A 47,786-nucleotide genomic window follows, 5' to 3' on the forward strand; every position below is an offset into this window, starting at 1 on the left:
GCAATGGCCCGCCGCGGCGGACGACGCCTACGCCGCGACGTGCTGGGTCGCGCGGCACGCCGGCGAGTTCGGCGCCGATCCGGACCGTCTGCTCGTCGCCGGCGACAGCAGCGGCGGCAACCTCGCGGCCGTCGCCGCGCTGATGGCCCGCGACCGGCAGGGCCCCGCCGTCGCCGGACAGCTCCTGATGTACCCCGTCATCGAACCGGCCTTCGACACCGAGTCCTACGAGGAGTTCGCGGAGGATCACTTCCTCACCCGCGCTGCGATGCAATGGTATTGGGATCAGTACCTGCCGACGCACCGCGAGGCCGCACCGGCCTACGCGGCCCCGGTCCGGGCGGACGACCTCGCCGGGCTCCCGCCCGCGATCGTGATCACCGCCGAACGCGATCCGCTGCGGTACGAGGGGGAGAAGTACGCCGCGGCGCTCGCCGACGCCGGTGTGCCCGTGCAGCTCGAGCGGGTTGCGGGAATGTTCCACGGATTCCTGACGATCGACGCGATGACCGCGGCGCAGACCGAACGCCGGGCGCTGTGGCCGCGGCTCCGGAATCTGGTAGCCGAACGCGTGCGCACCCCGTCCGACTAGTTCTCCGTCTCGGCCGCGTCGCCGGAGTCCCGCGCCGCCTTCATGGCGGCCTGGTACTCCTGCTGCGCCTCGCGGGAGCGCCGGATCGACGGGGATGCGGTCGGTTTCGGCACACCGGGGTGTTCCGGCGTCCCCTCACCGTGGATGCGTTCGACGGCCTCGTCGATGTCGGCGAGCATCTGCTTCGCGAGTTCGCTCTCGGCGGCGTAGTAGCGCTCGGACCACTTGTTGACCATGTGCGCGAACGCCCACGTGGGTTCGACGTCCGAATCGCGGGCGTCGAGCGCGGCCTGCCTGCTCATCCCCTCCACATACGAGATGTGCTCCTTCAGGGCATCTTTGAGCTGCTCCGGCTCGGTGAGGTGACCGAGCCACATGCGGAGCATCACGCCGTGTTTGAGGACGGGCGGATCGATCGGCGCCTCCCGCGCCCAGCTGCGCATGACGGCCATGCCCGCGTCCGTGATCTTGTACAGCCGCTTGGGTTTCACCCGGGCCTCGTCGTCCACGACGGTCCGCGACGTCACGTATCCCGCGTCTTCCAGCTTCTTCAGCTCCGAGTACACCTGGCTGAACGACGGGCTCCAGTAGAAGAAGCGAACGCTGTACGACGCCCACTTCTTGAGGTCGTAGCCGGACAGTTCCTCGCCGAACGACAGGATGCCGAGCACCGGCCAGCTCGTGGATCGGAGGCCGGCGAACCCGGAGCTCTGGGTGGGGTCGGACGAAGGCATTTCCCGAGCCTATCAACCGTGCGCCGCCCGCCGGTCGGCGCGAAACCCTGCCGCTGGGCGGGACGGGGCATTTCCCGCCCGCAGGAGCCGCGGCCACGCTGAACGCAACCCGTCGATCCGAGGAGACACGATGACCCGAACCGAAGAACCCGCGGCGCCCGTGGTGCACCGCATCGACCCTGCCGACCTCAAGTCGGTGCTCGGGCACTTCTGCACCGGCGTCACGGTGATCACCGCACACGACGGCGAGAATCCGCACGGCTTCACATGCCAGTCGTTCGTGTCGCTGTCGCTGGACCCGCCGTACGTGTCGTTCAGCCCCGCACGGACGTCGACCAGCTGGCCGCGGCTGCGGGCGAGCGAACACGTCTGCGTCAACGTCCTCGCCCATGACCAGCGGGACGTGTGCGGGACGTTCGCGACCAGCGGCGCCGACAAGTTCGCCGGCGTCGGATGGTCGCACGCCGGAAACGGCGCCCCGGCGCTGGACGGAGTGCTGGCGCAGGTGCAGGCCACCGTCGAGTTCGAGCACGACGCCGGCGACCACACCATCGTCGTCGCGCGGGTCACCGGGCTGGACGTGCTCAGGGATGTGCCGCCGTTGCTGGTGTACCGCGGTGGGCTCGGCATCTTCACCGCGGCCACGTAGCACTTTCTCCCGCTCCGCGGCGGTGCCGCTTCTCCCGCTCCGCGGGAAGGGCTGTGGGAAAAAGCAATTGATACCGGCAGGGTGTGATCGAGACCACTTCGGAAGGTGTGCACGATGAGCGTAGAGCAGAACTGGGACCGGGAGGTCGATCTCCTGGTGATCGGCAGCGGTGCGGGTGGCATGACCGCCGCGCTGGCCGGCGCCGAGCGAGGACTCGACACCCTCGTCGTCGAAAAGTCCGGCGTGTACGGCGGTTCGACGGCGCTGTCCGGTGGCGCCCTGTGGATTCCCAATTCGCCGATCCTCGTCCGTGAAGGCCGCGCCGACGACCCCGGCGACGTCCGGAAGTACCTGGATTCGATCGTCGGCGACAGCGTGCCGTCCGAACGCCTCGACGCGTACATCGAGCAGGGGCCGGCGATGATGCGGTTCTTCGAACAGCACTGCCCGCATCTCCGGTTCTCCTGGTGCGAGGACTATTCCGACTACCACCCCGAGAACGTGGGTGGACGGCCGAAGGGGCGGACGGTCGAACCGCTGCCGTTCGACATGAACCAGCTAGGCGCCGACCGCGAGCTGCAGCGCCCGAACTCCCTCGCCATGCCGGGCGGGCTGTACATGACGTCCACCGAGTTCCGGCACCTCAACATGTTCTTCCGCACCTGGGCCGGCCGCCGGACCGCACTCGGCGTCGGCTGGCGTTCGGTGGTGGCGATGGTGCGGCGCAGGCGGATGGAGACCCTGGGGCAGGCCCTCGTCGGCCGGCTGCGGCTCAGCCTCCAGGAGGCCGGCGTTCCGCTGTGGCTGAACTCCCCACTGAAGGGGCTGATCACGGACGAGTCCGGGGCCGTCACCGGCGCGGTAGTCGAGACCGGGACGCGGGAGCTGCGCATCCGTGCCCGCCGCGGCGTCATGATGGCCACCGGCGGATTCGAGCAGAGCGAGGAGCTGCGGAAGCGGTACCTCCGGGAGGGTGGCAAGGACAACTACAGCGCCGGCTCACCCGACAACACCGGCGACGGCATCGTGGCCGGTGAGCAGGTCGGCGCCGCCGTCGACCTGATGGACGACGCCTGGTGGATGCCGTCGTTCCGGCGGCCGGACGGCATCATGCACGTCCTGGTGTCGGAGCGGTCGATCCCGCCGTCGCTGATCGTCGACCAGAACGGCAAGCGGTTCACCAACGAGGCGTCCCCGTACGTGTCGTTCGTCCACGACCAGATCGCCGGCGGGCACGACCCGGTGTGGTTCGTGTTCGACTCGAAGGCCAAGAGCCGCTACCAGTTCGGTGGTGTGATGCCCGGGCAGAAGTTCCCGGCGGAATGGTTCGAGACGGGCCTGATGCTGCGCGCGGAGACCCTCGGGGAACTGGCGCAGCAGATGAGCATTCCCGCCGACGCGCTGTCCGCTGAGATCGCACGGTTCAACGGGTTCGCCCGGGCGGGCGTCGACGCCGATTTCGGTCGTGGCGACAGCGCGTACGACCGGTACTACGGCGACCCGCGACTGCCCAACCCGACCCTGGACGAGGTGGACAAGGCCCCGTACTACGCGGTGCGGATGGAGGCCGGCGACCTCGGCACCAAGGGCGGGCTCGTGTGCAACGAGCACAGTCAGGTGCTGAGTGGCAGCGGCGAACCGATCCCCGGGCTGTACGCCACCGGAAACACGTCGGCGTCGGTGATGGGCAACGACTACGCCGGTGCCGGCGCGACGATCGGACCCGCGATGGTGTTCGGCTGGGTCGGCGCACGGCACGCCGCAGCCAGTGCAGGGGCGGTGAGCTGAGTGCTTCCCGTCGAATGCCGGCGCTGCGGTAACGCGGTGCTCGTGGAGAAGTACAGCGAGGCGCACACGAGCGTGCAGTGGCTCGGCGACGCCGAGCAGACCTGCCCGGAATTCGCTCTGCGTGCGCAGGAAGGGGAGCACTCGATGTTCGTCCCCACCTGCGGTGCGCTCCGCGGATCGATCGACGACGCGGTGGAGGACGGGCGCGTGGGGCTCTCCCTGCGCAGCTACCCGACCCCCGGCCGCCTGGACTAGAGGGGACAACCGATGTCACGGATGGCAGGCAAGGTCGCCTTCATCACCGGTGCCGGAAACGGCATGGGACGCAGTCACGCGGTCCGGCTCGCGGAGGAGGGCGCCGACGTTGTCGCCGTCGACCTTCCGTCGGCCGCAGCCGATCTGGACGAAACCCGAAGGCTGGTCGTCGAACTCGGACGCCGTGCGGTCGTGGCCCACGCCGATGTGCGGGACCCGTCGGCGTTGCGAGCGGCCGTCGACGCCGGAGTCGCGGAACTGGGGCCCCTCGACGTGGTCGTCGCGAACGCCGGTGTCTGCGACAACCCGGGCCCGGCCTGGACGATCGACGACGAGATCTGGCACCGGTCGCTCGACGTCAACCTCACCGGCGTCTGGAACACGGCGACCGCCGCGGTCCCGGCGATGCGCGACGGCGGCGGTTCCGTCGTGATCGTCAGTTCGACCGCAGGCATCAAGGCGGTGGCCGGGGCCGCTCACTATTCGGCGTCCAAGACCGCGGTGGTCGGGTTGGCGCGGACCCTCGCCAACGAACTCGGACCGCAGTTCATCCGGGTCAACGTGCTGCACCCCGGTGCCGTCGGCACCCGCATGACCCTGAACCCCGAGACGATGGCGCGGCTGCGGCCGGACCTCGAGAACCCGACCCGGGAGGACGTCGTCCCCGTCCTCGCGGCCAACCATGTCCTGCCCGTTCCGTGGCTGGACTCGCGGGACGTCAGCAACGCGCTGCTGTTCCTCGCCTCGGACGAATCGCGATACATCACCGGCACACAACTCGTGGTCGACGCCGGACTGACCCAGAAGGTGTAGAGATGACAGGTCGAGTGAACGGAAGAGTCGTCCTGGTCACCGGTGCCGCGCGCGGGATCGGCCGGGCGCAGGCACTGCGATTCGCGCAGGAGGGCGCGGACGTCGTCGCCGTCGACCTGTGCGGGCCGGTCGGCACGGTGGTGACGCCGCCGGCGAGCCCGGAGGACCTCGAGGTGACCGCGAAACTGGTCCGGGACACGGGCCGCCGGATCGTGACGGCGCAGGTGGACGTGCGCGACGGAACGGCGCTCGCGGACGCGGTGACGGCCGCGGCCGGGGAACTGGGCGGGCTGGACTTCGTGTGCGCCACGGCGGGCATCACGTCGTCGGGTGCCGCGCTGGAACTCGACTCCGAGACGTGGCAGACGATGCTCGACGTCAACCTGACGGGGGTGTGGCAGACGTGCAAGGCGGCGGCACCGCACCTGATCGAGCGGGGCGGCGGGGCGATGATCCTGACGAGTTCCATCGCCGGTCTGCGCGGACTCGTCGGCGTCGCCCACTACACCGCGGCCAAGCACGGGGTGGTGGGCCTGATGCGGTCGCTGGCCAAGGAACTCGCGCCGCACCGGGTGCGGGTCAACAGCGTGCATCCCACCAACGTCGACACGGACATGATCCAGAACGACATGGTGCGACGGGCGTTCCGGCCCGACCTCGAGCACCCCACCCGCGAGGAGTTCGCGGCGGCCGCGGTGACGATGAACATGCTGCCGATTCCCTGGATCGAACCGGTCGACGTGGCCAACGCCGCGCTGTTCCTGGCGTCGGACGAGGCGCGGTACATCACGGCGGTCGCCCTGCCGGTCGACGCGGGCAGCGTCAGCAGGTGACTGTCGCGGGCAGCGTCAGCAGATAGCAAATCCCCGTGTCCGCCCCGGCACCTGCCGATCCGTGGTAGAACAGGTGTCAGTTTTGGGGGTGGACGAAGGGTGAATGCCGTGGATCTCGAGGCCGTCGCCGCGATCAGCAGGCTCAAGTACACGTATCTGCGGGCCCTGGACACGAAGTGCTGGGACGAGTTCGCCGACACGCTCCTTCCCGACGCGACGGCGAACTACGGCGAGCATCTCGCGTTCGAGTCGCGGGATGCGCTGGTCGAGTTCATGAAGTCGAATCTGGGGCCGCAGACCATCACCGAGCATCACTGCGGTCACCCGGAGATCGACGTCGACGGGGACACGGCGACGGGGCGGTGGTTCCTGTCCGACACCGTGCTGATCCCGGAACACGGCACAGTGCTGCGCGGGGCGGCGTTCTACTCCGACCGCTACGTCCGCGGGCCGGACGGTCGGTGGCGGATCGCCCACACCGGATACGAGCGCACGTACGAGGCGGTGATGTCGCTGTCCGACGTTCCCAGCTTCCGGCTGACGGCCAACCGGTGGGCAGCCGACGCACAATCGGACCGAGGGGACTCGTGATGGGGACGCTGGACGGCAAGGTCGCACTGATCACCGGCGCCGGGCAGGGCGTGGGCGCCGGGATGGCGTTCGCGCTGGCCAAGGAGGGTGCGCGGATCGCGGTGGTCGGGCGCACGGAGGCGAAACTTCTCGACACGTGCGCCGCCGTCGCCGACTTCGGCGGCGTGGCCGAGCCGATCGTCTGCGACGTCAGCAAGCGCGATCAGCTGGCACCGATGGTCGACCGCGTCGTGGACGTGTTCGGCGGGATCGACATCCTCGTCAACAACGCCAACGCGAGCGCGCTCGGACCGCTCCTGGAGATCACGCCGAAGCTTCTCGACCGGGCGATGGCCGTCGGCCCGGTGGCAACCCTGTTCCTGATGCAGCTGTGCCACCCGCACCTGAAGGCGCGCGGCGGCGGCTCGATCATCAATCTCGTCAGTTCGTCGGCGGTGCGCTGGGACACGAGCGGGTACGGGCTGTACGCGGCCACCAAGGAGGCGATGCGCTCGCTCACCCGGACCGCCGCCAGCGAATGGGGCCCCGACGGCATCCGCGTCAACGCGATTGCGCCGCACGCGCTGTCACCGGGGCTGAAGTGGTGGACGGAGACCAACCCGGAGGAGGCCGCCGAGTTCGTGAAGTCGATTCCGCTCGGCCGGATCGGTGACTGCGAACGCGACATTGGGCGCGCCGTCGTCTTCCTCGTGGGTCCCGACGCCGGGTACCTGTCCGGGGCCACCATCCCGCTCGACGGCGGTCAGGCGCGCTGGAGCTGATCGCCCGCGATTGCCCCGAGCTTGCTCATTTCCCTCCCATCCGGTAGGAATTGCGTCGTGCATACGACTCACCTGGTGCGACGCCTGACCGTCGACCTGTGCCGTACGTGCGCCAACATCTGTTGTTGCTGACGGCCCCGGCGCGCGTACCGCGTGCTGTCCATTCCTCGGTAGCCCCGGCATCCGGTAATTCCTCACGCCTTCTCCGCGTTCGCAGGTCCGGGCCGGTCCTCCCGTACCCAGGCACGATCCACCTTCGCGGAAAGACATCATGAGCACTGCATTCGAAGCCAGGACTGCGTCGCTGACGCTCGACAAGTTCGGCCCGTCGTTCGGGGCCGAGATCATCGGACTGGACGTCGCGTCCGCCACCGACGCCGAGGTGGCCGCGATCCGGTCGGCGTTGACCGAGCACAAGGTGCTGGTCCTGCGGGGCCAGTCGCTCGACGACGCGGGCCACATCGAGTTCGGTCGCCGGCTCGGTCAGCTGACCGCGGGCCACCCCGTCCACGACAGCGGCAACGTCGCCCGGGAGGTGTACGCGCTCGACAGCCAGGACAACGGTTTCGCCGACGTGTGGCACACCGACGTCACGTTCATGAAGCGGCCACCGCTCGGGTCGATCCTCCGTCCTGTCGTCCTCCCACCGCACGGCGGCGACACCAACTGGGCCGACAGCCAACTGGCGTACGAGTCGCTGTCGCTGCCGATCCGGCAGATGATCGACCAGCTGACCGCGGTGCACGACGGCAACCGCGAATTCGGGTACTACCTCGCGCAGAAGCGCGGCGGCAAGGGAAACATCTGGGACGGTGAGGAAGTCACGGCACTCGTGCCCGTCGAGCATCCCGTCGTGCGGGTACACCCGGAAACGGGCCGCAAGGGCATCTTCGTGAACCCGGGCTTCACGTCCCACATCGCCGGAGTGTCCGAGGCGGAGAGCCGGGGCATCCTCGACTTCCTGTACGCACACCTCACCAAACCGGAGCACGTCGTGCGGCACCGCTGGCGCCTCGGCGACCTCGTGCTGTGGGACAACCGCAGCACCGCGCACTACGCGAACCGCGACTACGGAACCCAGCACCGCGTCATGCACCGCATCACGCTGGAAGGTGATGTGCCGGTGGGCCCGCAGTAGGGCAACCTGCGCATTCACCGGGCGGGCGAAGTCCGCAGCGACTAGCGTCACCATCCGTGACCCCGGCATCGGACATCTCACGCCGCAAGTTCCTCGCCTCCGCCGCAGCGGCCGGTGGCGCCGCATTCCTCAGTTCGTGGGCCGGCCCGGTGATCGACCGGGCGTACGCGCAGGATCCGGGTGGCAGCGGGTCGCTGAACGACATCGAGCACTTCGTCTATCTCATGCAGGAGAACCGCTCGTTCGACCACTACTACGGCACGCTGTCGGGGGTGCGCGGCTTCGACGACCCGTCACCGGCGTGGCAGCAGTTCGGCTGGACGCCGGGCGTCGGGCCGACGCCGACCGGGTTTCTCAACCCGTTCCGGCTCGACACGACGCAGGGCACGCACCTCGACGGCGAATGCATCAACGACCCCACCCATTCGTGGGGTCCGCAGCACGACGCGTGGAACGGCGGCGCGATGGACCGGTGGATGCCGGTGCACATCGCGCACGAGGGGCCGCTCAACGGTCCCGCCACGATGGGCTACTACACGCGGGCCGACATCCCCGTGCACTACGACCTCGCCGACGCCTTCACGATCTGCGACCACTACTTCTGCTCGGTGCTCGGGCCCACGGACCCGAACCGGCTGTACTGGATGACGGGAACGATCGACCCGGACGGGCTGGCGGGCGGTCCGCTCGTCGAGACGCCGACCGTGATCCCGAGGTTCGCCTACTCCTGGCGCACGTATCCGGAGAACCTGCAGGAGGCCGGCGTCAGCTGGAAGGTGTACGCGAACAAGGACCTCGGACCGGTGTCGAGTGTCGCGCTCGACGGGATGCTCGGCTGCTTCACGCAATACAGCGACCCGAATTCGGAACTCGCCCGCCGCGGCCTCGATCCGACGTACCCGAACGACTTCCGGGCCGACGTCGCGAACGGCACCCTGCCCGCGGTGTCCTGGATCGTCCCCAACATCTTCACGTGCGAGCACCCGGCGCTGCCCCCGGCCGCGGGCGCGGTCGGGATCGTCGAGGTGCTCGACATCCTCACGTCCAACCCGGCGATCTGGGAGAAGACGGCGCTGATCATCAGTTACGACGAGAACGGCGGCTTCTTCGACCACGTCACCCCGCCGACACCGCCGCCGGGCACACCGGGCGAATACCTGACGGTCCCGTTGAACACGGTGTCGGAGAGCGAGAACAATCCGGGTCCGATCGGACTCGGGTTCCGGGTGCCGTCGCTGATCATCTCGCCGTACAGTCGCGGCGGACTCGTCGCGTCCGACACGTTCGACCACACGTCGCAATTGCGCCTGCTCGAGAAGCGGTTCGGCGTGCCCGTCCCCAATCTCACCGAGTGGCGCCGCGGCGCCGTCGGCGACATGACGTCCGCATTCGACTTCTCGTCGGCACCGAACGCCGGTGTTCCCGCGATGACCGACCCCGGGCCACGCCTGCAGGCGGCGATCGCCCAGTGCGGGCCGAACGTGGCCGCGGGAACGCTCAACGCCGGTGCGCCCTACCCGGTCCCGCCGAATTCGATGCCGGTGCAGGAACCGTCGCCGCTGCGGCGTCGGCCCAGCGGGCTGATCATGTAGCTGGCTGTCCTCACAGGCGGACCGTCCGTCCCTCCTCGATCGACTGCAGGATCGCCAGCGCGGCGGTCACCGAACGCAGCCCGTCGTGTCCTGTCGCCACGGGTTCACCGACCCCGCGGGCGGCGTCGACGAACGCCCGGATCCCCGGCGCGTACAGGTTGTCGACGGCCTCGAGCGGGACGGCCGTGTCGTGCCCGTTCGTGATCATGCGCAGCGTCCCGGTGGGATCGGGGCGCATGCAGTCTGCGGCGACGAGAGTGCCCGACGTTCCGTGGATCTCGAATCCGGTGACGCCACCGGGGACCGTGTACGCGTCGTGCAGCGAGAACAGGGTGTTCGTGCCGAGGACGCCGCTCGTCATCGCGGCATCCGCCGGACCGTCACCGAGCCCCTGGCATACACCCACGGCCGTGACCGTGGTCGGTTCCATCCCGGTGACGAAGCGGAGCGTGTCGATGTCGTGCACCGCGAGGTCGAGGACGACGCCGCCGCCGACGCCGTCGAGGCGCCACCCACGCAGGGCCTGGCGCAGCAGGATGGTGTTGTTCACGCGTACGGAGAGGATGTCGCCGATCGCGCCCTCGGCCAGCAACTTTCGCGCCGCACGGTGAACGGGGTGGGCGCGGAGGTGATGGTTGGTCGCGAACACGACCCCCGCGGATGCGGCCGCGTCGACCATCTTCTGCGCCTGAGTGACGTCGAACGACAGCGGTTTCTCGCACAGCACGTGCAGGCCCGCGTCGATCGCGGCCATGGCGTGGTCGAAGTGCTTGTCGTTGGTCGACGAGACGTAGGCGGCCTGGACGTCCCCGACCACCGCCTCGCGCAGGTCGCCGGTGGCGGACTCGATGTCGTGGGTCCGCCGGTAGTCCTCCGCGCGCGCCGCGTCACCGCTCAGCACGACTGCCGCGGTCTCCCCGCACTCGCGCAGCGCGGGGAGAACGCGGGTGGCAGCGATGTTGCTCGCGCCGAGAATCGCCCACCTCATGAGCTTCGGTCCTTCCTGGGGCCGGTGAGTCCGGCCTTCCCTCGGCGGGACTGTACGCCGAGTTCAGTGAGCGCACTACTGTTCGTTATGCGAACGCGCGGACCGGGCTCAGGGGCGGAGGGCGTCGACCGATTCTTCGCCGGAGGTCGTGGGATCCGGAGCCGCGTCGCCGGCCTGACGGGTCCGCTGACGGTAGATCCCGATTCCGACTACCACGACGGCGAGGCCCATCGAGACGTACATCTGGCTCCTGGTCTCCGGCAGCACGAGCATGCCGATGCAGAGCGCGATGATGGCGGCGATCGTGCACCACGTCAGATACGGGAACAGCCACATCTTCAGCGTCAGGTCCTTGCCTTCCGCCTCGAGCCGGCGCCGCATGCGCAGTTGTGACACCGAGATCGCCAGCCACACGAACAGGGCGATCGCGCCCGACGAGTTGACGAGGAACAGGAACACGGTGTCCGGGTACAGGTAGTTCAGGCCCACGGTCAGGAATCCCACGACCGTCGAGACGAGCACGGCCTGACGCGGGACGCCGGACGAACCGATCTTCGCCAGCGAGGCCGGGGCGTCGCCGCGGCGGGAGAGCGAGAAGATAATGCGGCTCGCCGTGTACAGGCCGGAGTTCAGGCAGGACAGCACCGACGTGAGCACGACGACGTCCATGATGTTGCCTGCCGCCGGGATGCCGAACGAATCCATGACCGCGACGTACGGGCTCAGCGCGACGGAGGCGTCGTCCCAGGGGAGAAGCGTCACGACGACGGCGATCGACCCGATGTAGAAGATGAGGATGCGCCACACGACGGACCGCACGGCGTTGCGCACCGCAGCGACGGGGTTCGCGGATTCACCGGCCGCGATGGTGGCGATCTCGGCGCCGAAGAAGGAGAACACGACCACGAGCACCGCCGCGAACACGGCACCGGCCCCGTTGGGGAAGAACCCGCCGTGCCCGGTGAGGTTGGTGAGTCCGGGTGCTTCGACACCGGGCAGGAACCCGCAGATCGCGAGGATGCCGAGCCCCAGGAAGATGACGATCGCCGCGACCTTGATCGACGCGAACCAGAACTCGAACTCGCCGAACGACTTCACGGACGCGATGTTCGTCAGCGTGAGCAGCACCATCAGGATCAGTGCCCAACTCCACTGCGGGACGTCGGGGATCCACCGGTTCATGATGACGGCGCCCGCTGTCGCCTCGATGCCGAGGACGATGATCCAGAACCAGGCGTAGAGCCAGCCGATGCTGAAGCCCGCCCAGCGGCCGATCGCCTGGTCCGCGTACGCGGAGAACGACCCGGTCTCGGGGTTGGCGGTCGACATCTCGCCGAGCATGCGCATCACGAGGATGACGACGATGCCGGCGAGTGCGTAGGCGACCAGAACGCCTGGGCCCGTCTCGCGGATCGCGACCCCGGAGCCCACGAAGAGGCCTGCTCCGATCACCCCCGCGATAGCGATCATCGAGAGGTGCCGCTTCTTCAGCGTGTGCTGAAGCTGCGGATCGGTGGTTCCTGACATGGAGAAATCCCTTCGGCGCTACTCCGGATGTGATGTGCGTCGCTGATTTGAGAAAGTGTGGACGAGTCGCGGCGACCGCGGAACCGCCGATTCGGCGAATGCGGAGCGGCCCAGATAGACGAAACGGCAGTACCACGCATCTGGACTGTCTTGACAACGCGGAAACGCTATGGCTACCGTCACATTATTCAACCAGCGGACACCCGTTCGGCATACGAACACACTGGTCCGGCATCAACCTAGACGGGACATCGGAATGAGCGATCACGCCTTCACCCCGGCGGCCGAGAAGCAGGCGCGAAGAGCAGCGCTGAGCAGCTTCGTCGGCGCGGTCATCGACTGGTACGACTTCCTGCTCTACGGGCTGGTCGCGGCACTGGTCTTCAACTCGGAGTTCTTCCCGAACGTCAGCCCGGCGATCGGAACGCTCGCCGCGTTCGCGACGTTCGGCGTCGGATTCCTGTTCCGGCCGCTCGGCGGCGTGGTATTCGGCCACTACGGCGACCGCATCGGACGCAAGCGGATGCTGATCCTCACCGTGCTGATCATGGGCACGAGCACCGCGTTGATCGGACTGCTGCCGTCCTTCGCGTCGATCGGCTGGTGGGCGCCGATCCTGCTCGTCACGCTGCGCGCCATCCAGGGCTTCGCCGTCGGCGGCGAGTGGGGTGGAGCCGCGCTGATGGCCGTCGAGAGCGCGCCGCCGAAGAAGAAGGCGTTCTACAGCAGCGGCGTGCAGGTCGGGTACTCGGTCGGCCTCATCCTCGCCACCGGATTCGTCATGCTCATGAGCAACCTGACCACCGAGGACGCGTTCAGCCAGTGGGGTTGGCGTGTTCCGTTCATCGCCAGCGTCGTCCTGGTCGGAATCGGTCTGTGGATCCGCGCCGGAGTCCAGGAGAGCCCCGAATTCGTCGAAAAGGTCGAGAAGGTCGAGGAGGAGTGCCCACAGGAAAAGAAGCGAATCCCGCTCGTCGAGGCTCTGCGCAACCACCCGAAGGCGTTCCTCCAGATCATCGGCCTGCGGTTCGCCGAACTGTTCTCCATGTACATCGTGACCACGTTCGCTCTCAGCTACTCCACGCAGGAACTGGGGATGGAGCGCAACTTCATGCTCAACGTCGGTCTGCTCGTCGGCGCCGTGGGCATCGGCACCATCCCGCTGTTCGCCTGGCTGTCCGACAAGCACGGCCGGCGCCGCGTCTACATCCTCGGCGCGCTGATCGGCGCGGTGTGCGCGTTCCCGTTCTTCATCTTCCTCGAGCACGGATCGATGATCGGCACCGTCATCCTGGCCGTGCTCCTCGTCAACATCTCCCACGACATGGTCGTCAGCGTGCAGCAGCCGCTGTTCACCGAGATGTTCGGTGCGGAGTACCGGTACAGCGGTGCGGGCGTCGGGTACCAGGTGGCCAGCGCGATCGGCGGCGGCTTCACCCCGTTCATCGCGGCGGCCCTCGTCACCGCGAGCGGTGGGTCCTGGCACCTCGTGGCCGTGTACCTGGCAGGCGGCTGCGTCGTCAGCGCCCTGATCGCGTGGCGACTGCAGCCCGATTCGAGTGCCGACGCCGCGGACGCCGACACGGCCGCGAAGCTCGAGAACGCGCACTGAGCCGGTAGACGAGGAGGTGACGGTCATGGCTGCACAGTCGGTGCTCTGCGGACTCATCGGAGACGGGATCGACGGGTCGTTCTCGCCCACGTTGCACGAGGCCGAAGGGCGCGCGCAGGGCATGAACTACGTGTACCGCCTCCTCGACCTCGAGCGTCTGCACGGGGCGGCCGCCAGCGTCGAGGGCATCATCGACCTCGCACGGCAGTGGGGGTTCGACGGGCTCAACGTCACCCACCCGTACAAGCAGCAGGTGATGGCCCACCTCGACGAATTGTCGCCGGACGCCGCGCGACTCGAGGCCGTCAACACCGTGGTGTTCACCGCGGGCAGGGCCGTCGGGCACAACACGGACTGGACCGGGTTCGGCAGCAGCCTGGGCCGCGAACTGCCGGGTGCGAGCCTCGACCGGGTGGTGCAGATCGGGGCGGGCGGCGCCGGAGTCGCCGTCGCCTACTCGGCGCTCACCCGGGGCGCCGGGCACCTCACCGTGACGGACGTCGACCTCGACCGCGCCGAACACTGCCGAGACACGATGCGAAAATTGTTTCCCGGCAGCGTCGTCGACGCGGTTCCGGCGTCGGAGATTGCCGGGCCGCTCGCGGACGCGTCCGGTCTGATCAACGCCACACCCATCGGCATGGTCGGATTCCCCGGCACCCCGGTGCCCGTGGACCTGCTGCGCCCCGACCTGTGGGTCGCCGACGTGATCTACCGGCCGATCGAGACACCCCTGACCCGGGCGGCCCGCGCGCTCGGTGCGCCCACCCTCGGTGGTGCAGGCATGAACGTCTTCCAGGCCGCCGACGCGTTCCAGCTGTTCACCGGTGTCACACCGGATTTCGAGCGCATGTACGCGCACGTGCTGGCGCTCGTCGAGCAGCAGTCCCGGCGCGCCGCGTAGGCGGTCAGCCCAGCGACAGGTCGGACCCGATCCGCTCCGCCGTCGCGACGAGTTTCGGCACCACCGTCGCCTCGACGTCGTCGCGTGTGTACTGGGTGCCCTGCAGCGAGGAGTTGAGGGCGGCGACCACGGCGCCCGTCCGATCGCGGATGGGAACGGCCGCGCCGCGGATGCCGACCTCGAGTTCGTTCTCCGACATCGACCAGCCGTCCGCGGCGACCTGCCCGACCGCGGTGCGCAGTTGGCCGACGTCCGAGATCGTCTGCGGGGTGAACGACTGGAACGTGGTGGTCTTCAGATAGTCGTCGAGGGCGTCGGCCGGCAGTCCCGCCAGCAGCACCCGCCCCGTCGACGTCGCGTACGCGGGGAACCGCATGCCCACGGTGATGGAGATGCGGATGATCCGGGGTGAGCGGACCCGCGCCACGTACACCACGTCGGGGCCGTCGAGGATGGTGACGGAGATGGTCTCGCCCAGTTCCTTCGCGAGAGCCTCGATGTGCGGATCGGCGACCTGCGGCAGTCGCAGCGCGGCGAGATACGAGAAACCGAACCGCAGCACCCGGGGCGTGAGCGAGAAGTTGCGGCCGTCGAGACGCAGGAAACCCTTGTCCACCAAGGTGAGCAGAATGCGTCGCGCCGTGGAGCGGGTGATCCCGACGCTCTGCGCCACCTCGCTCAGCGTGCGCTCCCGGTGCTGCTCGTCGAAGCATTCGAGGACGCTCAGTCCGCGGTCCAGGGACTCCAGAAAGTACCGTTCACCCGATGCCGGCTGCTCGGCCACCTCAGTAGCCACCTGTTTCGCACACGCCGTCATGGTACCGGTCTACAGACCGGTCTCCGCGGGAAGCCGCCCCGCCTTCACCGCCGCCCGCAGCGCGTCGTGATCCTTCTCGGACTGGTCCGCATACAGGCGGGCCCAGGCGGTGATCGCCAGATCGAACGTGTCCCCGTTGCCGAGATACCCCGCGACGAACGCCGATCCGGGGCTCTGACTGTGCGCGCGGGCCAGCATCGTGCCGCACAGCGCCGCGTACCTCACCGATTGCGCCGGTTCCAGGGTCTGCAAGTCGACGGACCCCTTCATGTCGCGGAACTGCCGCAGGTAGAAGTCGCGCCGGCGTCCGTCGTCGCCCTCGACGTCGCGCACCCACCCCAGAAACGGGTCGGACTGGGCCTGGAGAATGCGCTGCGCGCCGACGACGCGGGAGCCCTGGCCGTTCTCCGCGACCGCGCGAATGATCGAGTCCGGTGCGGCCGCGACCTTCCCGTGCGTCTCCAGCACCGACCGCGGTGCCTCCTTGGCCTGCAGGAAGAGCGGCTCACCGGCCGGGCCCTGCAGCAGCAGCAACCAGCAGCGAGTTCCGACGCTGCCCACACCCACGATGCGCATCGCGTAGTCGACCACCTCGTACTGCGACAGCAACAGTCGAATGTCGGCGCGCAGCGTGTCGAGATACAGGAGATACAACTCGGTGATGCGGCCCAGGTCGTAGTTCGTCGAATGCCGGATGACGGGGAACTGGTCGACGATGTGCGGCCTGCCGTCCTCCTCCATCGTGGTGAGTTTCCTGAGGACCTGTTCGGACGTCCGTTTGCGTGCCTTCTCGGTGATCGCCCGGATCTGCTGCTGCTTCCCGCGCGGGTCGTGCTCGAGGACGTCCGTCTCCTCCTGGAAGTAGTACCGCTCCGTGGCGGTCAGCCGGAACAGCGTCCTCAGGGTGTTGCGGTACGAGCGGACGGCGGCGCCGGTGGAGTCGGCGCACTGCGCCTCGGTGTACGAGTTGGCGCGCCCGTGGATCCACACGCTCGCGGCGAGCCGGCGCACGTCCCACTCCCACGGCGCCGGATAGGCCTCGTCGAAGTCGTTGAGGTCGAACAGCATTCGGCGTTCCGGTGAGGCGAACAACCCGAAATTCGCGAGATGCGCGTCGCCGGACGCGACGACCTGGCATCCGGTGACCGGTGAGTCGGCGAGGTCGTGCGCCATCATCGCGGCCGAACCGCGGTACAGCGCGAACGGTGATTCGAGCATCCGTCCGACCCGGATCGGCACCAGGGTCTGCAGCCGGGTGGTGTTCTGCGCTTCGATCACCGCCACCGGGTCGCGCTCCGGAAGGGCGAATGCACCCTGCGCCTTGCGGGAGAGTTGTTCGCGTGCGGCCTTCCCGGCCGAACGTCGGGCATCGATCACCGTGGTCCTACCGGCTCGGGAAGACGTGGCCATGACGTCGAGTCTAAGCACCCGCAGCCCCACGTGAGTGGCATTGCGTGCGCAGGGACACTTTGCCACTCACCTGGGGGAGTATGGACAGAGTGCGGTCGCGCGACGGGAGGACATCCATGGGACAGCGACTTTTCGCGGCCACCGCGGCACTGGTGGTCGTCGCGTGCGCGGCCTGCCAGTCCGAGGGGAGTTCGGCGCAGGTGTCGCCGACCAGCGTGGCCGCCGCGCCGTCCGCCGGCGAGCCTGCCGTGGTCGCGTCCGATCTCGACGTGCCGTGGGGGATAGCGTTTCTGCCGGACGGGACGGCGCTGATCGCGGAACGGGACAGCGGCGCCATCCGGCACCTGCAGGCGGACGGGAGCGCCACCGTGATCGGCGAGGTGCCCGGTGTGTCGGCGCAGGGCGAATCGGGACTGCTGGGCCTGGCCGTCTCGCCGAACTACGCGACGGATCGGACGATCTACGCGTACCTGACCACCGGCGACGACAACCGGGTGGTCTCCCTGCGCTTCGACGGCAACGGCCTCGGCGAGCCGGCCCCGATCCTCACCGGCATCCCGGCCGGATCGATCCACGACGGCGGCCGGATCGCGTTCGGCCCGGACGGCAAACTGTACGTCGCCACCGGGGAAGCCGGCGACCGGCCGCGCGCCCAGGACCCGTCCTCGCTCGGCGGGAAGATCCTGCGCATCGACCCCGACGGATCGATCCCGGCCGACAATCCGACTCCCGGATCACCCGTGTGGTCACTCGGGCACCGCAACGTGCAGGGCCTCGCGTGGGACGACGCAGGCAGGCTGTGGGCCACCGAGTTCGGCGCGAACACCTGGGACGAGCTGAACCTGATCGAACCCGGCGCCAATTACGGATGGCCGGAGGTAGAGGGGCGGGCGGGGGAGGCGGGCTTCGTCGACCCGGTGGTCCAATGGTCCACCGGCGAAGCGTCCCCGTCCGGTCTCGCCTTCCACGACGGCGCGCTGTGGGTCGCGGCGCTGCGCGGCGAACGACTGTGGCGGATCCCCGTGGGCGCAGACGGTGCACTCGGTGAACCGCAGTCGCTGTTCGAGGGCGAATACGGGCGGCTGCGGACCGTCGTCGCGACACCGGACGGCGCCGTCTGGTTCAGCACCAGCAACCGCGACGGCCGCGGCGATCCGGGGGAGTCCGACGACCGAATACTCGAGCTGCCGTGAGTGCTTGTTAACCGCCGGCGGTTAACAAGTACTCACGGGGGCGGTCACGTCCAGGGCTGGACCGGCGGCGTCACCCACATGATCTTCTCGTCGCGGTGCGCCGGGGTGGCGGCGGGATGGTCGGGGTGGCGCTGCGCCCAGGCCGTCTTCTGGTCGAGCAGTTCGACCACGGTCAGCCACGTCTCCATGGTGCTCGGCGGGTTGGACCCGGCCGCCTGGGCGAGTTTGCGCAGCGTGCTGTCGGTCAGGTCGAGCAGTTCCTGGCCACTGATCCCGCGATCCCACACGTACCGCGCGAGTCCCATCGCCTTCTCGCGTCGCCGCTTCGCAGCGCCTTCGGTGTGCGCGAAGTCGACTTCCTGAGGTTCCATCGTCTTCCCTTCTCGTGCGCATCTCCACGGTAGGGCACCCGCGTGGCGGGCCGGTATCGTGGGAGGACGATTCTCGCAGCAGACGCGAGTGGGCGGCGCGAGCAGTAGGGAAGACGGACGATGGGCAGGCAGCGCGGTGGTCGGGCTGCGCGGACATCCGACGGGGGTCCCGTGCCCGGTGTGTACCCCATCGACACAGGCACGTGCGAACTCGCCGTGGACAACCTCAACCCGCACGGCTGGGTGCTGAAGGTGAACGGCGTCGAGAGTTCCCACATCGACGTGTCGGACCCCGCTCGCCTGGATTTCGAGTACATGCGGTGGATCGCCGAACTGGTCGCCTCGCACTGGGGCATGGATCGGCGGGTGCGGGCCCTGCACCTCGGGGGCGGCGCCTGCTCGCTCGCCCGACATCTCGCCGCCCGCTATCCGGACGCCCGGCAGGTGGTGGTCGAACTCGACGGCAGGCTCGCCGAACTGGTCCGTGACTGGTTCGACCTGCCGCGGGCCCCGCTGCTGCGACTGCGGGTGGGGGAGGCGCGGGCGGTCACCGAGACGTTGACGGAGTCGAGCCGCGACCTGATCGTCCGCGACGTGTTCGCCGGCAACACGACCCCGGCGTCGCTGACGACCACGGAGTTCACCGGGCACGTGCGCCGGGTGCTGGCACCCGGCGGGATCTACGCGGTGAACTGCGGAGACACCCGCGACCTCGTCCTCGCGCGCCGGGAGGCGGCGACCATCGGGAGCGTGTTCCCGCACACCACGATCATCGCCGATCCCGCGATGCTGAAGGGACGCCGCTACGGCAACATCGTGATCGCGGGCAGCGACGTGCCGATCGGCGACGACCCCGCGCTTGTCCGCACCCTGCTGGGCGGCGGTGTGCCCGCCCACGTGTGGGACGACGCGCGCGTGCGGACGTTCGCCGGGGCCGCGCGGGTGCTGCGCGACGCGGATTCCGTCGGTTAGACGAGCACCCAGATCAACGAGGCCACCGCGAAGCCGACGACCGACAGGATGGTCTCGAGCACCGTCCACGTCTTCAGAGTGTCTTTCACCGACATGTTGAAATACCGTGACACGATCCAGAATCCGCCGTCGTTGACGTGGCTGGCGATGATGGATCCGGCAGACACGGCGATCACGATCAGGGCGATCTGCGGGGACGAGTAGTTTCCGGCTGCGATCGACGGTTCGATGACGCCCGCGGTGGTGACAATGGCGACGGTCGCCGAACCCTGGGCGATGCGGAGGGCGCAGCTGATCAGGTACGCGGACAGGATGACCGGGAGTCCGAGTGCGTCCATCGAGTCGGCGAGGGCCTGCCCGACTCCGGTGGCCCGCAGCACCGCGCCGAAGAATGCGCCCGCACCGACGACGAGCAGGATCATGCCGACCGGTTTCAGTGCGGCCGCCGACATCGCGCCGATCTCCTGCGCCGTGATTCCGCGCCGGGTCCCGAGCAGGTACAGCGCCAGCAGCACGGCGATGGTCAGTGCGATCGTGGGGGTGCCGAGGAAGATCAGCACCGACAGCAGTGTCGAGCCTTCTTCGAGGACGACGTTGCCGACCGTCGCGCCGAGGATCAGCACCATCGGCACGAGGATGATGAACGAGATCAGCCAGAGCGGCGGCGGGTTCAAGTCCGCTTCCTTCTCCTCCGGGATGAACTCGTCCGGGACCTCGATGATCACCCGCTTGCCGATCCAGCTACCCCAGACGACGCCGCTGACGAACCAGGCGGGGATACCGCACGCGAGACCCATGATGATGATCCAGCCCATGTCGACGTGCAGCAGACCGGCCGCGGCGACGGGGCCCGGGTGCGGGGGCAGGAACGCGTGCGTCATGGACAGGCCGGCGAGCATCGGCATCGCATACAGCACCAGCGACTTGCCTCCGCGCTTGGCCGCCACGTACACGAGCGGGGCGAGGATGAAGATGCCGATGTCGAAGAAGACCGGGATGCCGAGCACGAGACCGGTGACACCCATCGCCAGCGGTGCACCCTTGGGCCCGAACAACTTCAGTAGTCGTTCGGTCAGGACGTCGGCGCCGCCGGAGCGTTCCATCATCGCGCCGAGGACGGTGCCCAGGCCGATGATCGGGGTGATGTGCCCCAGGATTCCGCCGAACCCCTTCTCCAGGATCGAGTCGGCCGCCGACGTCGGGGTGCCGACCAGTTCGACCACCGACACTCCCGCGATGAGTGCGACACCGACGCCGACGACGATCAGCGCGATGAACGGCTCGAGCTTGAGTTTGATGATGAGGACCAGCAGCACGGCGATGGATATCGCTGCGAGAGTGAGGAGTCCGGCTGTGTCGTGCTGCAGCCAGTCGACGAACGACGTCATTGCGTCTCCAGGGAGAAGGGGAAGGGTGCTCAGGCCGAGAGCGCGGTGACGAACGCGCGGGCGCGGTCGGTGATGTCGGTCCAGTTGCCAGCGGCGATGCTGGACGGTGGGACGACGCTGGTGCCCGCGCACACGGCGAGTGCGCCGGCGTCGAGGAACTGCCGGGCGTTGGAATCGTTGATCCCACCCGACGGCAGGAGTTCCACGCCGGGATACGGGCCGTGCAGGTCCGACAGGTAGTCGGGGCCGAGTCGCTTGGCGGGGAAGATCTTGACCGCGGCGGATCCGAGGTCGACGGCCATGGCCACCTCGGTGGGGGTGAACGCGCCGAGGAAGACGGGAATCGACCGTCCCGTGGCGACTTTCGCGACGTCCGGGCGGATGCCGGGGGTGACGAGGAACCGGGCGCCGGCGTCGATCGCGGCCGCGGCCTGATCGCCGGTCATCACGGTCCCGACGCCGAGGATGCTGCCCGCCGCGGCGGCGGCGTCGGCGGCGCGGCCGAGGTGATGGAGGACGTCGGGGGTGGTGAACGTCAACTCGACCGTCCGGATCCCGCCCTCGGCGAGCGCGTGGCACAGGTCGGTGGCATCGGGGATGGTCTCCGCACGCACCACCGTCAGGACCCGGTCGGCCCGCAGAATGTCGATCTCGGTCATCGGACTGCTCCTCCTACTTCGCGGCGCAACGCTCTTCCGGCGGTCGCGCCGGTGAGGCGGCCGTCCTCGAGGGCGAGGCGGCCGCGGACGAATACGTGAGAGAAACCGGTCGCAGCCTGACGCGGCCGGGCATACGTCGCGGTGTCGCCGACCGTGTCCGGATCGAACAGCACCAGATCGGCGGCGTAGCCGCGGCGGACGAAGCCGCGGTCGACGAGACGCAACCGCGTCGCGGCGCGGCCGCTGAGGTGACCGACGCACTCTTCCAGGGACATCAGCCCGAGGTCGCGGCTGTAGTGCCCGAGGTAGCGTGCGAACGTTCCCCACCCGCGGGGGTGCGGTTTCGCGCCGACCAGCAGTCCGTCGCTGCCGCCGGTGTGCCGGGGGTGCTGCATGATCGCGCGCACGTTCTCCTCGTGCCCGACGTGTTGCAGGATGCCACTGCCGAGTTGGTCGCGGACCAGGATGTCGATGCACACGTCGAAGGGGTCGCGGTTCTCCTCGGCAGCGATGTCGGCGACGGTCTTCCCGACGTAGGCGTCGAGTTCGGGATTCTGCACCCCGCTGATCTCGAGGGTGTGCCACTCGGCGATCACGCCGTGGCAGCCGTCGGATCCGGTGACCTCGAGATGCTCCCGGATACGTTCGAGGGCAACCGGATCCCGGAGCCGGTCGAGGGTCTGTTCCATACTGCCCGCCGATGCCCAGCTGGGCAGGATCGCCGACAGCGTGGTGGCGCCGGGAAGATACGGGTAGGTGTCGAGGCTGATGTCCGCGCCGGCGGATTCGGCGGCGTCGAGCAGGGCCAGCAGTTCCGGGGCGCGGCCCTTGTTGGGTCCGAAGTTCAGCGTGGCATGGGCGAGATGCAGCGCGCACCCGGCCCGCGACGTCAGGTCCACCATCTCGGCATAGGCCTCCATGGCGCCGGCGCCGTACGACCGGTGGTGCGGCGAGAAGTAGCCGCCGTATTCGGCGACGGTCCGGCACAGTGCCAGCAACTCCTCGTTGTCCGCGTACATCCCCGGCGTGTAGGTCAGCCCCGCGGACAACCCGACGGCGCCCTCCACCATGGACTGCGCCACGATCCGCTGCATCTGTTCGATCTCCGGCGCCGTCGCCGGGCGATCGTCCCAGCCCACCACCAACGCCCGCACCACCCCGTGCGGGACGAGATACGCGACGTTGGTCGCGATCCCGCGGTCGAGCCTGTCGAGATACTCGCCCACGCTCCGCCAGGAGAAGTCGAAGCCCTCGGGATCGGTGTTCCATCCGGCGATCTTGCGCCGGACCACGGCGAGGACGTCGTCGGTGACGGGTGCGTAGGACAGTCCGTCCTGGCCGAGTACCTCGGTGGTGACCCCCTGCGTGATCCGCGACGGGTGCTCGGGGTTCAGCAGGATCTGCAGGTCCGAGTGGGCGTGCATGTCGATGAATCCGGGTGCGAGCACCAGGCCGTCGGCGTCGATCACACGATCCGCGGCGGGGAGCGCGGACGCGGACTGATCTGCCGCGGGCCGGATTTCGGCGATCCGGTCTCCGTCGACGAGCACGTCGGCGCGGTACCTCGGCGCCTCCGACCCGTCGACGACGGTGGCGGAACGGATCAGAGTGGTCATGGTGTGAGTCCTCGGCCGGGGATCAGAAGAAGGTGCGGATCAGGTCGACGACGACGGGGTCGTCGGAGTCGTCGCCGACGACGGGTATCCAGCGCCACTTGTCGAACGCGGTGCACGGGTGGGAGAGGCCGAGCCGGACGACGTCGCCGACGCGCAGATCGTGTTCGGGTCGTGCGGGATCGAGCCGGAGGAACGCGTGCTGGTCGTTGACGGCGGTCACTTCGGCGCCGACGAGCGGGCGCGGCGCCGCCCCGAGCGCGCCGGCGACGGCCTGCGCGGTGGGGAGTCCCTCGTCGAACGGGACGTCGCGTTTGCCTGCGTCGAGCAGGGCGAGGCCCGGCTCGGGGCGGGACACCACCCGGGCCCACGTGTGCATCGCCGACGTGAGGCGACGCCCCTGCTCGTCTCGGGCGCGGGCGAACGGGGTGATCCCGGTGTAGAAGCCGTCGTCGTGGATGATGTACGCGCCGGCGCGGACCACCACTGTGGTTCTGCCGCCCGCGAGTTCGGCGAGTACCTCGGCGACCACGTCGAAATAGGCACTGCCGCCGGCGGTCACGTAGACGTCGTGGCTCTCGGGGTAACGCCCGTCGGCCTCGAGCCGGCGGTGCAGCTCGGCCATCGACCGGAGGTACGCCCGGACCCGGGCGAGGGAGTCCTCGGACGCGTCGTGGGCGAGTGCCCCCTCGTAGCCGGAGACGCCGGCCAACCGCAGTGCGGGGCTCTCGCCGATACGTTCGGCGACCGCCACGGCCTCGGCCACCGACCGGGCGCCGGTGCGGCCTCCCGCTCCGCCGAGTTCGACGAGCACGGGCAGCGGCCGGACCACCGTGACGCCCGCCAGCGCCGCGGTCATCGCGTCGACCGTCTGCGGGGAGTCGGCCCACATCAGGACTTCGAGTTCTGGGTTCGCGTCCATCTGCTCGGCCAGCCATCGGAGGGCGGTCGGGTCGACGAGCGAGTTCGCGATCTGCACCCGGCGCGCGCCGAATCGCACCGCCACCCGGAGCTGACCGAAGTTCGCCAGCGTGATCCCCCACGCGCCGCTGCGGATCTGCCGGTCCCACAGCACCGGAGACATCGTCGTCTTCCCGTGCGGGGCGAGGTCGACTCCGTGCGCCCGGCACCAGGCCGCCATGGTGTCGAGATTGCCGGCGATGGCCGTCTCGTCGAGGACCATCACCGGCGTGCTGAACGCGGACAGCCTCGGCCGGGTGGCCAGGAACTCGGTCTTGGTCAGGCCGTTCGCCGCGGAGGGGAGGGCTTTGTCCACGTCGGACAGGCGCAGCTCGTCGAGCTCCGCCAAGGCGCCGGAATCGAGTGCATCCGTTCCGCTGATCGTCATCGTCGATCCTGTCGTTCGGGTTTGTGGGGCTGGCCGACTTCGGAAGAAGTGCCGTGAAGTGCAACGTTGCGCTATATGCAACGTTGATTGCGTTTTTGCGTCTCCTATGTCTAGCATTGGCCTGGGTCATCGTCAACGGTCCGATGCGGCATGCATCGCCGCGGCGAGGGCTCCCGAAACCCAACCCCGTGCCGGTCCGAGCAGTCGCAGAGGTAACAAGTGCAGGAATCGACCCCCACCCCCGAGTCCGGTGTCGCGTGCCTCGGTGAGGCGATGGTGCTGGTGGCCCCGGACTCGACACTCCACCTCGCCGGCGCGGAGGCGAACGTCGCCGCGGGGCTCGCCGTGCTCGGTGTCCCGGCCGCGTGGGTCGGACGGCTCGGCGACGACGAGTTCGGCGCACTCATCCGCACCGAACTGCGGGCGCGCGGTGTCGACGACCGTGCGATCGAGGTCGACCCCGAGCGGCCCACCGGTCACTACTCGAAGACCACCGCCGTCGACGAGCACGGCGAGCCGCGGACCGACAGCCTGTATTCCCGGGCGGGTTCGGCGGCGTCGGCGATGGACCCCGGATTCCTCGACCGGTCGGCGGTCGCGGAACTGTTCGGCCGCGCCGCCGTCGTCCACTGCAGCGGAATCACACCGGCCCTGTCCGATTCGTGCCTCGCCCTGATGCGGCGACTGCTCCGCGACAGGCCGGGAATCTCCGGTGTCGTCAGCTTCGACGTCAACTGGCGTGAGCAACTGTGGCCGGACGGCGACCCGCGGATGGTCGTGGAACTGGCGAATCTCGCGGACCTGGTGCTCGTCGGCGCCGACGAGGCCCTGCGCGTGCTGGGCACCGCGGATCCGCACGAATTGCGACTGATCCTGCCCGCGCCCGCCACCGTCGTCGTCAAGGATGGGGCGCACCGGGCCCTGGCCGTCGACCGGAGTGGCCGCAGCATCGCCGTCCCCGCGCTCCGCGTGGACGTCGTCGAACCCGTCGGCGCCGGCGATGCCTTCGCCGCCGGATATCTCAGCGGTGTGGTGCGCGGCGAGGACCAGGCGCGCTGCCTGCGCCGCGGGCATATCGGGGCCGCCGCCACCCTGACCGTCGCGGCCGACTCGGCGCCCCCGCCGCCCGCCGCACTGCTCGACGCGCTGCTGCACTGTTCCGAAGCGGACTGGGCGGCAACGAGCGTCACCGCCGACGGTTTCGCCCTCCGGAGAAGTGGAGTGAACGGATGAGTCAGAGTGTCTCCCGCGCCCTGCACCTGCTGGTGCAACTCGGCAACGGCCCCGCCAACCTCGACCAGCTGGCCGAATCGACCGGAGTCCACAAGACCACCGTGCTGCGGCTGCTGCGAACGCTGTCCGACGAGCGGTTCACGTTCCGCGACAACAGCAACCAGTACCACCTCGGTTCCCGCATCTTCGAACTCGCCGCACAGGCCACCGATCAGCGGGAGGTGCGGCGCATCGCCTCACCTCACCTCGTCGCGTTCAACCGCGAATACGGGCGCACCACGCACCTTGCGGCGATGGAGGGTGGCGACGTGGTGTACATCGACAAACTCGAATCACACGACCAGATCCGGATGTACTCGCGAATCGGGCTGCGCGCCAATCTCAATTCGACCGCCGTCGCGAAAGTGATCCTCGCCGACCTGCCGGATTCGGAACTGCGGACCGTCGTCGACTCGATGGATTTCTCCTCCCGCACCGCCAACACGATCACGACACCGGAACGCTACCTCGACGAGATCCGGATGGTCCGAGAGCAGGGCTGGGCGCACGATCAGGAGGAGAACGAGCCGTCCGTCAACTGCATCGGAGTGCCCATTCGCGGCGCGTCCGGCCGCGTCGTCGCCGCCGTCTCGGTCTCGGTGCCCGACGTCGTCCTCAGCTACGAACGCGTCCTCGACCTGCTCGAACCCCTTCAGGCCGTGGGCGCGCGGATCTCCCGAGACTGCGGATACCGCGCCCCGTCCTGACCATCCCCGTCCACCCGAAAACCAACCACACAGGAGTATCGATATGTCCGACACCACCGTCATCCGCACCGAAGGCGCCCCCGCACCCGCGCACACGTTCAGTCAGGGCATCAGGAAGGGCAACCTGCTCCAGGTCTCGGGGCAGGGCCCGATGGACCCCGTCACGAACAAGTACATCGCCGAAGGCGACGTGCGCGAGCAGACCCGCCGCACCCTCGAGAACGTCAAGGCGATCCTCGAGGCCGGCGGTGCGAGCGTGGAAGACGTGCTGATGTTCCGGGTCTACCTCACCACCCGTGACGACTTCGCGGCGATGAACGACGTGTACGGCGAGTTCATCGCCGAGAACGTCCCGAGCGGTCAGCTGCCGTGCCGCACCACGGTTTTCGTCGATCTCCCGCACGAGGTCATGCTCGTCGAGATCGACGCGCTGGCAGTGACCGGCTAGGGGCGCTACGCGGTGACGAGGTGGCGGCAGCTCATCCGCGGCGACACGGGAAGTTCCGTGAAGACGGGCTCGGACGCGTCCGCGGTCGCCACCTCCAGGTAGAGGTGGCTGCCGTCCGCCACGACGCCCTGCGGGTGCAGGCCGATCAGCTCGGCCACCACGTACGTGGCGCTGAGGCTGGTGACGTCGCGGATGATCCCGAGCCGCAGCAGCGACCGCGTCTCCGCGATGGCCTCCTGCTCACCGGCCCGCAGGACCAGTCGCAGTCCGGGGGAGAGGGCCTGCGCGGCCACGGACACGGCGATGTTGTCGAGGTCGTCGGAGCCGACCGCGGCCAGCGCCATTGCGCGGCGCACACCCAGTCGTTCGAGGAGTTCGCGGTCGCCACCGTGGCCAACCACCGTCGGGATGTTCATCGCCCGCACGAGCCTCAGGTTCTTGGCGTGGGGGTCGCGCTCGACGCCCACCACCGCGACCCCGAGCGCCTGCAGTTCCCGGCACAACCGGAGTCCGACCTGGCCGAGACCCACGACGATGACGTGACCCGACCGGGGCAGGACCCGGCTGCCGACCAGGCCGACGAGCCGCGGGCCGAGCAGGCGCTCGATGATTCCGGCGGTGAACATGGCGGTGAACACCACGGTGAACAGCATCGCCACCGACGCGAAGATTGCGTAGGCGGGGCTGCCGTGGGTGTCGGCTCCCGGCCCCACCGTGGTCACCACGCGGACCGCTTCGTTGAACGCGTCGAGCGGCGCCACGTGCTGACCGAGGATCAGCCACAGCCAGTCGGCGAGCAGGACGGCGAGGAGTCCTGCGAGCCCACCGAGCAGGATGCGTGTGCCGATGTCGTGCGACCGCAGCAGACCCGTCGCGCCGGTCGCCACCGTGCGCCACCAATTCCGCCGGGGCAGGTCGACGTGCGCACCCTCGGGATGGCCGTCGATCGTCCGGACCGTCAGCATGTGCTCGCCCGCATGCCGGGCCGCGACGAGTTCGGGGTCCAGGCACGGACCGGCGAGCGTCGGCGCGGCGAGGTCTGCCGGCGACGTCACCGTGCACTGCGGGAGCAGGTGGGACAGCTGGTCCGCGACCGTGCGGTCGAAGATCGTCACCACCAACGGGATCGATGCCGAGATGTGCGCGGCGGCCAGCGCGTACCGCAGCGCGACGACGTCGTCGCGCGCCAGGACCGCCATCCCGCGCGGTTCGTCCGCCATCGCCAGGCGCAGTTCGTCGTCGTCGGGGGCGACGAGATGGCGGACGTCGAAGTCCCTTTCGCGAAGGGATGCACAGACCCGTCGGGCCACGGTGGTTTCGCCGATGACGAGATAGGAGTCGTTCACGTGTGGTCCTTCCGGCTCGGGATCACGAGAGCGTACCCGAGAAGAACCGCGGATCCCACCCGAGAGCGCGTACCGGTGAGTAGCCGGAACGCGTTCTCGGCCAATGAGTTTGCGATACATCCACCCTACTCGTCGGTAGGAGCGACCCGGATCGTCACACCGGTCGAGACGAGGCCGCCGAGGGCCGCCGGGAACACCGCCCCGGCGTCCGTGGTTGGGTGAGACATGAGTCTCGATGCGAAAGACGACCGGCGACCACTTCTCGACCTCGTCGGCGCACACAACCGGGCCGTCCTCGCGACGGTCAAACGCGACGGACGCCCGCAATTGTCGAACGTGATCTATGCCTGGGATCCCGGCACGCAGACGGCGCGGGTGTCGGTGACGGCGGATCGGGCCAAGACCCGGAACGCCGCGCGCGACCCCCGGGTGTCGCTCCACGTCAGCGCGACCGACTTCTGGAGTTACGCGGTGGTGGAGGGCGACGCGGAACTGAGCGCGGTCGTGACGGACCCGCACGACGCGGCGGCGGACGAACTCGTCGAGGTGTTCCGGCAGGCGGCGGGCAAAGAGCACGACGACTGGGAAGATTTCCGCCGCGCGATGGTGTCCGAACGCAGGCAGGTGCTCCGGGTCCGGGCGAAAAACGTGTACGGCATGGCCCAGCTGCCCTGAGTGCGCGAAACGTAGCTGTGGCAGCCGATCGGAGCCGGTGGGACGATTGAGTCGTGCGCAGGAGGCGGTGGCCGGCGGCACCACCGCCCGCCACGGAGGGAATCGTGGTGCACGGGCCGGTCGAGCTCGTGACGAGCCGCGATGTGACCCTGCGCCTGTCGGAGGTCGTCGCTCACCCGAAGGGCATGCTGTTGCGCATCGAGTTGACGGCGAGAGGCAGATCCGCTGATCTGGCGCGTCACGAGACGCGTCCCCTCGACGATCCCGACGACCCCTCGGCGCGGTGGTCGTATCTTGCGGTGAACGTCCGGGTCGACGACATGGAGGGCGTCGCCGACCCCCGTCACCCGCATGCGACGTCGACGGCCGCGGCCGCGGACGCGTCCGAGTATCACTCCGCGCCGCACTACTGGATCAGCGACTACCCGGAGTCGGGGACGATCACGCTGACCGCGGGGTGGAAGGAGATAGGGCTGCTGCCGAGGACCCGGACGATCACGCTCGGCCCCAATCCGAGTATGCGGCCCACCCGGTAGCGGTATGCCCGGTAGAAAGACGAAGGTGCCCTTCGGCGCCGTGGGAGCGTCGAAGGGCACCTTCCTCCTGCGAGGGGAACGCAGATCAGGGCAGCGGAACCCAGGTGCCGAAGAACCAGAATCCGTGCGGGCTCGGCGCCGGTGCCTGCTGCTGCGGAGCGTGCTGCTGCGGTTGGGGCTGCGGTGCCTGCTGCTGCTGGGCGGGAGCGGGGTTGTGGCCCACCGGGTCGGCGCTGGCGACGCCGGCTCCGATGCCGAGTGCGGCGAGGGCGATACCACCGGTTGCGACGGCCTTGGTCACGACGGACTTCATGCGGTTCCTCCTGGAACGTATCGGATGCTGTGTCAGAACTTCCTGACACAGATCAGATTGCTCCCCGTCCCTGCCACAACTCTTCGCTCAGCCTGGCAATCTCCTGCACGTCAGCGAGGCTGCTCCGCCAGCTTGGCGGCGATCACCCCGTTGAGTCGCTGCAGACCGCTCGGCGTGATCCCGTGGATCTGGCCCTCGATGCTGCGCACCACATGGGTGTCGCTGAGGACCTTCTCGCTGGACTGGATCAGAACCGTTCCGGCGCCGGTGAAGTCGAACTGCCGTTCCTCCCCGGAGTTGATGCCCATCATGTGGGCGCCCGCCGCGAGGAAGTTGCTGATCCATCCCTGGTCGTAATGGTGGCTCGGGGACGGGCAGTCGGCCCACCCGACGAGTGCCTCGGGGTCGATCCGCAGCGGCGGTTCCGCGAACATCACCGGGCCGTTGGACGACGCCAGGAACTTGCCGGTCCCGATGAGCGTGAGGAATCCGGGCACGATGGACTGGTTCAACGCCAGACCCGGTTCGAACGCAAGGAGATTCGATGCCCGGATCGTGAGGTTGCCGTCGTCGAGGTCGTACGAGTTGATGTCGTATCCGCGGTCGCCGATGATCAGTTTCCCGAATCCTTCGGCCACCGCGTAGTCGCCCATGTACAGCGGCGCCGAGAACTGGTTGGCGACCATGTGCAGTGCGGCGCCGTGCAATCCGTGGGTCAGCGCCTGGAACTGCATCTGGCCGTAGTACGCGATCATCGCACCCTTGCGGATGAACCAGGGCGCGGTGAGGTCGATGCAGAACGCGTAGCTGTTGTCGGGAATGTTGTCGCTGGCGCCCAGCGTCGACGGATTGTGGATGGCGGTCACAGTTTCTCCTCCGAGGCCTGAACGTAGACGATTCCCTGACCGGTGCACTGCAGTTGCATCGCTTCCCCGACGCCGCGGCCAATGGCCTCGCGCCAGCCGACAGCGGATTTCAGTTCCACCTGGACGCTGCCGTACGTGCCGACGAACGCGTCGGGGTCGACGAACACCGGATTCGGTCCGCCCACCGGGAGTTCGATGAAGCCGCCGTGCGCGAGCAGGACCGCCGACCCGTACCCGGACAGCTGCGTCGTGAACATTCCGGTGCCGGACAGGGCTCCTGCCGCCGCACCGCGCAGCGCGCCGAGCATGCCGCGCCCACCGCCACCGCCGCCCTGACTCACCACCGAGACCACCGAACTCTGCAGTCCCGCATTGTGAGCGAGCAGCCGGGACGCCTCGACGCACAGGGCACCGCCCTGCGACATGTCCACGACGTGCACCTCGAGCCCGGCGTGACCGTAGTGCACCTCGCCCTGCCCCTGCGCCAGCATCGTGCGTTCGTGCTCGCCCTGCATCATGCGTCCGGCCATCCGGGTGAATCCACCCATGCCCGCCATCGACTGGGAGCCCGGCACCTGGTGCGGCGAGAACTGGACCTGGCCGGTGTAGAACAGCATCGCGCCGGTGCGGGCGACCACACCGCCCGCGGCGCCGACGTCGACCTTGACGACCTTCGAGTTCACTTTCGAGAAGACCATGGGGCTCACCGCTCTGCCGGTTGGATGGAGACGACGCCGTGACCGTCCCACTTCAGGGAGAAGGCCTCACCGTTGCCCTGGCCGACGGCGCTGCGCCACGACACGTCGGTCACGAACGACTGCGTCACCTGCCCGCGCGCCGAGACGAACGCGTCGGGATCGACCACGAGCGGGTACTGCGGCGACACCTCGAGGTGGATGAGCGGTCCGCCGGCCGACAGCAGGGCCACCTGACCCTGACCGGAGACGGTCGTGGTGAACAGGCCCTGACCGCCGACGCCGCCGCGCAGCCCGGTGAACGTGACGTTGGTGTTCAGATTGCCGCTCAGCGCGAGAAGCTGCTGCGACTCCACCTGCAGGGTCTCGTTGGCCAGGTCGACGACCGACACGTACTGTCCGCCCACCGCGAGATACACGACACCGTGTCCGGAGCATTCCATCAGCGACAGCGCCTCGCCGGTGGCGCGCCGCTTCATCCCGGCGAGGACACCGTCGCCGCCACCGAAGCCTGCCGACTTGAAACTGACATTGCCCTCGTAGGCGATCATCGAACCCTGAATCGCCCGGATGGTGGTTCCGGCGAGCTGCGCCTCCACCACCTTCTTCGACTTGTCGAGCAGCCGCCCCATGGTGCCCTTTCCAGTGTCGAGCGGCAGTGCCCGTGACCGAGTCACGTGCACTGCCGCTGGATGTGAGTACAGGCAGAACCTAGCCGACGGACACCGGGTTCTGCTCGTCCACGTCGTCTTCCGCTTCGCCGACGGCCGCGGCGGCCTTGCGGTTGCGGACGATGCTGGAGATGAACGCGGCGCCGATGAGGGCGACGCCGACGAGGCCGGTGACGTTCTCGTTGACGTGGTAGCCGATGGAGACCAGCAGGATCAGGGCCAGTGCGCCGATGGCCCAGTGGGCGCCGTGCTCGAGGTTGGTGGAGCAGTCGGCCTACGTCTGGTACGCGCAAGACGCAATGCAGGATTCGCCGATGCCGGTCGAGCAGGCGGCAGAGGTGGTCAGCCGAATCTGGTACACCACCTTCTTCGGTGCCGCTGCCGAGGCCGGGAAATGCGACGACCGCGGCAGACAGCGGGCCTGATCGCTGCTCGCTGCACACCTGGGGCGGAGGTGCCATGTCGGGGCGGACACTGAGTTCGTCGCCGGATCGATCTCGCCGGCTGCGCACCGGGTGGCGATCTCGTAGGCGGTGCAGCCGTGGGTGCCGGGACGGTCATCCGGGGCCTCGGCGCGGGCGCGCCACAGGAGTTCGCCCGGGAATGTGTGCTGCTCGTTCCCGGGCGGCGACGCGTGCCGTACGGCAGTGCATGGCACACGATATGAGCAGAATCGCGACGGGGCGCCGGTGAGGTGCGGTGCGGTGCCGGAAACGGTGGCGGCGCGAAGAGGCGCGGGCACGGGGTGTGAGTGCGAGAGATGTTGTGGCGCAACCAAGCGCAGCCCCCGCCAACGATGAAGATCAGCTGGCAGGGGCGCTACACGGACAACCCGCACGTGAGAACGAGCGGCGCATTTCTGATCTTGGTGAGCGGCAGCAGTGAAGTCCAGAAAATGTGATCCACACCATGACACTATTTTCACCCAGCTCGGGCATCGGACCTCGGATTGCCGCGGAGGTGAATGGTGATCGACGCCGAGTACGGGCGGGCCCGTGAGGTGGCCGGCGATCCGGTCGAGCAGGGTATTGGCCTCGCGTTCTTTGACCACGAGCATCTCGCGCAACGCTGTGATGGTGACGCTGGGATCCGGACTGGTCATCGGATAAACCCCTTTCCGTCGGTTAGCCGCGGACGCCGCGGGTGTTGGCGACCGGAACCAGGTCGTGCGGATTCTTGGAAACCCCGGCACGCAGGTGGTCCAGGGTGGCGCGGGCCTCGACTCGAGACAGGTCGAGGCGGGTGAAGGTGTCACGGTCGGTGGCCAACTTCACCAGGGTGATGGTGGTGTCGTGCCCGGTGCCTGGGTCGATCGCGCGGGTGCCGAGTTCCATCGAGATCGTCGCGATGATGCCGTCTCGGTCGGCCTCGAAGATCTCGTGGACGGTCCGGATGGCCACTTCGGAGACCGCTTTGGCGTAGCGGTCCTTGCGGGCCTTCGCCGTCAACGGGGTACTGGTGATCGAGTCACTTGCCTTGGCGTACTTGAACGCCTTCTCCGCCGGGAGGGCAGCCGGGGCCGGGACGGTGACGGTCAACCGCAGTTCCCGATCCGCGGCGTCGAACGCGAAGTCGTGCTCGACGGGGAAGCAGTCCGGGTACACCGAGTTGCCCAGGACGATGGACACGTACTCCTCGAGAGCCCACGGCTCGCGCTCCTGCAATGCCACCATCAGCCGCTCGAGTTTCACATTCGCCGACAGCGTCGATTCCCGCCGCTCGCGGCATTCGCGTTCGTACTGCTCCTGCGCGGCCTGCAGTTGCTGCGCACGCTCGGCCTCGAGCCGCGCATAGGTGTGCTCGTTCTCTGCCTCGGCCCGGTTGCGGTCGGCGAGCAGCTGCTGCCAGTGGTGGTGTTGCTGCCAGAACAGCGCCTGGGCGTCGGAGATCGCGACTGCATGCTTCTTCTTGCCGCCGAGCGCCGCTCTGAGCCCGGTCGGGGCCGGGGGCTCGGTGTAGACGGGTTCCGGCGGGTAGGGCAGCGGATCGGGGCGCCGGGTTGGGGTGGTCAGATCGGGCCGGTCGAACGGCGGGGGTGCGATCTGCTGCCGCAATGTCGCCAGGTCGACGTAGTCGTCGACCGCGAACGTCGCCGACAGGAGACTGTCGATGGCCTCGGACTGCTCGGCCAGCTCGGCGTTGACCCGTTCGACTCCCACATCCTCGTCGTGGCTCAATCTGGGCGAGCGTTGGTTTCGAGAGCTGGCTGATAAAGCTCTGCGGCGCGGGGTCTTTCACTCCGTGCCGCACCTCATCGCCTCGATCGAGGAATACCTCGACGCCCACAATGAACTCCCTCGCCCGTATGAATGGACCGCGACCGCCGAATCCGTCCTCGCCAAGGTTGCGCGCGGCCGCGTCGCGCTGGAAACGATCAGCTAAATCCGAGACACCACTAGCTCCTTGGGGTCACTGATGTGGATGGCGAGGAGCGCGTCGCTGCATTGAGTCACGTTGAACCGGCTTCGACAGCGTGCGGCGCCAGCGTCGATCGGGTCGATTGGCGCGCGAAGTAGGCATTGTGTATCGTGCGCGCGATACTTGGGTCGCAGTCGGGCAGGTAGATCGCCTGTCGAAGGGCCTCCAAGAAGCGGGCTGTGGTCATCCCAAACTGGACCATGACTTCCTCTGCCGGCGGCCCGCCGTACGGGAGCCAGGTCTGCGCGACGCGGATCAGCTGGTCGGACTCTCGCGGAACGCGGGAGTGCCTTTCCGCGCGGATTTTGTCGCGCAGCAGCTGACGGTGAGCGCGTCGGTGCACAGTGGGGTGCTCGTCAGTGTCGGTGCAGTCGGCGAGGCTCCTGCTCGACGTGGGATCGGGCGGGAAGTCACGGGTCGTGAGGTGCGGTTCAGACATGGGAAACCAGCTGTCCAGGGAAGTGTTTCAGTCGGATAGTTGTCCGGGGTTCGAGCCGGCAGTACCGGCAGATGTCGGTGCTCGTAGTCGGGCGACGATGCGCGGCAGGCTAATCAGCGCGCCAGGCTGGGCTGTCGTCAGGGAGTCGTGCTGTGTGTCTCGTCGAGTTCCGTGAGGATCGAGGATCCGTACACATGCTCGAGATCGGCGCGACTGCGTTCGGAAAGGCGCCTTCGGTGGAAGCGGATTGCATCGAGTAGTCGGCGGCGATAGTCGTCGACCTCGATGTGGAAGAGATCCCTGATCCGGTCCGGGGGTGGTCCGCCGATCGGCGCCCACAGAATGGCCAGGTCGAGGAGGTCGTCGTCGGGATGCGTCACCGTCGATTCCACAGGTTTCTCCAACCGTTGACGGGTAAGTTCTTCGGTAGTGACCAAGATGGCGGGTTGGGCGGCGGCCACCGTGCAGGTGCAGATGTCGGCGGTCGCCGCCCGTCTTCACGGACAGTCGATATCGTGCCAGGGAGGTGACGGCACGTTCACAGGGGAAATGCTTTGGTGGGGAACGCGTTGTTCCATATTTCGGCGAGCGTGCCGTCCGCGATCAGGTGCTGGAGCGCCCCGTTCAACCCGCTGCGCAACGCCTGTGAATCTTTTCGCACCGCAATGCCGTACGGGTTTCCGGTGGGTGCGATGAATGCGACGCGCAGCTTACCGGTCGCTTCGAGCGCGGGCAGAACGATCTCGTCGTCGACAAACGCATCGATGGTGCCATCGACGGCGGCGTCGGCCATCTCGTGGAAAGCATCGTCGCTCGAGCCGAATTCGACGACCTCGGCGCCGACGAACGACGCCGCCAGTGCAATATTGGTGGTGCCGGTGATGGCTCCGACCTTGCGGCCGACGAGGTCGGCAGCGGAGTGGATGGGGCTGTCGGTGCGGACGACCACTCCTTCGTTGAACCGTCCGTAGGGGATGGTGAAGTCGACGACTTCCTCGCGGGCAGGGGTGATGGCCTGGTTGCACAGGATCGCGTCGCATCGCTTCTCGGTCAATGTCGGCACGAAATCGGGCCACCGACGGACGTCGACCCACTGCAGGTCGAGGCCCAGGTGGTTGGCCAGTGCCCGGCCGAGGTCGGGTTCGTAGCCGTGGCGCACGCCGTCGACGACGGAGGTCATGGGCGGGGCGGAAATGTCCGTGGAGCACAGGACGAGAGTTCCGGATTGAATGAGTTGCAGATCGCTCACGGCAAGGATCCTTCTGAAGGTGAAACCGGCATGGAGGATCGGACCCCGCCCTGAGGCGGGGTCCGACATGATGAATTACGGGGTGTAACGCAGGTAGGTGTTGAAGTCCCAGTCGGTGATCGCGCCCGAGCGCCGGTTGCATTCGTCACGCTTGCAAGAAGTGAAGGTGTCGTAGAGCGATCCGGGCAGAACGGAGCGGACCGCCTTGTCTTCCTCGAGGGCGTCGAGGGCTTCGGACAAGGTCAGCGGCGGCGGCGCGAAGGTCGAGGAAGCCTCGTCGTCGGAGGGTGCGTAGCCGTTGCGGAGTTCGGGTTTGCCGGGATCGACGTTGCGACGGATGCCGTCGGCCATGGCACCGATCAACGCGGCGTGGGACAGATAGGGATTGACGGCTGCGTCGGGGGAGCGGACTTCGACGCGTCCGGGCAGCACACGATAGTTGGTCGTGCGGTTGTCGTATCCCCAGTTGGTGACCGCCGGGGCGAACAGCCCGACGTCCCAGAAGCGGGCATAGGAGTTGGTCGTCGACGCGAACACCGCGGTCATTCCGCGGGTGTGCTCGAGCAGGCCGCCGAGCGCGTGCCGGCCGAGTTCGGTGAGATCGTCGTCGTCGGCGAACACGTTTTCCTCGCCACGCCACAGGCTCGCATGGTGGTGGCAGCCGTTGGCCATGATTCCGGGGACCGGCTTGGGCATGAAGGTGGCCAGAACACCGAACTCCTTGGCCACCGCCATGCAGATCTGCCGGTAGGTGATCAGTCGGTCGGCCGTCGCGAGGGCGTTGTCGTAGAGGAAGTTGCACTCGAGCTGCCCAGGGTCTTCGTAGTCGGACTGGATCATCTCGAAGCCCAGTTCCTGGGCGTACTGCGTGATGCGCTTGAGGATCGGCATCATTTCCGCGATGTGCTCGAGGTGGTAGGACGGGCCCACCCAGTCGGGGAAGAAGGAGGCAGAGCTGCGGTCGATGGCGTCCGGACCGCTGAACCAGCTCATCTCCGGTTCGCACCCGGTCCGGAGCTCGAGCCCCGTCTCTTCCCGGAAGGCGGCGATGACGCGCTTGAGGTTGCCGCGGGCGTCGGCTTCTTCCGGTTCGCCTGGTCCGACCTCCTCGCGCAGCGAGCGGAAGTGGTCGCAGAACACCCGTGCCACGGCCGGATCCCACGGCAGGACCTGCGCCGTGGCCAGGTCGGGCACCAGCAGGCCCTCCCGGGTGCTGATGCCACCCGGTCCGAGCAGCTCACCGGCCAGGCTCGCCTGCAGACCGCCGGCGGCGGCGTAACCGAAGGGCACACCCTTGCGGGCTGCGGTCTCGAGGAAGTACTTGACCGGCATCACCTTCCCGAGGACACGGCCCTGCACACTCACGTACTGGCAGTGCACGTGCGTGACACCGCGTTCGTCGAACAGCCGCCGACACCGTTCCAATTCGGAGTCGCGGGCGGGATCGCTGAGCGCCAGCTCGAGCAGGGTCGCGTGTTCGCGGGGGGTGGGCATACTTGGCCTCCGGGTCTCAAAGATGGTGTGCTGCGCGGCACCCGATCAAGCGGGTGTTCGTGCCGATGGCGCGTGCGGCGCGCAGGGGAACCCAGGGTCGAACCCTGAGTGATGAATATAACATCAGGCATTAGATGTTATTAGCTTGTTGGGTGTTTCGCAACCCTCGGGGCCGGCGAATTCACCCGTCCAGACCGGTCTGCACGAATGCCCCGGTCGCCGCCGCGAGCGGGGCGTCGGGCCATCGGGCCTCAGGGCTCAACCGTGCTTGATCCAGAGGTGTTTGACCTGCGTGAACTCGTCGATGCCGTAGCTCGAGCCTTCGTTGCCGTACCCGGAGTCCTTGACTCCGCCGTGCGGCATCTCGGGAAGCATCGACAGGTGGTCGTTCATCCAGACGGTGCCGAATTCGAGGCGCGGGGCCGTGCTCATCGCCCGGCTGAGGTCGCGGGTCCACAGGGACGCGGCCAGCCCGAAGGGGCTTCCGTTCGCCCACTCGACCGCCTGGGCGTCGTTGTCGAACGACTGCACGGTCACGACCGGCCCGAAAATCTCCTCCTGCACGATCGCGTCACCCTGCTCGACACCGGTGATCACTGTCGGGGTAACGAAATTGCTGTCGGAGTTCGGGTCGAGGTGGCCGGTCAGAATCTTCGCGTTCTGGGCGCCGTGGATGTAGTCGACCACTCGATCGCGGTGCCCGCGATAGGCGAGCGGGCCCATCTCGATGTGCTCGCCCTCCTCGGGCGCGCCGACCCGGACCGACTCGAACGCGGGCACGAGGCGGTCGAGAAGATCGTCGTAGCAGGACTTCTCCACCAGAAGCCGCGACGCTGCCAGGCAGACCTGGCCGGAGTTCACCGTGGATGCCTGACGAATACCGGCGACCACCGCATCGAGATCGGCGTCACCGAACACGATGGCGGGACAGTTACCCCCCAATTCGAGATGCACCCGCTTGAGCGTGTGCGCCGCCGCGGCGGCCACCGCCTTCCCGGTGGCGACGGCGCCGGTAACCGACACTATGCGAATCTTGGGATGCTGGGAGAGCGCGGAACCGACCGGATCACCCTGCCCGGTAATGACATTGAGGACCCCGGGCGGCAGGATCGGCGCCGCCAGTTCGGCAAGTGCCAGCGCCGTCAGCGGGGTCTGCTCGGCGGGCTTGAGCACGCAGGCGTTCCCCGCGGCGAGTGCGGCGCCGGCTTTCCAGATCGCGCCCATCAGGGGGAAGTTCCACGCCGTGATCAGGCCGACCACGCCGATGGGTTCCCGGCGCACGACCGAGGTCGTGCCGCGGCGGAATCCGTTGGACGCCAAACCCTCTGAGCTACGTATCGCACCGGCGAAGAAGCGCAGACAGTCGATCGCCTCGACGACCTCGCCGCGGGCATTCAGGATGGGCTTGCCCACGTTCGCCGATTCGAGATCGGCCAGCTCGCTCTGGTTCGCAGCCATCGCGTCGGCGAGGGCGAAGAGGTACTCCGAGCGCTCCCGAGGGGTGGTCTCCCGCCAGGTCTGCCAGCCGGTTTCCGCGGCTTCGACCGCACGGTCGACGTCGACGCGGGAACTCGCCGCCACCTCGCCGATCACCGTGCCTGTTGCCGGATTCGTGATCGGCGCTCGTGCGCCGTCGGCGGGGTCGACCCACCGTCCGCCGATGAAGTTCTGGCTGCGTATCTGCGTCATGGGTTGGCTCCTCCGTTGACATCCATAAATCAAACATATAAGACTAGAAGTTAGAAGACAATATTCGGTTGAAAGTAGGAATGGAGGTAGTCGAGTTGAGTGCGAATCCCGTACACACCGTCGATTCCGATCCGAGCAGGCATCTCTGGATGCATTTCAGCAACATGGGCGCGTATGCGCAGGGGGTCGAAGTCCCGATCATCGTCCGCGGCGAGGGTTGCTATGTGTGGGACCAGCACGGGACCCGGTACCTCGACGGCCTGAGCTCGCTCTACTGCGTGAACGTCGGCCACGGCCGCACCGAGCTGGCCGAGGCCGCGGCCAGGCAGGCCACCGAATTGGCCTTCTTCCCGACGTGGTCCTTCGCTCATCCCCGCGCGATCGAGCTCGCGACCAAGATCGCCGACCTGGCACCTGCCGATCTCAACCGGGTGTTCTTCGTCGGCGGCGGCGGCGAAGCCGTCGACTCCGCCTTCAAACTCGCCCGGCAATACCACAAGATTCGCGGCAAAGCCGGTAAGTACAAGGTGATCTCCCGTAACACCGCCTATCACGGCACCACCCTCGGCGCGCTGACGGCGACCGCGTTGTCACCGGCACGGGCCCCGTTCGAACCGCTGCCCATCGGCGGAAGCCACGTGAGCAACACCAACGTGTACCGGTTGGACCCGCAGGCGGTCGATTCGCTCGCCGAGGCGATCCGGGAACGGATCGAGTTCGAGGGACCGGACACCGTCGCGGCGGTGATCCTCGAACCGGTGCAGAATTCGGGAGGCTGTTTCGTCCCGCCGGAGGGCTACTTCCAGCGCGTGCGGGAGATCTGCGATCAGTACGACGTCCTGCTGATCTCCGACGAGGTCATCTGCGCGTTCGGGCGGCTGGGCGAGTGGTTCGGCGCCCAGCGGTTCGACTACGTGCCCGACATCATCACCACGGCCAAGGGCCTGACCTCGGCGTACGCGCCGATGGGCGCGGTCATCGCCTCCGACCGCGTCATGGAGCCATTCCTCACCGACAACAACGTGTTTGCCCACGGTGTCACCTTCGGTGGGCATCCGGTCGCCTCGGCGGTCGCGCTGGCGAACATCGAGCTGATGGAGAGCGAGAAGATGCTCGAGAACGTGCGCGCCAATGAACCGGTGCTGCGCGGAATGCTCGAGTCGCTGCGCGAGATTCCCCTGGTCGGTGACGTGCGCGGGGCGGGCTACTTCTGGGCGATCGAACTGGTCAAGGACCCCGCGAGAAGGCAACGCTTCTCGCCGGCCGAGGGCAAGGCGATGCTGGCGTTCCTGGCCCCCGAACTCTATCGGCGGGGACTGATCTGCCGCGCGGACATGCGCGGAGATCTCGTGGTCCAACTGGCACCGCCGCTCATCGCCGGCCCCGAACACTTCGCCGAGATCGAGACCATCCTTCGCTCGACCTTTGTCGACGCCGCGGCGCTCTCGTTGCAGACCGACTGACCCGAGGAGAAACCTGATGAGCAGCATGATCGACACCACAGGTCTGCCCGAATACCAGATGTACATCGACGGGCACTGGGTCCCCGCCGACTCCGGGGCCCGCTACGCCACCACCAACCCCTACACCCAGGAGCCGTGGTCGACCGCCCCCGACGCCGGCGCCGCCGACGTCGACCGCGCCGTCGCCGCCGCCCGCGCCGCCCTGACCACCGGGCCGTGGTCGACCACCACCGGCGCCGGGCGCGCCCGGTTGATGCGCACCCTCGCGGATCTTCTCGAACGCGATGCCGCCACACTCGGCGCGATCGAGACCACGGACAACGGCAAACTGCTGCGCGAAATGGCCGCCCAGATGGCCTATCTGCCCCAGTGGTACCGGTACTACGCCGGAATCGCCGAGACACTCGGCGGCGACACCCTGCCGTCGGATCGCCCCAACTTTTTCATCTACACCCGCCGCGAGCCGGTCGGCGTCGTCGGCGCCATCCTGCCCTGGAACTCACCGCTGATGCTGCTGGCGTGGAAGCTCGCACCCGCCCTCGCCGCCGGCTGCACCCTCGTCGTCAAACCCTCCGACTACACCCCCGCCTCGACCCTCGAATTCGCCCAGCGCATGGACGAGGCCGGCTTCCCTCCGGGTGTCTTCAACGTCGTGACCGGCACCGGACCGGAGGTCGGCAAGGCCCTCGCCGGCCACCCCGGCATCGACAAGATCGCCTTCACCGGTTCCACCGCCGTCGGTATCGAGGTCGGCCGCGCGGCCCTGCAGAACATGACCCGGGTGCTGCTCGAACTCGGCGGCAAGTCCGCTCAAATAGTCTTCCCCGACGCGGATCTGGAAGCCGCCGCCAACGGTGTCATCGCCGGCGTATTCGCCGCCACCGGGCAGACCTGCCTGGCCGGCTCACGCCTGCTGGTCCACGAATCCATCCACGACGAACTGGTCGAACTGATCGTGCGCCGCGCGCAGACCATCGTGCTGGGCGACCCGACGGACCCGGCCACCGAGATGGGACCGGTGGCGAACGAGAGGCAACTCGCCTCGGTACTCGGAATGATCGACAAGGCGGTCGCCGACGGCGCCACCGTCGCCACCGGTGGTGGCCGATCAACCAGCCGCGGCGGACTGTTCGTCCAGCCCACCGTGCTCACCGACGTCCGGCCGGACATGCCCATCGCACAGGAGGAGGTCTTCGGCCCGGTCCTCGCCGTGACACGCTTCTCCACCGAGGACGAAGCACTCGAATGGGCCAACGGCACGAAATACGGCCTGGCCGCCGGCGTGTGGACCCGTGACCTGCAACGCGCACACCGCGTCGCGGCCGCCGTCACCGCCGGCACCGTGTGGATCAACGCCTACCGCGTGGTCGGACCGGGCGTACCGTTCGGCGGCTTCAAGGGCAGCGGATGGGGCCGAGAAAACGGGCCCGAGGCAGTCCTCGAATTCACCGAAACCAAGGCGGTGTGGGTCGAACTGACCGGCGCCACCCGCGACCCCTTCACGATCGGCTGAGGTGAGCACCATGGACTCCGCCAATTCCGGGCGCGTGAAGGTCGGCATCGTCGTCGGCGTCGAACACGGCGACTTCGGGATGTGGAAAAACATCCCCACCGCGATGCTGCCGACCACCTACATCGAGGCCGTCCGGCGCGCCGGAGGGACCGCGCTGCTGTTCCCGGCCGATGACGACATCACCGAAAACCCGGACCAGGTACTCGATCTCGTCGACGCGGTCGTCCTGGCCGGGGGACGTGACATCGGCCCGGCGACGTACGGCCACGCCGCCCACACCGCCACGGCCGAACCCGACGTCGCGCGCGATCTCGCCGAGCTCGCGGTGGCCCGCCGCGCCCTCGAACGCGATATTCCGATCCTCGGCATCTGCCGCGGCATGCAGATGCTCAACGTCGCCTTCGGCGGAACGCTCGACCAGCACCTGCCGGACTCGCTGGCCCACGACGATCACGCCGCCCACGACGGTGTGTTCGGCAAGCACGAGGTCACCCTCGTCCCGGACACGGTCGCCGCGGACGCCTACCAGTCCGCCACCGCGACCGTGTACTCCGCCCACCACCAAGGCGTCGGCCGGCTCGGCACCGGGCTGACGGTCAGTGCGCACTCGGTGCCGGACGGGGTGATCGAGGCCGTCGAGTCCCCTGCGCACGGGTTCGCGCTCGGTGTGTTGTGGCATCCCGAACAGGACCCGATGACCCCCCTGTTCCGGGCATTCCTCGACCACATCGACGGCCGGGCACACCACCCCCGCTCCGGCTCCTGACCCGTCCGGGAACCCCGGCAGACAACGACCGTACCCAGCGCGGTACAGCCACCGACCACTCAGGGAAGTGAGACCCCATCATGAAAGTCACCGTAGACACGGCGGTATGCGCCGACCACGGACAGTGCATCTTCAGCGCGCCGACGGTATTTCAGTTCGACGACGACGGGAGGCTGGTCTGGGAACCGGCGCCCGACGAATCCCTTCGCGCGTCCGTCGAAGAGGCCGCGGACGTGTGCCCCGTCCAGGCGATCCGTGTGGACGATTAACCGATGACACCACGGATTGTCATCGTCGGAGGGTCCCTCGGCGGACTGCGCGCCGCTGAGCAACTGCGCGTGCACGGCTGGTCGGGTGAACTGACGGTGGTCGGCGCCGAGGCTCACCTGCCCTACAATCGTCCGCCGCTGTCGAAGAACGTCCTGGTCGCCTCCGACGCCGGCGCACTCGGCGCCACCGACCTGGTCAACTATCCGGGTGTGGCCCTGCGTCGGCGCGCGCACGTCGAGGACGTGTCCTGGGTGACGGGCACCGAGGTAACCGGGGCCGTGCTGGCGGACCGCGTCGTGTACACCGCCGACGGGCGCCCGCTCGCCTATGACGGTCTGGTCGTCGCCACCGGTCTGCGGCCCCGCCGATTGCCGATCGACGGTTTCGGCTCGCAGCGGCACGTACTGCGCACCCTCGACGATGCGATCGCACTGCGTGAGCAGCTGACCGCGGGAGCCTCGGTGGTGGTCGTCGGCGGCGGTTTCATCGGTTGTGAGGTCGCCGCCAGTGCCCGCCGCGTCGGATGCCGCGTCAGTGTCGTCGAGCCGTTCACCGCACCGATGCTGCGCCCGCTCGGCTCCGAACTCGCCCGCACCCTGCAGACCTTCCACGAAGAGCGGGGCGTGGTTTTCGAGTTGGGCAGGTCGGTATCGGCCCTGGTCGGACGGCCATCGGATCTCGAGACGCTGGGTACGGTCATTCTCGACGACGGGACCGAACTCAAGGCCGACGTGCTGGTCGAGGCCGTCGGGTCACGGCCCAACGTCGAATGGCTGGACGGGAACGGCCTGGACCTGTCCGACGGCGTCCTCTGCGACAACCTGATGCGCGTCGAAGGGCGCGACGAAGTGGTGGCGGTCGGAGACGTGGCCCGATTCCCGAACCCGAGATTCGGCCCCACCCCGCGTCGCGTCGAACACTGGTGCGTCCCCGCCGACACCGCGCAGCGTGCCGCCACCACCTTGATCCGCGGGCTGAGCCCCGCAGACAGCGGTGACGGGGATCCGGCACCGTTTACGCCGCTGCCAGCCTTTTGGAGTGACCAGTTCGACGTCAGGATCCAGGGATTCGGGCGCACCGACCACGCAGACCGTATCGAGGTCCTGGAGGGCGGATTCACCCCGGGATGGGCATCGGCCGGTGTCGTGGTGGGCTACTTCAGAGAGTCCACGATGACCGGGGTCGTCATCGCCGGCGGCACGCCGGCGCAACGGTTGCGGCACAAGGCCCTTCTCGAGGCCGTGGGCTGAGCCCTCGTCCGCCGCCCACTCCCGGAAGCGGCGCGCCGCGGTCTCGTCCCCTGGTGCGTGTCCTGCCGCGCCCGCCGACTCGTGCCCCGCCGTTGCATCACCACCCGTCTCGACAAACCAAGAAAAGATCGAAGTGAGGGTCCTGTGAAGGTCAGCATTCCCAAGGAAATCAAGAACCATGAGTACCGCGTCGCCATCACCCCGGCCGGTGTCCACGAACTTGTCGCGCATGGGCACGAGGTGTTCGTCGAGGAGTCGGCCGGGGTCGGATCGTCGATCCCGGACGAGGATTACCTCGCCGCCGGCGCGAAGATCCTCTCCTCTGCCGACGATGTGTGGGCCAGCGGTGACCTGATCCTGAAGGTCAAAGAACCCATCGCGCCGGAGTATCACCGGATGCGTGAGGGGCAGGTCCTGTTCACCTACCTCCATCTGGCCGCCGACAAGCCGCTGACCGAAGAGCTGCAGAAACGTCAGGTGACCGGTATCGCCTACGAAACGGTGCAGACCCCGACCGGGGCCCTGCCGCTCCTGGCGCCGATGAGCGAGGTCGCCGGCCGGCTGGCGCCGCAAGCCGGCGCCTACCACCTGATGCGGGCGGGCGGCGGGCGCGGCGTGCTGCTCGGCGGGGTGCCCGGGGTGCCGGCGGCCAAGGTCGTCGTGATCGGTGCCGGTGTCTCGGGGATGAACGCCGCGGCGATCGCACTGGGCCTGCACGCGGAGGTCTCGCTGCTGGACCGCAATGTCGACACCCTGCGCGCCGCGGACCGGATCTACCAGGGGCGCCTGCGCACCGTTACTTCCAACGTCTACGCGATCGAAGACGCGGTCCTGGGCGCCGACCTGGTGATCGGTGCGGTGCTGGTGCCCGGCGCCAAGGCCCCGACGTTGATCTCCAACGAGCTGGTCAGCCGGATGAAAGCCGGATCGGTGCTGGTCGACATCTCCATCGATCAGGGTGGGTGCTTCGAGGACTCACGCCCCACCACACACGCCCAGCCCACCTACGAAGTGCACAACTCGATCTTCTACTGTGTGGCGAACATGCCCGGCGCGGTGCCCCATACCTCAACCTATGCCCTGACGAACGTCACACTGCCGTACGCCCTCGCCCTGGCGAACAAGGGCTGGGAGCAGGCGCTGAACGACGATCAGTCGCTGGCACGGGGTCTGAACACCCACGCCGGGCAGGTGACTTACGCTCCCGTCGCGCACGCACACGGATTCGAGTCGGCTCACCTCGTCACCGTCTGACGGTTCGTTCGTACCCTCCCACTCCGACGGCTGGTTACGGGCCGCCGAACGACCCTTCCCCGCACCGACCCTGTCAGACGGTGGGCGCGGAGAACGGTGTTCGGCGGCCCTTTCGGCATCTTCATCACAGAAGCGGCGGGTGCAGCGCATGACGCCGACGGGGACGCGTCCATCAGCACCAGACTTCGTCGGGTGCATACGACTACGCGGCACGCCGGCCGAGCAGGGACAGGTGCGCGATCCGGCCGGAATCTAGTTGCGTTACCTCCGAATCCCACCGGAACGTGGGAAGCGAAAATCCAAAGAATTAACAATAACCTCTAGTATATGAAGTTATGGGGTGTTAGGTTGTGGTCGCGCTCATAGTTGATGAAGGAGAGAGTGTCGATGAACGAAGTATTTGACGTAGTTGTCGTGGGGGCCGGATTCGCCGGCATCACCGCCGCCCGGGACTTGACCGCGAAGGGAAAGTCGGTCGTCGTTCTCGAAGGACGCGATCGCATCGGTGGCCGCACCTACACCGATGACAAGATCGGGCGGCCGGTGGAACTCGGCGGCGCCTACGTGCACTGGACCCAGCCGAACCTGTGGCGAGAGATGCAGCGCCACGGCCTCGAACTGTCGACACCCGTGCCGATCGACCGCGTCCACTGGCTGGCCGACGGCGCCCTGCACTCGGGCACCGAAGCGGAATTCGACGCCCTCGCCGGCCCGGGCATGGAGCGGTTCGTCGAGGACGCCCGCGAGCATTTCCCGTATCCCCACGACGTCCACACCACGGACATCGGGGAGATCGATCTGGAGACCTTCACCGACCGGATGAAGCGACTCGATCTCGACCCGGCCGAACGCGACATGCTCGACGGCATCCTCTCCTACACGGTGGCCGCACCCGACCAGCAGGCGGTATCGCAAATTCTCCGCTGGGCCGCACTGTATTTCGGAGACTGGCGCGCTCTCTGGGAATCGGGTGCCTACTGGCGCATCGCGACCGGAACCAAAAGCCTGATCGAAGCGATCGCCGCCGAGTCCTCCGCCGATATCCGGCTGTCGACTCCGGTGTCGACCATCGCGAACGACGGCGACGAAGTGCTCGTCACCACCCGGGCGGGGGAGACGATCCGCGCCAGATCCGTCATCGTGACCGTCCCGGTCAACGCCCTCAACACGATCGAATTCTCGCCCGCGTTGAGCGAGGGCACCCAACGCCTCGCCGACGAGGGACACCCGATGCGCAACCGCAAGATGTGGGTCCGAGCCAAGGGCGAGATCGAAGCGTTCACCGCCTACGCCCCGCTCGGGGCCAACCCCATCACCATCGCCATGACCGAATACCGTCTCGACGGTGACACCTTGATCGTGTGCTTCTGCCCCGACGCCACCGCGATCGACCCCGACGACAAGGACGCAGTCCAGGACGCGTTGCGCGCGTACGTGCCCGACCTCGAGGTCGTGGACACCGACGGGCATGACTGGGCTGACGACGAATTCTCTCAGGGCACCTGGATGATGATGCGTCCGGGACAGCTGTCATCGGCTGTCCCCGACATCCAGAAGCCGCACGGCCGTGTCTACTTCGCCGGCAGCGACATCGCGCCCTCGTTCGTCGGGTGGGTCGAGGGTGCTCTCGAAAGCGGCGCCCTCGCCGCCCGGAACGTGGTCCGCGATCAGAAGGCAGCCGCCCCGCAGGCCTGAGGGCCCGACCCCGGCTTTTCGACGACTCGGCAGCCAGTAGCCGGAAGTCCGGACGGCGGGCTCGTCGATCGCCGGATGCCTGATCCGGCCGCAGCGGCGAAGGCACTCGCGGATCGCCGCGGCCGTCAATCCCGGCGTGGGCATCGGGCCCGAACGGGCCGGACCCCGATCACCTCCGTACCCCCCACTCGACCACTATTTTTCCCGGG

Annotated in this window: 48 protein-coding genes and 2 pseudogenes; 28 read left to right on the forward strand and 22 right to left on the reverse strand. The window is 68.1% G+C overall.

Annotated features, from left to right (window positions below; translation table 11 throughout):
• A partial coding sequence (locus ACFTZB_RS09150) for an alpha/beta hydrolase (protein ID WP_378431203.1) occupies positions 1–592 on the forward strand: 592 nt, incomplete at its 5' end.
• On the opposite strand, the gene ACFTZB_RS09155 is transcribed toward ACFTZB_RS09150, so the two are convergent.
• Positions 589–1,326, reverse strand: coding sequence for a PadR family transcriptional regulator (locus ACFTZB_RS09155; RefSeq protein WP_378431204.1), 738 nt, complete (start codon positions 1,324–1,326; stop codon positions 589–591). The two genes, ACFTZB_RS09150 and ACFTZB_RS09155, sit on opposite strands and share 4 nt — an antisense overlap.
• Positions 1,327–1,456: 130 nt before the next feature.
• Between ACFTZB_RS09155 and ACFTZB_RS09160 the strand changes: the two genes are divergently transcribed.
• The 9 genes from ACFTZB_RS09160 (at position 1,457) to ACFTZB_RS09200 (ending at position 9,746) form a co-directional block, all read left to right on the forward strand.
• Positions 1,457–1,975, forward strand: coding sequence for a flavin reductase family protein (locus ACFTZB_RS09160; protein ID WP_378431205.1), 519 nt, complete (start codon positions 1,457–1,459; stop codon positions 1,973–1,975).
• Between the two features lie 114 nt (positions 1,976–2,089).
• Positions 2,090–3,763 carry an FAD-binding protein gene (locus ACFTZB_RS09165; RefSeq protein WP_378431206.1) on the forward strand — a complete coding sequence of 558 codons (1,674 nt, stop codon included), beginning with the start codon at positions 2,090–2,092 and terminating at the stop codon, positions 3,761–3,763.
• Positions 3,764–4,018 (forward strand): hypothetical protein, encoded by a 255-nt coding sequence (locus ACFTZB_RS09170; protein ID WP_005251194.1) that lies wholly within the window; start codon positions 3,764–3,766, stop codon positions 4,016–4,018.
• A gap of 12 nt (positions 4,019–4,030) precedes the next feature.
• The gene (locus ACFTZB_RS09175; RefSeq protein WP_378431207.1) at positions 4,031–4,831 is read left to right on the forward strand and encodes a mycofactocin-coupled SDR family oxidoreductase; all 801 of its coding nucleotides are present in this window, start codon (positions 4,031–4,033) and stop codon (positions 4,829–4,831) included.
• A 2-nt stretch (positions 4,832–4,833) separates the two neighbouring features.
• A complete protein-coding gene (locus ACFTZB_RS09180; RefSeq protein ID WP_276141230.1) occupies positions 4,834–5,664 on the forward strand; it encodes a mycofactocin-coupled SDR family oxidoreductase in 831 nt (276 codons plus the stop codon).
• Between the two features lie 108 nt (positions 5,665–5,772).
• Complete coding sequence (locus ACFTZB_RS09185; RefSeq protein WP_378431251.1) at positions 5,773–6,255, forward strand: nuclear transport factor 2 family protein; 483 nt, start codon at positions 5,773–5,775, stop codon at positions 6,253–6,255.
• Positions 6,255–7,016 carry an SDR family NAD(P)-dependent oxidoreductase gene (locus ACFTZB_RS09190; protein ID WP_378431208.1) on the forward strand — a complete coding sequence of 254 codons (762 nt, stop codon included), beginning with the start codon at positions 6,255–6,257 and terminating at the stop codon, positions 7,014–7,016. Before ACFTZB_RS09185 ends, ACFTZB_RS09190 begins: the two co-directional genes overlap by 1 nt.
• Positions 7,017–7,287: 271 nt before the next feature.
• Positions 7,288–8,154 carry a TauD/TfdA dioxygenase family protein gene (locus ACFTZB_RS09195; RefSeq protein WP_378431209.1) on the forward strand — a complete coding sequence of 289 codons (867 nt, stop codon included), beginning with the start codon at positions 7,288–7,290 and terminating at the stop codon, positions 8,152–8,154.
• A 56-nt stretch (positions 8,155–8,210) separates the two neighbouring features.
• On the forward strand, positions 8,211–9,746 hold the full coding sequence (locus ACFTZB_RS09200) for a phospholipase C (protein ID WP_378431210.1): 1,536 nt from the start codon (positions 8,211–8,213) through the stop codon (positions 9,744–9,746).
• 10 nt (positions 9,747–9,756) lie between these two features.
• Here the strand turns inward: ACFTZB_RS09200 and ACFTZB_RS09205 are convergent, their stop codons facing one another.
• Both ACFTZB_RS09205 and ACFTZB_RS09210 read right to left on the reverse strand, forming a co-directional pair.
• Entirely contained in the window at positions 9,757–10,734 is a 978-nt protein-coding gene (locus ACFTZB_RS09205) for a Gfo/Idh/MocA family protein (protein ID WP_378431211.1), read from the reverse strand.
• 108 nt (positions 10,735–10,842) lie between these two features.
• Positions 10,843–12,261 carry an amino acid permease gene (locus tag ACFTZB_RS09210; protein ID WP_378431212.1) on the reverse strand — a complete coding sequence of 473 codons (1,419 nt, stop codon included), beginning with the start codon at positions 12,259–12,261 and terminating at the stop codon, positions 10,843–10,845.
• 256 nt (positions 12,262–12,517) lie between these two features.
• On the opposite strand from ACFTZB_RS09210, the gene shiA reads away from it, so the two are divergent.
• A complete protein-coding gene (shiA, locus tag ACFTZB_RS09215; RefSeq protein ID WP_378431213.1) occupies positions 12,518–13,873 on the forward strand; it encodes a shikimate transporter in 1,356 nt (451 codons plus the stop codon).
• Positions 13,874–13,898: 25 nt separating this feature from the next.
• On the forward strand, positions 13,899–14,777 hold the full coding sequence (locus ACFTZB_RS09220; RefSeq protein WP_378431214.1) for a shikimate dehydrogenase: 879 nt from the start codon (positions 13,899–13,901) through the stop codon (positions 14,775–14,777).
• A 4-nt stretch (positions 14,778–14,781) separates the two neighbouring features.
• On the opposite strand, the gene ACFTZB_RS09225 is transcribed toward ACFTZB_RS09220, so the two are convergent.
• Entirely contained in the window at positions 14,782–15,561 is a 780-nt protein-coding gene (locus ACFTZB_RS09225; protein ID WP_378431215.1) for an IclR family transcriptional regulator C-terminal domain-containing protein, read from the reverse strand.
• A 42-nt stretch (positions 15,562–15,603) separates the two neighbouring features.
• Positions 15,604–17,004, reverse strand: coding sequence for a DUF2252 domain-containing protein (locus tag ACFTZB_RS09230; RefSeq protein WP_378431216.1), 1,401 nt, complete (start codon positions 17,002–17,004; stop codon positions 15,604–15,606).
• A 116-nt stretch (positions 17,005–17,120) separates the two neighbouring features.
• Here ACFTZB_RS09230 and ACFTZB_RS09235 point away from each other — a divergent pair, with 116 nt between their 5' ends.
• Positions 17,121–18,197: a PQQ-dependent sugar dehydrogenase gene (locus tag ACFTZB_RS09235; RefSeq protein ID WP_378431217.1), complete on the forward strand. Its 1,077-nt coding sequence runs from the start codon at positions 17,121–17,123 to the stop codon at positions 18,195–18,197.
• A gap of 44 nt (positions 18,198–18,241) precedes the next feature.
• Here the strand turns inward: ACFTZB_RS09235 and ACFTZB_RS09240 are convergent, their stop codons facing one another.
• Entirely contained in the window at positions 18,242–18,568 is a 327-nt protein-coding gene (locus tag ACFTZB_RS09240) for a hypothetical protein (protein WP_378431218.1), read from the reverse strand.
• Positions 18,569–18,688: 120 nt separating this feature from the next.
• Here ACFTZB_RS09240 and ACFTZB_RS09245 point away from each other — a divergent pair, with 120 nt between their 5' ends.
• Positions 18,689–19,540: a spermidine synthase gene (locus tag ACFTZB_RS09245; protein WP_378431219.1), complete on the forward strand. Its 852-nt coding sequence runs from the start codon at positions 18,689–18,691 to the stop codon at positions 19,538–19,540.
• Here the strand turns inward: ACFTZB_RS09245 and ACFTZB_RS09250 are convergent.
• Genes ACFTZB_RS09250 through ACFTZB_RS09265 form a run of 4 tightly spaced genes read right to left on the reverse strand, consistent with a single transcriptional unit; the run spans position 19,537 to position 24,548 of the window.
• On the reverse strand, positions 19,537–20,928 hold the full coding sequence (locus tag ACFTZB_RS09250) for a GntP family permease (protein ID WP_378431221.1): 1,392 nt from the start codon (positions 20,926–20,928) through the stop codon (positions 19,537–19,539). The two genes, ACFTZB_RS09245 and ACFTZB_RS09250, sit on opposite strands and share 4 nt — an antisense overlap.
• Before the next feature lie 29 nt (positions 20,929–20,957).
• Positions 20,958–21,587: a bifunctional 4-hydroxy-2-oxoglutarate aldolase/2-dehydro-3-deoxy-phosphogluconate aldolase gene (locus ACFTZB_RS09255; protein ID WP_378431222.1), complete on the reverse strand. Its 630-nt coding sequence runs from the start codon at positions 21,585–21,587 to the stop codon at positions 20,958–20,960.
• Positions 21,584–23,203: an amidohydrolase family protein gene (locus ACFTZB_RS09260; protein WP_378431223.1), complete on the reverse strand. Its 1,620-nt coding sequence runs from the start codon at positions 23,201–23,203 to the stop codon at positions 21,584–21,586. The genes ACFTZB_RS09255 and ACFTZB_RS09260 overlap by 4 nt, the downstream gene beginning before the upstream one ends.
• A 22-nt stretch (positions 23,204–23,225) precedes the next feature.
• Complete coding sequence (locus ACFTZB_RS09265) at positions 23,226–24,548, reverse strand: amino acid deaminase (RefSeq protein ID WP_378431224.1); 1,323 nt, start codon at positions 24,546–24,548, stop codon at positions 23,226–23,228.
• Between the two features lie 219 nt (positions 24,549–24,767).
• Between ACFTZB_RS09265 and ACFTZB_RS09270 the strand changes: the two genes are divergently transcribed.
• The 3 genes from ACFTZB_RS09270 to ACFTZB_RS09280 are packed head-to-tail and all read left to right on the forward strand — an operon-like array spanning position 24,768 to position 26,975.
• Positions 24,768–25,781 carry a sugar kinase gene (locus tag ACFTZB_RS09270; protein WP_378431226.1) on the forward strand — a complete coding sequence of 338 codons (1,014 nt, stop codon included), beginning with the start codon at positions 24,768–24,770 and terminating at the stop codon, positions 25,779–25,781.
• On the forward strand, positions 25,778–26,527 hold the full coding sequence (locus ACFTZB_RS09275) for an IclR family transcriptional regulator (RefSeq protein ID WP_378431227.1): 750 nt from the start codon (positions 25,778–25,780) through the stop codon (positions 26,525–26,527). The genes ACFTZB_RS09270 and ACFTZB_RS09275 overlap by 4 nt, the downstream gene beginning before the upstream one ends.
• 43 nt (positions 26,528–26,570) lie before the next feature.
• Entirely contained in the window at positions 26,571–26,975 is a 405-nt protein-coding gene (locus tag ACFTZB_RS09280; RefSeq protein ID WP_378431228.1) for a RidA family protein, read from the forward strand.
• Positions 26,976–26,980: 5 nt separating this feature from the next.
• Here the strand turns inward: ACFTZB_RS09280 and ACFTZB_RS09285 are convergent, their stop codons facing one another.
• Positions 26,981–28,321 (reverse strand): potassium channel family protein, encoded by a 1,341-nt coding sequence (locus ACFTZB_RS09285; RefSeq protein WP_378431230.1) that lies wholly within the window; start codon positions 28,319–28,321, stop codon positions 26,981–26,983.
• 225 nt (positions 28,322–28,546) lie between these two features.
• On the opposite strand from ACFTZB_RS09285, the gene ACFTZB_RS09290 reads away from it, so the two are divergent.
• Both ACFTZB_RS09290 and ACFTZB_RS09295 read left to right on the forward strand, forming a co-directional pair.
• Positions 28,547–28,996, forward strand: coding sequence for a PPOX class F420-dependent oxidoreductase (locus ACFTZB_RS09290; RefSeq protein ID WP_378431232.1), 450 nt, complete (start codon positions 28,547–28,549; stop codon positions 28,994–28,996).
• Positions 28,997–29,049: 53 nt separating this feature from the next.
• Positions 29,050–29,532, forward strand: coding sequence for a hypothetical protein (locus ACFTZB_RS09295; protein ID WP_378431233.1), 483 nt, complete (start codon positions 29,050–29,052; stop codon positions 29,530–29,532).
• A gap of 85 nt (positions 29,533–29,617) precedes the next feature.
• Here the strand turns inward: ACFTZB_RS09295 and ACFTZB_RS09300 are convergent, their stop codons facing one another.
• The 5 genes and pseudogenes from ACFTZB_RS09300 to ACFTZB_RS09320 all read right to left on the reverse strand — a co-directional run.
• The gene (locus ACFTZB_RS09300; RefSeq protein WP_378431234.1) at positions 29,618–29,845 is read right to left on the reverse strand and encodes a hypothetical protein; all 228 of its coding nucleotides are present in this window, start codon (positions 29,843–29,845) and stop codon (positions 29,618–29,620) included.
• A gap of 110 nt (positions 29,846–29,955) precedes the next feature.
• Positions 29,956–30,711: an AIM24 family protein gene (locus ACFTZB_RS09305; RefSeq protein ID WP_011595185.1), complete on the reverse strand. Its 756-nt coding sequence runs from the start codon at positions 30,709–30,711 to the stop codon at positions 29,956–29,958.
• On the reverse strand, positions 30,708–31,409 hold the full coding sequence (locus tag ACFTZB_RS09310; RefSeq protein ID WP_378431235.1) for an AIM24 family protein: 702 nt from the start codon (positions 31,407–31,409) through the stop codon (positions 30,708–30,710). Before ACFTZB_RS09310 ends, ACFTZB_RS09305 begins: the two co-directional genes overlap by 4 nt.
• Before the next feature lie 5 nt (positions 31,410–31,414).
• Positions 31,415–32,038, reverse strand: coding sequence for an AIM24 family protein (locus tag ACFTZB_RS09315; RefSeq protein WP_280780522.1), 624 nt, complete (start codon positions 32,036–32,038; stop codon positions 31,415–31,417).
• A 79-nt stretch (positions 32,039–32,117) separates the two neighbouring features.
• Positions 32,118–32,333 (reverse strand): annotated as a pseudogene (locus tag ACFTZB_RS09320) (DUF475 domain-containing protein); the annotation flags it as partial.
• On the opposite strand from ACFTZB_RS09320, the gene ACFTZB_RS09325 reads away from it, so the two are divergent.
• Positions 32,275–32,502 carry a hypothetical protein gene (locus tag ACFTZB_RS09325; protein WP_378431237.1) on the forward strand — a complete coding sequence of 76 codons (228 nt, stop codon included), beginning with the start codon at positions 32,275–32,277 and terminating at the stop codon, positions 32,500–32,502. The pseudogene ACFTZB_RS09320 and the gene ACFTZB_RS09325 overlap by 59 nt on opposite strands.
• A gap of 699 nt (positions 32,503–33,201) precedes the next feature.
• On the opposite strand, the gene ACFTZB_RS09330 is transcribed toward ACFTZB_RS09325, so the two are convergent.
• Positions 33,202–34,254 carry a hypothetical protein gene (locus tag ACFTZB_RS09330; RefSeq protein WP_378431254.1) on the reverse strand — a complete coding sequence of 351 codons (1,053 nt, stop codon included), beginning with the start codon at positions 34,252–34,254 and terminating at the stop codon, positions 33,202–33,204.
• Here ACFTZB_RS09330 and ACFTZB_RS09335 point away from each other — a divergent pair.
• Positions 34,229–34,459: pseudogene (locus ACFTZB_RS09335) on the forward strand (IS630 family transposase); the annotation flags it as partial. The gene ACFTZB_RS09330 and the pseudogene ACFTZB_RS09335 overlap by 26 nt on opposite strands.
• 67 nt (positions 34,460–34,526) lie before the next feature.
• On the opposite strand, the gene ACFTZB_RS09340 reads toward ACFTZB_RS09335, so the two are convergent.
• The 5 genes from ACFTZB_RS09340 to ACFTZB_RS09360 all read right to left on the reverse strand — a co-directional run bounded on the left by ACFTZB_RS09340 (position 34,527) and on the right by ACFTZB_RS09360 (position 39,366).
• Positions 34,527–34,934 (reverse strand): hypothetical protein, encoded by a 408-nt coding sequence (locus tag ACFTZB_RS09340; RefSeq protein ID WP_378431238.1) that lies wholly within the window; start codon positions 34,932–34,934, stop codon positions 34,527–34,529.
• A 137-nt stretch (positions 34,935–35,071) separates the two neighbouring features.
• On the reverse strand, positions 35,072–35,314 hold the full coding sequence (locus ACFTZB_RS09345) for a hypothetical protein (RefSeq protein ID WP_378431239.1): 243 nt from the start codon (positions 35,312–35,314) through the stop codon (positions 35,072–35,074).
• A gap of 158 nt (positions 35,315–35,472) precedes the next feature.
• A complete protein-coding gene (locus ACFTZB_RS09350) occupies positions 35,473–36,183 on the reverse strand; it encodes a substrate-binding periplasmic protein (protein WP_378431240.1) in 711 nt (236 codons plus the stop codon).
• A 75-nt stretch (positions 36,184–36,258) separates the two neighbouring features.
• The gene (locus ACFTZB_RS09355; protein WP_378431241.1) at positions 36,259–37,677 is read right to left on the reverse strand and encodes a glutamine synthetase family protein; all 1,419 of its coding nucleotides are present in this window, start codon (positions 37,675–37,677) and stop codon (positions 36,259–36,261) included.
• Positions 37,678–37,935: 258 nt separating this feature from the next.
• Positions 37,936–39,366, reverse strand: a complete 1,431-nt coding sequence (locus ACFTZB_RS09360; RefSeq protein ID WP_378431242.1) for an aldehyde dehydrogenase family protein — start codon at positions 39,364–39,366, stop codon at positions 37,936–37,938.
• Positions 39,367–39,446: 80 nt separating this feature from the next.
• On the opposite strand from ACFTZB_RS09360, the gene ACFTZB_RS09365 reads away from it, so the two are divergent.
• From ACFTZB_RS09365 to ACFTZB_RS09395, 7 genes are all read left to right on the forward strand, one after another.
• Positions 39,447–40,829, forward strand: coding sequence for an aspartate aminotransferase family protein (locus tag ACFTZB_RS09365; protein WP_378431252.1), 1,383 nt, complete (start codon positions 39,447–39,449; stop codon positions 40,827–40,829).
• 25 nt (positions 40,830–40,854) lie between these two features.
• The gene (locus tag ACFTZB_RS09370; RefSeq protein ID WP_378431253.1) at positions 40,855–42,342 is read left to right on the forward strand and encodes an aldehyde dehydrogenase; all 1,488 of its coding nucleotides are present in this window, start codon (positions 40,855–40,857) and stop codon (positions 42,340–42,342) included.
• 10 nt (positions 42,343–42,352) lie between these two features.
• Complete coding sequence (locus tag ACFTZB_RS09375) at positions 42,353–43,108, forward strand: gamma-glutamyl-gamma-aminobutyrate hydrolase family protein (protein WP_378431244.1); 756 nt, start codon at positions 42,353–42,355, stop codon at positions 43,106–43,108.
• An 80-nt stretch (positions 43,109–43,188) separates the two neighbouring features.
• Positions 43,189–43,377 (forward strand): ferredoxin, encoded by a 189-nt coding sequence (locus ACFTZB_RS09380; RefSeq protein ID WP_378431246.1) that lies wholly within the window; start codon positions 43,189–43,191, stop codon positions 43,375–43,377.
• 3 nt (positions 43,378–43,380) lie between these two features.
• On the forward strand, positions 43,381–44,628 hold the full coding sequence (locus ACFTZB_RS09385) for an NAD(P)/FAD-dependent oxidoreductase (RefSeq protein ID WP_378431247.1): 1,248 nt from the start codon (positions 43,381–43,383) through the stop codon (positions 44,626–44,628).
• A gap of 144 nt (positions 44,629–44,772) precedes the next feature.
• On the forward strand, positions 44,773–45,882 hold the full coding sequence (gene ald / locus ACFTZB_RS09390; RefSeq protein ID WP_378431249.1) for an alanine dehydrogenase: 1,110 nt from the start codon (positions 44,773–44,775) through the stop codon (positions 45,880–45,882).
• 387 nt (positions 45,883–46,269) lie between these two features.
• Entirely contained in the window at positions 46,270–47,577 is a 1,308-nt protein-coding gene (locus ACFTZB_RS09395) for a flavin monoamine oxidase family protein (RefSeq protein WP_378431250.1), read from the forward strand.
• The last annotated feature ends 209 nt before the right edge of the window (positions 47,578–47,786 follow it).

Source organism: Rhodococcus sp. NPDC057014 (assembly GCF_042673295.1).
GTDB lineage: Bacteria > Actinomycetota > Actinomycetes > Mycobacteriales > Mycobacteriaceae > Rhodococcus_F.

What these genes read in the sequence shown, in the direction of transcription:
- ACFTZB_RS09155 (WP_378431204.1), bottom strand. Translation starts at nt 1,326, where the DNA reads ATGCCTTCGTCCGACCCCACCCAGAGCTCCGGGTTCGCCGGCCTCCGA.
- ACFTZB_RS09160 (WP_378431205.1), top strand. Translation starts at nt 1,457, where the DNA reads ATGACCCGAACCGAAGAACCCGCGGCGCCCGTGGTGCACCGCATCGAC.
- ACFTZB_RS09165 (WP_378431206.1), top strand. Translation starts at nt 2,090, where the DNA reads ATGAGCGTAGAGCAGAACTGGGACCGGGAGGTCGATCTCCTGGTGATC.
- ACFTZB_RS09175 (WP_378431207.1), top strand. Translation starts at nt 4,031, where the DNA reads ATGTCACGGATGGCAGGCAAGGTCGCCTTCATCACCGGTGCCGGAAAC.
- ACFTZB_RS09180 (WP_276141230.1), top strand. Translation starts at nt 4,834, where the DNA reads ATGACAGGTCGAGTGAACGGAAGAGTCGTCCTGGTCACCGGTGCCGCG.
- ACFTZB_RS09190 (WP_378431208.1), top strand. Translation starts at nt 6,255, where the DNA reads ATGGGGACGCTGGACGGCAAGGTCGCACTGATCACCGGCGCCGGGCAG.
- ACFTZB_RS09195 (WP_378431209.1), top strand. Translation starts at nt 7,288, where the DNA reads ATGAGCACTGCATTCGAAGCCAGGACTGCGTCGCTGACGCTCGACAAG.
- ACFTZB_RS09205 (WP_378431211.1), bottom strand. Translation starts at nt 10,734, where the DNA reads ATGAGGTGGGCGATTCTCGGCGCGAGCAACATCGCTGCCACCCGCGTT.
- ACFTZB_RS09210 (WP_378431212.1), bottom strand. Translation starts at nt 12,261, where the DNA reads ATGTCAGGAACCACCGATCCGCAGCTTCAGCACACGCTGAAGAAGCGG.
- shiA (WP_378431213.1), top strand. Translation starts at nt 12,518, where the DNA reads ATGAGCGATCACGCCTTCACCCCGGCGGCCGAGAAGCAGGCGCGAAGA.
- ACFTZB_RS09220 (WP_378431214.1), top strand. Translation starts at nt 13,899, where the DNA reads ATGGCTGCACAGTCGGTGCTCTGCGGACTCATCGGAGACGGGATCGAC.
- ACFTZB_RS09230 (WP_378431216.1), bottom strand. Translation starts at nt 17,004, where the DNA reads ATGGCCACGTCTTCCCGAGCCGGTAGGACCACGGTGATCGATGCCCGA.
- ACFTZB_RS09235 (WP_378431217.1), top strand. Translation starts at nt 17,121, where the DNA reads ATGGGACAGCGACTTTTCGCGGCCACCGCGGCACTGGTGGTCGTCGCG.
- ACFTZB_RS09240 (WP_378431218.1), bottom strand. Translation starts at nt 18,568, where the DNA reads ATGGAACCTCAGGAAGTCGACTTCGCGCACACCGAAGGCGCTGCGAAG.
- ACFTZB_RS09245 (WP_378431219.1), top strand. Translation starts at nt 18,689, where the DNA reads ATGGGCAGGCAGCGCGGTGGTCGGGCTGCGCGGACATCCGACGGGGGT.
- ACFTZB_RS09250 (WP_378431221.1), bottom strand. Translation starts at nt 20,928, where the DNA reads ATGACGTCGTTCGTCGACTGGCTGCAGCACGACACAGCCGGACTCCTC.
- ACFTZB_RS09255 (WP_378431222.1), bottom strand. Translation starts at nt 21,587, where the DNA reads ATGACCGAGATCGACATTCTGCGGGCCGACCGGGTCCTGACGGTGGTG.
- ACFTZB_RS09260 (WP_378431223.1), bottom strand. Translation starts at nt 23,203, where the DNA reads ATGACCACTCTGATCCGTTCCGCCACCGTCGTCGACGGGTCGGAGGCG.
- ACFTZB_RS09265 (WP_378431224.1), bottom strand. Translation starts at nt 24,548, where the DNA reads ATGACGATCAGCGGAACGGATGCACTCGATTCCGGCGCCTTGGCGGAG.
- ACFTZB_RS09275 (WP_378431227.1), top strand. Translation starts at nt 25,778, where the DNA reads ATGAGTCAGAGTGTCTCCCGCGCCCTGCACCTGCTGGTGCAACTCGGC.
- ACFTZB_RS09280 (WP_378431228.1), top strand. Translation starts at nt 26,571, where the DNA reads ATGTCCGACACCACCGTCATCCGCACCGAAGGCGCCCCCGCACCCGCG.
- ACFTZB_RS09290 (WP_378431232.1), top strand. Translation starts at nt 28,547, where the DNA reads ATGAGTCTCGATGCGAAAGACGACCGGCGACCACTTCTCGACCTCGTC.
- ACFTZB_RS09300 (WP_378431234.1), bottom strand. Translation starts at nt 29,845, where the DNA reads ATGAAGTCCGTCGTGACCAAGGCCGTCGCAACCGGTGGTATCGCCCTC.
- ACFTZB_RS09310 (WP_378431235.1), bottom strand. Translation starts at nt 31,409, where the DNA reads ATGGTCTTCTCGAAAGTGAACTCGAAGGTCGTCAAGGTCGACGTCGGC.
- ACFTZB_RS09315 (WP_280780522.1), bottom strand. Translation starts at nt 32,038, where the DNA reads ATGGGGCGGCTGCTCGACAAGTCGAAGAAGGTGGTGGAGGCGCAGCTC.
- ACFTZB_RS09325 (WP_378431237.1), top strand. Translation starts at nt 32,275, where the DNA reads ATGGAGACCAGCAGGATCAGGGCCAGTGCGCCGATGGCCCAGTGGGCG.
- ACFTZB_RS09340 (WP_378431238.1), bottom strand. Translation starts at nt 34,934, where the DNA reads ATGTCTGAACCGCACCTCACGACCCGTGACTTCCCGCCCGATCCCACG.
- ACFTZB_RS09355 (WP_378431241.1), bottom strand. Translation starts at nt 37,677, where the DNA reads ATGCCCACCCCCCGCGAACACGCGACCCTGCTCGAGCTGGCGCTCAGC.
- ACFTZB_RS09360 (WP_378431242.1), bottom strand. Translation starts at nt 39,366, where the DNA reads ATGACGCAGATACGCAGCCAGAACTTCATCGGCGGACGGTGGGTCGAC.
- ACFTZB_RS09365 (WP_378431252.1), top strand. Translation starts at nt 39,447, where the DNA reads ATGGAGGTAGTCGAGTTGAGTGCGAATCCCGTACACACCGTCGATTCC.
- ACFTZB_RS09370 (WP_378431253.1), top strand. Translation starts at nt 40,855, where the DNA reads ATGATCGACACCACAGGTCTGCCCGAATACCAGATGTACATCGACGGG.
- ACFTZB_RS09375 (WP_378431244.1), top strand. Translation starts at nt 42,353, where the DNA reads ATGGACTCCGCCAATTCCGGGCGCGTGAAGGTCGGCATCGTCGTCGGC.
- ACFTZB_RS09380 (WP_378431246.1), top strand. Translation starts at nt 43,189, where the DNA reads ATGAAAGTCACCGTAGACACGGCGGTATGCGCCGACCACGGACAGTGC.
- ACFTZB_RS09385 (WP_378431247.1), top strand. Translation starts at nt 43,381, where the DNA reads ATGACACCACGGATTGTCATCGTCGGAGGGTCCCTCGGCGGACTGCGC.
- ACFTZB_RS09395 (WP_378431250.1), top strand. Translation starts at nt 46,270, where the DNA reads ATGAACGAAGTATTTGACGTAGTTGTCGTGGGGGCCGGATTCGCCGGC.